The sequence below is a fragment of the Pseudomonas sp. RA_5y_Pfl1_P24 genome (assembly GCF_963970945.1).
GTDB classification, from domain to species: domain Bacteria; phylum Pseudomonadota; class Gammaproteobacteria; order Pseudomonadales; family Pseudomonadaceae; genus Aquipseudomonas; species Aquipseudomonas tritici.
On sequence record NZ_CAXAOJ010000021.1, the window covers coordinates 1 to 55,957 of the forward strand.

Consider the following 55,957-nt stretch of genomic DNA (forward strand, 5'->3'; position numbering starts at 1 on the left):
GCCACGCATTAGAACGGCTACCGCTGGCGACCTCGGTTGGAGATTACGAAGCGCTGTTGCCGTGGAACTGCTCGCCGGTATCGCCCAGCTAAGCGCTCTACCCATCTTGTAGTCGGTGGGGTTTATGAAGCGCTTACGTTGATCTTACCAAGGGGTGATACTGGCTGGAGCATTGTCGGCCGATAGCCAGAAACAAGAAAGCCCGCACGGGGCGGGCTTCTTGGGGTGTTTCGTAGGCTGTCTGAGACAGCCCGAGACTGCTATATGGTGCACCCGGCGGGATTCGAACCCACGACCCCTGCCTTCGGAGTCCTAAAAGTCGACGTTTAGAATCAATACGTTAGCGCGGATAAGCTGGAAAATCAAAGGGTTGCCATAGCTGGGATTAGCGGATTTTCGCCCTGATAAGCGGGGCGAGTGTGGCAAATTTGCGCAACACTCGTTGCAAGCTCTACTGCGAAATAGCATTTTTTTTGATCACCGCTTCCAAATGGATTGCCAATACACATCGAAGAGGTGGCTGGCAGAGAACGGCTGGAGCCAGCCGATCACTGCAAATAACATCCGCCCAGAATAGCAGCTCAGTCCTTCAATAAGATGAACCTCTTTTCCCATCCAATTCGACGTCTCAGTGCAGGTTGTCGCGAGAGTGGAGCTAGTACCTCAAGCTGCTCGATTACGCGAATTTTCACTAAATCGGTGACAGTCCCAATTCCTTTAGAAAGCCATTGTGATTGTCAGCTGCTTTTGCGGCACGCTTTTCGATTTCCTTCAATTCAGCATGTACAACCTGTAAATCGATTCCTTCCTCTAGAGCGCCAATGCTGACGTAGCGGGAAACGTTCAGGTTGAAATCATTTTTCTCGATCTCGTCCATTGAAACTCGCCGAGAGTAGCGCCCTTCTTCAGTGCGATATTGGTAGGTACTAACGATATTGTCGATGTGTTTTGGTAACAGGTGATTTTGCCGCTTACCCTTCTCGAAACTGCCTTCAGAGCTGGCGTTAATAAACAGCACGTCATCCGTTTTTTTGCATCGTTTCAAAACAAGAATGCAGACAGGGATTCCAGTGGAGAAAAATAGGTTGGCTGGCAAGCCGATCACGGTGTCGACATGACCGTCTTTGAGTAGCTTGGTGCGGATGCGTTCTTCCGCGCCGCCACGGAACAGCACGCCATGGGGGAGAATAATCGCCATCACGCCGCTATCACTCAGAAAGTGGAAACCGTGCAAAAGAAACGCGAAGTCGGCGGCGGATTTAGGTGCAAGGCCGTAGTTTTTGAAGCGGAAGTCTTCGCCCAATGCTTCGTTGGGATCCCAGCGGTAGCTGAATGGTGGATTAGCTACAATGGCGTCGAATTGCAGCTTTTTGGCAGGGTTCATCTCATTGAGAATATCCCAGTCGTTGAGAAGCGAATCGCCGTGATGAATTTCGAACTCGGTATCCTTCACCCCGTGCAGCAGCATGTTCATACGCGCAAGGTTGTAGGTAGTAATGTTCTTTTCCTGCCCGTAAATTTTGCCGATTGTGCCGCCTTCTTTGCGAAGCTGCTTGCGCACATTCAACAACAGCGAACCGGAGCCACAGGCGAAATCCAGCACCTTGTTCAGTTTTTTCTTTTTGCCATTGGCCGGTTCTTGACTGTCCAGCGTAACTATTTCGGAAAGAATGGTGGATATCTGCTGTGGAGTATAAAACTCGCCCGCTTTCTTTCCGGAACCGGCTGCGAATTCGCCGATTAGGTATTCATAGGCGTCGCCCAGGATATCGGTGTCGGTGCTGAATTTCGAAATGCCTTCGGCGATCTTCTGAATGATGGTGCAGAGCTTGGCATTGCGATCTGCCGGTTTCTTGCCAAGCTTCTCAGAGTGCAAGTTGATTTCGGAAAACAGTCCCTGAAATGCGCTCTCGAATGATTTCTCTTCGATGTACTTGAAGCCGCTCCATAGGATACCCAGCAGATCGTGATCGTGTGTGCGCGCCATTTCGGCAACGCTGCTCCAAAGGTATTGAGGCTCGATCACATAATGCACCTTGAGGCGCATCTGTTTTTCAAAATCTTCGGTATCTTCGGCGTTCTCTTCGTACCATATTGCCAGTGGCGCGCGCCGGTCTCCTTCTTCGGGTATGGGATAGTCTTTGCCCAATTCCTTCTTCGCCGCCATCTCGTAGTTGTCCGAGAGGTAGCGCAAAAATAAGAACGACAACATATAGTCGCGGAAGTCGTCGGCATTCATAGCGCCGCGTAACTGGTCGGCGATATTCCAGAGAGTTTTACCTAGCTGGTTAAGTTCTTCTTTAGTCATGTTTGAATCAGCTGCTCAAAATTTAATGATGGATCTCTGGCAAGTCGAACGCGTAGCGGCTCAGAAATCCTTGTAAAATCTTTTTAAATAGTTGCTTGTTATCTTCAGTTAGCTCTTTTGGGTCAAAGAGCGAATAATCACCATGGCTTAAGAGGTTTAAAGCGCGAGAAAATAAAACTTCATCCTCTATACCATGAATGCAGCTGGAAAAATTTTCAAACCCAAAAAAGGAAGACGTTTTTTCTAGGACTCCACGCAATACGTTAAAATGATTCGCATAGAGTCGGCCATTATCTGAAGCGCTCTTCAATTCACTCAGCATTGCCACATGGTGAAAAAAAGGCGTGTCAGAAGTTGCCTGTAAATTGTACCCGTCATTATTTTTGCCGTAAATAAAATATGACTTGTGAGTCGTTTTCTTTAATTCATTGCACATTACATTAAAAAACAAGCTATGGTGCGAGGATATAACTGTCTTAACCTTGCCAACACATCGCCTAAGCAATTTTGCCAAATCCGAGCCAACAGCTATAGCATTGTTGTCGTCGAGTGAGGAGATTGGGTCATCGATATAAATAAACTTCACCCAGTTATAGGCTTCAGAGCCATCCAATACCAATTCACAGATTGCTAGATAAATACACCATATGAATATATTTTCTTCACCGCGAGAAATTTTGATGTTGTCTTGAATAATTGTTTCCGGTTCAGTCGAGCCAGGCTTAAATCTTGGGTTAATAACTTCTTTGCTGAAGGCAATATTCCATTTGTCGTAATCAATCTTGAAGTTAAATTTGACGTACCTTTCCAGGTATGAGAATATTTTTTCTTCTAGAGCAAGTTCTCTAAATCCAGCAAAAAATCTAGAGGCCGAGTTGATTTTTAAAGTCCGCTCGGTGTCATTTTCAAGATCATTATCCCAATTAAAAAGGTCTTCGGTGTACGCATTAAAATAAAGCGTATCTCGGTTGACACCCCGTTTGCGCTTACCTGCTTCCTTAAATTCCATTGATAAGCGTGTTTTACCAGTGCCGTTGTAAGCATATAGCAGTACAAAATCTGCACCGCCATTCGCGCCATCTCGCAGGTCATCCCTTAATCGGGTGACAACATTGCGAAGACCTTTGTACTTGTAAGTTTTTGTCCTATTACTCATGCATCCACCTCATCCATGGTCGGGAAAAGCTGTTGCATAAGACCTTTTTTATGCGCTTTTAGGGCGTTGATTTTTTGACTCTGCGCGGTGAGCAAGTCTTCAAGGGAAGATAGGCAATCGGCGATAAGTTGCTGCTCGGCTGGCTGAGGAAGCATCACGCTGAGCGCCTTTAACTTTTCTGTGTCGAGTCGCCCCGTTCCGTGGCCGGCGATGTCTACTAAGTTAAGTAGCCGTTGTTTACAACTCAGTAAAAGGTATGCCAGAAAACGTCCATTAAAATCTTTTTTCGGTTTGAGCGCCTTTACATCTTGGTTATAGCTCATCTCACGATTTAGAATGCAAATAGGGACATCTTTAAGTAAGGTCATTCCCCGAGTCAGTATCAGAATAGTACCCGCTGGTGCTGGCTTCGCACCTGCATCTACAGCGGTTCTAGTAATGTGGTCAATGGTGTCATCCAAAAACAACTGCTTCATATCCTTTGCAGACGCCCATGGGATCGAACCATTCCAAAATTCGGGATTCCCTTTTGATGGTGTGCCCCCGGATTTGAGGTCCGCAATTTTTCCAACCGTTGTTGGTTCCCATTCCTTTGTATCTCGAAATAGAGAAAAGCGGAGTTTGGGAACGGTTTCGCTTTCGGTGGGAAATAGTTTCTGCATCAGACTTTTTTTATGAGTCTTGAGAGCATCGAGTTTTTGGGTTTGGGTAGTAATCAACTCGTCAATTGAAGTGAGGCAGTCGGCGATTTTTCGTTGCTCGTCAAGTTTCGGCACCGCAACTTTTATTTTTTGAAGATTAGTTTTTGATAGACTTGGGACACCACCTGCTTCGTTATGATTTACCCAGTTGATCTGCTGGAAGATCGCGTAAATAAATTTTGGTAAGCAATCTTTAAATGAGTGAGTGTAGAAAAGAGTATCTACAGTCCAGAATTTTCCCGTAAGGAAGATAGGATTATCAATGGTGCCTTTTCTTCCTATGCAAACACTTTCACCGTCATATAAATAGTCATTGACTGAGCGCATATATCCGCCGGAACCGTAGACGGGAATGTCACCACTAGCGAGATGTTTATAATCTCTTCCGTTTCCAATAGTAAACAATTCTTTAAAGGTTTTAACTTGCCACTCGGCCTTGTACTGGAACTCAGGAAAACGGCGTGCAGGCAGTAATCCCTTTTTTTCTAGATTAGTCATATGCATTCAGTCCTGAAATTTCACGGCCACCCGCGAGCTTTTGCAGATAAGGCACCAGGTCTTCCATCAATGCTAGTTCGGCCTCACGACGTGCCTTCCAGCCCAGCCCTAAAGGCGATAGCAAATCGGTGAGCTGTTCACCGTCGAAGATCATGCGCCCCATAATGGCATCAACAAAAATTTGCAGGGCTTGGGCTTGCAGGCCATGTTTTTTTGCAAGGTTGGCGAGGTCGGCGGCGGCAGTTTGCGACTTGAAGGCCTGATAGCCTGAGCGAATCTCTTTTTCATTCAGCGCTTCGCCGGCTTTCAGGCTGTTGATGTAGGCAATGATTTCTTCGCGTTCTTCCATCAGGTTAGCATTGGCACTGATGAGCTCGATAAGCTGGACGCGAGTCATCTTCTGTTTACCAGTCTTCTGAGTAGACTTGGCAATAAGCCCCATGATGTAGTCGTAGTCGATGAGGCTGGAGGCGAACAGCACTAGGTCGAATTCCAGTTGCTCCACTTCTTCAGAAGCTCCATCGTCCTTGCCTTGCTTACGCTTGAGTTCTTGCGCGGTATCGAGATACATGGCCTTGAAGCTGCGCAAGGTATCGGTGGGCAGTCTTTTTTCGATAGCCTGTTTGCTCTGCTCGTCGAGGTCGGTGTATTGCTCCAGTTGGGTCTTGAGCTTTTGGACTTCTTTAAAATGGTTAATGAATTCGGCTTTAGCAGTGTCGCCCTTAAGGTTGACCACTTGCGAAGGCTCGCAGGCCAGCCCTTTGGCCTCCATAAATGTTTCCAGCTTGCCCACAGCTACTTGGTATTGTTCCACAACTTTCGGGGCGGGGTCGACCAACCAAATTTCCCGCGCTCGGTCTATGGCTGCACCGGAAAAGAGTTTTATGGCGTCGTCTACTTCGCTCTCCTGATAGCGGAAATCGAGAATATTACCCCAGGGCTTGCTGTCGTTGAGGATGCGATTGGTGCGCGACAAAGCCTGGATCAGACCGTGGTGTTTAAGGTATTTATCCACATAAAGGGTGTTGAGGTATTTGGAGTCGAAGCCAGTGAGCAGCATGTCTACCACGATTGTGATATCGATCTTGTTTTTGCGCGGGTAGTCGGCGTTGCTGTACTTATGGTCCTTGATCCGCTGCTGTATGTCCTGATAGTAAAGGTCGAATTCGTTGATAGTGTGGTTGCCATCGTACTGACGGTTGTAATCGTCAATGATGGTCTTGAGCGCGGCCTTCTTCTTCTCGGGCTCTTGCTTATTATCTTCCTTTTCCTGCGTAAGGTCTTCTTGTAGCTGCTGCACGTCCTTGTTGCCTTCTGCCGGTGGGGAGAAGACGCAGGCGATATGAAGAGGCTCGAAGGTTTCATCTTCGGCCAGTTTTTTTGCCTGCATGGTTTTGAATAGCTCGTAGTATTCAATGGCATTGCTGATTGAGGCGGTGGCCAGTATCGCATTGAAGCGGCGATGGTTGGTGGCACTGTCGTGTTTTTGCAGTATGGCGTTGACGACAGCTTCGGGCGGCGGTGTTTGCCCCTTTTTTGGCTTTTTATCCCCCTCCTTACCAAAGTAATCGATGTGGAAGCTCAGCACGTTTTTGTCATCAATGGCGTGGGTGATGGTGTAGGCGTGCAGCTCTTTTTCGAAGATATCTTTAGTTGTTTTGAAGGAGCCGACGTTGCCATCGAACTGCTGATAAGTGGCGTTTTCGTCAAAGATGGGCGTGCCGGTAAAGCCGAACAGTTGCGCCTTCGGAAAGAACTCTTTGATGGCCTTGTGGTTTTCGCCGAACTGGGAGCGGTGGCATTCGTCGAAGATAAAGACGACACGCTTGTCGCGAAGGGGTTGGAGGCGTTCCTTGTAGGTTTGTTTGCCCTCTTTTTGCTTTGCCTTGTTGCGTTTGCTGTTTTCGTCCAGTGCTAGGCCCAGCTTCTGAATTGTTGTGACGATAACCTTGTCGGCGTAGTCTTCCGAAAGCATGCGGCGCACCATGGCTTCGGTGTTTGTATTGTGCTCGACACAGCCCTCCTGGAATTTGTTGAATTCCTCGCGGGTCTGGCGGTCAAGATCTTTCCGGTCTACCACAAACATGCACTTTTCGATGTCAGGATTGTCTTTCAGTAGAGTGGATGCCTTAAATGAGGTGAGCGTCTTGCCGCTGCCGGTGGTGTGCCAGATATATCCATTGCCGCGATTCTGGTGAATACATTCAACAATAGCTTTAACCGCATATATTTGGTACGGGCGCATGACGAGGATTTTCTGTTCGCTTTGCACAAGAACCATATAGCGGCTAATCAGGCGGCCTAGACTGCACTTTTCCAGAAAGTCGTCGGCAAAGTCATATAGGTAGGCAATTTTTTTGTTTTTATCGTTAGCATGCTGATAAACAGGTAAAAAACGCTCTTCTGCGTTGAAGCTGAAGTGCTGGTTACGGTTGTTGGCAAAATAGCGAGTGTCACTTTCGTTGCTGACAATGAACAACTGAATAAAACAAAGAAGCGAGTTGGTGTAGCCGTTGCCGGGATCGTTTTTGTAGTCGACTATCTGCTCCATGGCGCGGCGCGGGCTGATTTGCAGCGTTTTCAGCTCGATTTGCACCATTGGCAGGCCGTTGATCAGAAGAATAACGTCGTAGCGGTGGTGGCTATTGTCTGTATTGATACGAAGCTGATTGATAAACTCGAACTCGTTTTTGCACCAGTCCCGGATATTGACCAGCATGTACTCCAGCGGGGTCCCGTCCTCTCGCGTGAATTTTCCTTTTTCGCGCACAGCCTGTGCGGCGGTGAAAACATCGGTGGTGATAATTTCTTCACGCAGACGGGCGAATTCGGCGTCTGTCAGATTAACGCGATTTAAGGCTTCAAACTTCTGACGGAAATTTTGATTAAGCGTGGCCTTGTCGCGGATGTCGGGCCGATGGGTGTACTTAAGATCGGTTAGCTTGGCGATCAATTTTTGTTCGATCTGGTTTTCTTTTTGCGTCATCTTGCCAACTCGATTCGCTCAGTGTTTGCTTATTTTGACCTGCCAGCCATCGCAACGGGAGTCATTTGGGCACATACAGTTACGGTGCGTTGAGGTGTTTGCAGCCTTTGGAGGTCTCAGATCTGCGCGGATTTATTGCGCAGAGTTGCTCGCCGCAGGGCCCGCCACATCAACGCTGAGCTTCGCGTTCGATGCGCGTCCTGGACTATAGGCGGTTGAGGTCCCCATCGAAGTAGATCTTCAGCGGTCGTCAGATTGGTACGCGCGGCCAACACTTTTCAGATGTTACGACTCCCTAGACAACCTACACGCGTAGACCAAGTATTTCGACGAAAACATTGCCTTCCGCCTTGGTTGGTGTGTGTCACACAATAGTCCAAGCTCTCGGATTCTGTACGCTTTGGCCTTGGTGAACGCCTCCTGGCTGATCTCAGCTGCTCTGAGTGACAGGTCAGGTGTGAGATTCAACTTCGTTGCTTCAGATCATCGTAACAGAGAGCTTGCTCGAAGGATTTGGTAAAGCTGATAAGGTCGCTACCCAAGACCTTACACAAATCGCGAAGCTGCACCATATCCAGCCGCCTCACCCCTCTCTCCACATCACTCATAAATGACTGCGGGCGCCCCAGCGCAGCGGAGCACTGCGCCTGTGTCATCCCTGACTCAACGCGTATGCGCTTCAGCACCTGCAAAAAAATCTCGTGCTCACGTCGATAAATTGCTTTGGTCATGGCCGTATCCGTGAAGGTGCGGCTTGCAAAGCTATATCTGCTTTTGGGATATCTGATTTTCAGTTATTTTGTTAGAGATAGATTATTCCGGGAGGCAGTAATGAGAGTGCTATGGGAGTTTTTTCGAGTGCTGTGGGCTGTTGGATGCCTACCTGTTGGCGCATTGCTTCTGATTGTGGTGGTTTTGTGCGGTTTCAGTTTGCCGTTCTTCTTGGGATTCTCCGGTGGCGCTGACCCAGCTGTTCGCTGGCTATTCTGGGTTCTAATCTTCTACATCGTTGGTGGGGCATGGTTGTTCTGTTGGGCAGATCAACGCTATGCAGAGAGGCTGAAGCGGCAGATCGCGGGGTTCCTGGTTGTAGGTTTTCATCCGCAGCTCGAAGTGTTTGCGAAGATGAGTGATGCCTACCTGGGTATTGATGCTTCCACGCGGAGGATGTTGGTCTATCCGGTTAACGGCGTTGAACATTTCTTTCGGTTCGATGAAGTGAATTCCTGGCGGATCGTACCGGCCGGCAAGCGCAATCATCGGTTGGAGGTTCTGACCAGCAATCTTGAAGTTCCGGTATTTAGCATTGTTCTCAGGTCAGCAGAGGTGCTCAGCACTGAGGCTCGGCTCAGTATTTTGCTTGGCAGCTAGATGCAGCATGGGGCTAGGATTACTGATCGTCGTCCATCATTCATTGGAAGGAATCGATGAGTAAACCAATCAGAAATAGTGCTGAGATGACAGATATCACTCGACTGGAGCAGGCCAATGCAATGATGCGCTTGGCTAATCGGGCGCTTGCCCGTAACGATATCGCTGCCCTTGCTGCGCTTGGATTCTGCCATCAGCACATTGGAGAGCTGAAGCAACAGGGCGGCTTCCGGTCTTCCTCCATTGCGCAAAATGCAAGAATGATCACACGCCTCCGTAAAATGGGAGATACACATGCTCAGTGACCGCGCGCCGCTATCAATTGCCGCCAACGTGTTGGCAAGCTCCTCCATTCAATCTGTTCTCCGCTCTCCGTCTTATCACGCCCGTGGCTGGCAAATACTTGATCGTTGGGCGTTTAGCTGTCCTGAGCAGCTTCGTAAGCTGGAGGCGGACGGTGAGATCATCTTGTTGGGGAGATTGTTGGAGCAACAGGAAATCGAGCATCAAGTGCTGAGCTCGACGGCAGGGTTGGAACAGTGCAGTCATGGTCTAGCAGAGCACGAAGTCCTGGCAATGCATGAGATACGTACAGGGCTGTGAGTCACCAAGGCGCCAACGGGTTTACCTCAACACCCGATACGCTTGATAGCCTCGGTTATCTCAACCAAGACATTCGCGTACTCCTTAGAAAGCGCGCCGTTGCCCTCTGTGAAAAGATGCTTCTGAAGGCCACCTAGGCGCCGCAGCTCGTTGATTACGTGGGAGTCAATTTTGCTTCTGGTCTGTCGCTTCAATGCGGCGGCCAGCACGAACTGACCAACACTCATTCCGCTGTCGTGGGCTTTCTCGCGTACCAGTGCTTCTTCTTCCTCAAAGCAACGAATTGCCGGCAGCCATCCTGTGCGTCGGCGTTGTTCGCTACGGCTCATGAGCTTTCCTTTTTCCAGGTGTTGGGGTCTCGGGGCTTGCCCTGAGTAGGGAAGGTAGGCAAGCAAAGGGAGTGTAACGACTGGTGCGCGCCGATTGTGAGTCGCCAGGAACTGGCGGTATCACAAACCCTACCTTGTCCTAGTATTTGCTTTCAGAATTTAGATGAGTTGTGCACTACCCGGTTACAGCCGGGATGCAAAAGTCGTAAGCATTGAGGGGACGCCTTGGGTACGAAAAAAAGGCGAATTTAAAACGATTACATAAGCAAAGAATGCATCATCCATCAGCGGCTGAGGATACGACGATTGGATGGCGAGAAAGACGCTAGAGCGACAGCTAGGATTTACCGAGTTGCGCCTGGCCTTGAGTGACTTTCTGATACAGAGGGAGAGTATAAACAGCATGCTTGCACGCGTGACGTTGATAAGCGTGAGACGATTTTGGGACGGTTGTGGTGATGCGGAGGCACAAAGGCTAAAGTGACGAATCTGAGGGAGCTATTTGACACTGGCGTGTAGATCTCAGGTAATTCTCTCAGGATACCTTGGAGATAGTTATGGAACAGTCCAGTGACTCCGAAAGTAGCTTCGCCGAGATTATGGATCTGAAGCGCTCCAATCGTGAGCGGTTGATTCGTGCTATCCAGAACGCCTCCTTCGACGAGCTCGAGATGTCTGCTCAGCGCATCAGGGAAGTTCTGCTTGACTCTGTCAATCCAAGTCAGCGCCGACAGCGCATTGCCCCGCCAGCGTTCGCTAAGAGCAAGTAGCTCCTCACATATCGAAAGATTTTTGCGAGAGTGGCGGCATGCGGGTCGTCGTTTTCATTGCGGAGTTCGCACGTTTCACAGAGAAGTGCGAGGTCATTATCAATTAGTGATCAGGCTGGCTGCTACTGCCCAGGCTCTGCATGGGCGGTCGTAGGCAGCACCTGTCTTTTGGATTCACTCCATGATTATCAGGCACAGACCTCAAATATAATTTTCCAAACTCCGGATAACATGCGGCTTACTACATTTGCCCACGCTGGCAACCTTGCGAAGGGAATCCTGATGTCCGTTCCTACATACGACAAATTCATTGAGCCGATCTTGCGCTACCTGGCGGCGAATCCGGAAGGCGCGACAGCACGCAACGCGCATGAAGCTGCGGCCCAGGCTTTGAATTTATCTGAACCACAGCTTCAAGAGCTGATTGCGAGTGGGCAAGCGACCTATAAGAACCGCGCTGGATGGGCTCACGACCGTCTCAAGCGCGCAGGGTTATCCTCCAGCGCCAAACGAGGCTATTGGAGGCTCACCGAAGCTGGCACTTCTTATTCCACACAGCACCCGTCACCGCTCACGGCGGATCAGGTTGAACAACTCGCCATCGGCTTCATGGACGTGAAGCTTAGGAGCCCCACAGATGCCGTCCCGCTAGATGGGCTAGAGCAGGGTGCACATACACCGATATCCGCAACTGTGAGCCCAGACGATCGGTTGGAACAGGCTCTGCGTGAGCTACGTGATGCAACAGCAGCAGATCTACTGGATAACCTGCTACAAGTCAGCCCCAACCGCTTCGAAGTTATTGTGCTCGACGTGTTGCATAGCCTTGGCTACGGGGCTAGCCGAAACGATTTGCAGCGTGTTGGTGGTAGCGGAGATGGCGGAATTGACGGCGTAATCTCGCTTGATAAGCTCGGGCTGGAAAAAGTGTATGTCCAAGCAAAACGCTGGCAAGGCACTGTAGGCCGTCCTGAGCTGCAAGCTTTCTATGGAGCACTTGCCGGGCAAAAGGCCAAGCGAGGGGTATTTATTACTACGTCAGGTTTCACTGCTCAAGGAATCGACTTTGCCCGTTCAGTGGAAGGCATGGTGCTGGTGGATGGCATCCGTCTGGTCAACCTGATGATGGACTACGAGGTTGGGGTAACGTCCCGGCTTCTCAAACTGCCGAAACTGGATAGCGATTACTTTGACGAGGAATGAGGATTTTGGACCTCGTCATACGTTTCTCGGTACCGGGGGCAGGGCTAGTAAACGAGCACTGGACACTAGCGCTCCGATGATCAAAAAACCATTACCAATCAGACTCCAGCTCGGTGCTTAGATGGATACCCATCACCTTTGCCTTGCGATATCTCAGCGGCTCCGCATTGATCTCCAGGGCAACAAGTCGACTTGCAGCGATGACTAAGCTGTTGAAGCGGTCATTGTGAACGGCGACATATACGATGAGTTTTTTGCCAGTCGCCTGCATGGAACCGATGCAGCGAGGAACCGACTTGTCGCTTAGGAGTAATGGGTCAACGTATAGGTAGCATTCTAGGGCAGGGTATTTGAATGCTTCAGGGTATCGGATGGAGCCGTAAAGCTTGATCGCAGTATGCTCTGAATAATGGTGACCGATTTGCCTGGAATCGGTCGGTGTGGCCATGCTGAACGACCAGGACATATCCCACCCCCATATCCGGGCTTGGAGAATTATTCGCTCAACGGTGGTACGACTCCGGTTAGCCATAGCATTCATCTTCCGCGTTTGAGCCGGCTGCGGACATTCCCTCGACTGCTCGTTAGGGGCTGAACTTCCGTCCGAGATCCGATTAGTACTGATTAGGTTCAGATTAGTTTTTAGAGGGGCACATGCTGAGGCCTTTGTGCAATCAGGCTGACAGGCACTATTGACTGTGGATAGCCTACCTTTTGGAACGGGCTACGCTACCCGCTGCAACGGCAAGCGTTACCTGCTAGAACGGTATTCTCTACCCGCTAGAACGGCACGCATCATTTTTGTTTTTTCCACCCTCAAGAGATGTCGGCACTGTGTCTGGCTTTCCTGTCTTTGGACGTGTACCAAATCGCCTCGAATGGCGTACTCGAATGATTTACCGTGTTTGTTGTAGGCAGCGCTCAAAGCGTCAAACGCGCGACATAACGTTTGGGTAAATTTCCAGATTTCGCGGGCTTCGCTTCCACAGAGCTGCTGCAGCGTGCTTACTTTGAGTCCGTAAGCTTTTGCATGGCTCGAATAAAATCCATGAAGCCATTGGGCAAGTGGCTGGCCATCCAATGCAGACCGAATACTCCAGTCGATGTAACTGAAGCCAGATTTGGAGAACAGTGCGTTTAGCCTGGCGTCAAGGATTACGACGTATTCCAAGCTATTCTCGTCCTTATAGAAATCTTTGATCAGACTACCCGTGTAGGAAGTATCACCCAGCACTACCTCAACGGTGCACGCTGCCAATCGCTGCAAGCGATCGTGCAGCAGCTTCCTATTCTTACCCGTGTCGGTCTTTTTCATGAGTTTAAGCACGCCGTAAGCCTTGTAGCGGAGCTCGTGGCCTAGCATTTGCCGTCGAGAGAGGTGCAACACGCTTAGCCATACGGAAAGGTCGATCTGGTCGAGACGCGTTCCTGTATAAGAAATTTGCACGCCCCCGATTGAGTTAATCGCCACCATTTTTTGATCAGTCCGACTGCCCTTCCTTACTGCTCCGAAAAGCGCCGACCGCAAGAACGCATTCGGTACGCCGCGAACCTCATCCGGCCATGTTTTCAGCGTTGGGGTTGTAATCGCAGGCTTTGGCTTGAGCTGCGCCTTGTTAGCCGCTCTTGCTCGAGCTTCAAGTTTGGCTAGCTGTGCAAGACGCCTGCCCCCTGAAGTCGTGATGTCATTCGTATGGAGCTCTGGCGGCATTAGCGGCTCGTTTATAAACGAAGTGACCACTGCTTAATTTTGAATGGAGGCAGGTGTGCGAGTGCTCATTTTCTAGCCTCTACTTGCTCTTTTTTTGTGGGGCGGCCAACTCGATTTTCTGGCGTGGTTTTTAACACTGGCTTGACTGGCGAAGCCGAAGTGCATTCGGGACCATGGCGCATCCACTGGCGAAGATCGCCGAGACGCCAGCGTAGCCGCGATAGTCCTGGAAGGGGATCAAGTCCCGGCAGTTTGCGCTGACGCACGGTTAACACGCTGAATCCTGTTAGCGCCGCGACCTCGGCTACGCCTATCAGCACGTCATCTGAAAGCTTCTGGATTTTTTGAATGGTTTCGTAATCGACGCTCATCGTTACAGTCGCTCGGTTGCTAGGGAGTACGTCTAGCTTTTGCTAAACGAAAGCTGATCAGCTAGGACACCTTTTTGACAGATGCGACTGTTAGCCAAAGAATGGGTGCATGCAGCCATCGTCCTTTGAGTTCAATATCAATCCCGAAGAAGTCTTTCAGCTCGTTTTCCGTGAGATAGAAAGTCATCAGGAAACGGGCCGGAAAAACTTTGTTGTCCGTGTTCCGGTGGATCTGGTGGAGTACCTGTTCTCCGGGATATTGCAGAAGTCTGGTATGTCGAAGGTCGCGCTTGAGCGATTGCTTACGGACCTCGGGATTTACGGTTTCAAGGACGCAGATGGGCGGATTCTGCGGCGGTATCTGAGTGGCCAAACGCGCATGGCTTGGGATACCTACCAGCGGCTGTTGTTTTGGGCTTTATCGAAGGCGTGGGTCAGCGATTGGGTTTTTCGTGACTTGCTGCTAAGGACGTATCTGCGGGAGGCGGCTCAGCTCAGTGCGCGCAATATTCTGAACACTCTAAAGCGCCGGGTATCGATCTCGGACTTAACCCGTGAGCAGGTTATCGAGTGTTTCAACGAGGTCTATCTGCTTAAGCAGAGGGAGCGCGAGGAGATCGCGCTAAACCGTGTTCGAACGGATTCAGAGCTCAGGGAGCTAGCGCGCTCCCTGAGGCTTGAGATTATCGACTGACTGTCAGGCTGGCTTCGCCGTGAGTTCTTCTGCGGTGATGTTGTAGTGCTGCTTCAGCATGGTTACTCCACTGTAGCCCGTCAGGAACTCAATTAGATTGGTCAATGGATAGGCTCCAGCAGCTCGGAAACATTTTTAAGCGCTCTAAGCCATTCACGATCAATGAGCGCCTTCAGTTCTTCCTGCAATTTTTGACGAGAATCATTATCGAACCATTCGCGGTTATGGGTGGCTACGCGAGATTTGTATCCTGGTCCCAATCCCCATTCGTGCATGCAAGCCTGCCAGAAAGCGGGGTCGTCTTTTAATGCGTCTTTGAATACTGTTTGACCCATCAGTTGGGTTTTGCGCAAGAGATCTTCATAGCTTGTGATCAGAACCCGTTCTGCTTGTGTAATAAGTTCTTTTGCCTCTGTGTAGCGGGGGGTTGCAGCCAGCAACCTGCAGTGCCCCGTGAATTGCTCTACGATCTTGCTAAGGGCGACAACGGCAATGCGGCGGGCGCCGTATCCGATGTGGTGAGAATAGCTAAGTTGAGCCCATTCCCCTTCTCGTCGAACAGCGGCTCTTACTGTGGCCGCATAAGCGATCTGTATCTGGGCCAGCAAGCTTTCTTCGACCTGGGCATTTACTGTGGGTACAGAATCATTGGCGTTTATCCAGGTATGTAACGTTTCGCTGGCATCTCGAAGTACTGCTCGAACTCGCTCTTCGCCATGATTTTTCAATACCTCGCGTGCGCCATTCGTGGCGGCCAAAGTCCGCGCTCTGAATGCTCTACGAGCTTCAGTTAACCTTGAAATTAAAAAATCTTGAGCTTGATTGGCCGTATCCTCATTCGCGTTATAGAAGCCAATGGCCAAGTCGTGCAAGCCGAGGGGTTCGAGAGCCAAAGAAGCCTGCTCCGCTTTCAAGTCATAGCCTTCATCGGCGGATTCCACCGGAGTTCCGGTCGCGTCATCTTTCATCGCCATTGCTTCGCTTGGGCGCGGAAGCACTAGCAGGGCAGCATTGATGTCTAAGTTCCTCACTCCAGCGTCTTTCGCACGTTCGAGCAAGAGCCTGGCCTCGGCAGACGGAGCGTTGTTGAATGGTGAGCAAAGCACGGCGAGAGTATGCGGGTCATCCAAATGAACCTCGATATCCTCTCGCGCAGCAGTCCGGTCAATACCCTTGGTATCGATGATGCGAACTGTCAAATCAGTAGTGTTGAGCAGGCGGTCAGGAACAACTACTTCAATGCGCTTTGGAAGGGTGACTTCTGGATGTCTTCCGTTGTTAATCGCAGAGAACGTGTCCCTTAGCCATACCTTGGGTGACTTTCCAGATGCGCTGTCATACCAAATGTCCCGTCGGTCTCGGCGATGGAGCTCCATGCGGCTCAGAACTTCGACGAGAAACTCGCGAGGTGTCTTGTATATCTCTGCTAGCTCCTTTGCCGGGTCTTTGAGGATGCGTTTTCCATCTGCACCTTTTAGGCGCTGCACGGCCAGGCCAGCCATGTTGCGCAAAGCTCGGGCAACTTCCTTTGAAATGCCTTGCGATTCAGCCGCACCGTCATCGTCCTGATGCGCATTACTTTTCAGAATGTGGTCTACAAGATCGCTTACGTCCTGCCGGATTTCATCATCGCTTCTGGGTTCAATTAGAAGACCATAGTCTGGACCTGTACGCAGATGGACTTCGCATACGGTGATCCCGCCACCGCCTACCTCAAGAATCGGAGTAGGTGATCCGTCTTCTTTTGGAAACACTAAGCCAGTCATTTGGCAGATTGCTGTGGATTTACCCACGCCGATACTGCCGATAAAGGCTATCTGGTGTTCACGCTTTAGGAGGAGGCCTGCGCAGCGATTTAATTCTTCAATGTATTCAGAAAGACGGCTTTCAAACGCATGAGGTGTGTCGGGACGATTGCGAAGCTCAACGAGCTCTGCAGCGACCAGTTCTGCTTCCCATAAAATCTCCTGCTCGGGATGATCAAGAGGAGGGCGTGGTAGCACAATCCAATTCCTTTGGAGTGCTTGTGCAAGGTCGGTAGCCTCAGGTGTGCCGATTTGCATCAGGATGTCCTGAGCTTCCGCGGCTGTAATAGAGCGCTCACCACTTTCTATACGTGATAAGACTGCGGGGCTCAAAGAGACGCGTTTTGCTAGCTCTCCTTGTTTGAGGCCGGCTCTGTCTCGAACCTGCATGAGATGTCGTCCGACTTCAGCAGATCCTGCGGAGGTTTCTTGCTCGTTCATGGGCACACCTATGAAATGTTGTTGGCTTATTGTGGCAATATTTCATTTTTTATCAATGTATTTGTGAAATATTTCCTAAGGCGTAGATTGCTCTCGGTTGGCTTCATAGGTGTATGGGGGTAGCTGGCTGTGCAAAATTCTGTCCGTCCTCAATTCGCGGAATCGCCCTTGGGATGCAGATCGTGAGTAGGTTATCGAATGTTTTAAAGTGGTCACGAGCGAGCTTCAACTGCTCGAACGATGAGCAAAGCAGCGAGCGGGCATGCTCCCAAGGCTTGAATGCTTTTCAAGCAAGTTTCGCCGCGAGTTCCTCTGCTGTGATGTTGTAGTAGCGCTTTAGCATGTTCACCTCGCGGTGTCCCGTCACGCTGGCAAGCTCGATCAAATTGGGAAGTTTGGTGGCCAGCCGGCAGGTGGCCTCATGGCGTAGGTCGTGGAAGCGCAGGTCGAGCAGAAAGTCTTCCTGGGGCGTTACCAGAGCGCGTTCGCAATCTCCTAAGTATTTCGTCCTTGCCCGCTCCAAACCGCGTGTGAAGGCCTTCTTGAGGGCGTCTGCGGTGGTGGGGAAGACTCTGCCGCAAAGTGAGCGTGGCAAATCCTTTAGCAGATGAATAGCTCGGGGGGAGAGTGGGACGGTTCTTGGTAGCCCGTTCTTGGTCGCTGGAAGATGAGCGGTTTTGCGATCCAGATTCACATGCTTCCAGCGCAACTCGAATAGCTCGCCACGGCGCATGGCGGTTTCAATTGCCAGTTGCACGATGGGCCGTATCCAAGGGTTGTGCGAGGCGTCCGCATAGGTTCCATCGGCACGGCGCTCCCGAAGTTCCAAGGCGCTGAGGATGTATTGTTCTTCAATTGGGTCAAGCCGCCGCGAGCGTTCGTCGTTGTAGCTGGGACGGCTGACCATCCTGACTGGGTTCTCGGCAAGATGAATACCCCACTCGCGGCGAGCAACCTCGATCACACACTGAAACAATGCCAGCTCACGCTTGACCGTATTGCCCTTGCGTATCTTCAGGCGCTCGTCACGGTAGCGGGCAAAGTCGGAGGAGGTGAGGGTGGCAACGATGCGCGTATTCAGCGGATGACGCTTGAGCGCTTCCAGGCGTTTGATTTCCGAATAGGCGCCTTTGTGCTTCGGAGCGATCTCGGAGATGTAGCGATCAATGAGTTGATGAAAGGCGGTGCGTTCAGCCTCGACGCGAGAGACAAAAATGCCTCGGTCGATTTCGCTTTCGAGCATACGCGCCCAGGCTTGGGCATCGGATTTGGTTTCGAAGGTTTTGCGCTGGGCTGGATAGCCCTTACGACGAATTTGCGCTTCCCACTGATACTCGCCGCGATTCCTGATTGTTGCCATTTCGACCATTCCCGCCACTTTTGAGTGTGGCAAATTTGTGGCAAAAACGACTTTCAGGACTAGGACAGGTTTCTGTCAGGAGCGCTATCCCCTTGTAATACAAGGGAAAGAAGATGGTGCACCCGGCGGGATTCGAACCCACGACCCCTGCCTTCGGAGGGCAGTACTCTATCCAGCTGAGCTACGGATGCTTGTGCGGGCGACATCATACCCATGTCGACCTTGGGCGTCCATGCTGGTCTTTGGGCGTTTGAGTGTAGGAATCTGCGGTATAGAGGCCCTGCGCTGGGCGCCACCGAACGATGCAATGAAATCTGACCCAGCTACGCTGATCAGAAAAAACCGGCAAATGCGCCGTTTTCGTTCTTTTTTTCGAACATCCTATTGCCCTGTACCCCCATTGATCCTAGGATTCGTTTGAGATTTCAAACGCTCTGTCTCCCGTGCGCTCTTTCACTTTTTCCGCGCGCTGGGGCTGATTTCCCTGACGGCAGCCCACAAGGCGCCTTTCAACAACTCTAATTCGCTCCGCGTGCGCGCGGTGCTGTTAAGGAAAGCCGACATGCAGCTCAAAGATACCCAGTTGTTCCGCCAACAAGCCTTTATCGATGGCGCTTGGGTCGATGCGGACAACGGCCAAACCATCAAGGTCAACAACCCTGCCACGGGCGAGATTCTCGGTACCGTGCCAAAGATGGGCGCCGCTGAAACCCGCCGCGCCATCGAAGCCGCCGACAAGGCGCTGCCGGCCTGGCGTGCACTGACCGCCAAGGACCGCGCGAACAAGCTGCGTCGCTGGTTCGAACTGATCATCGAGAACCAGGAAGACCTGGCCCGCCTGATGACCCTGGAGCAAGGCAAGCCATTGGCCGAAGCCAAGGGCGAAATCGTCTACGCCGCCTCGTTTATCGAGTGGTTCGCCGAAGAAGCCAAGCGCGTCTACGGTGACGTGATTCCTGGCCACCAGCCCGACAAGCGCCTGATCGTTATCAAGCAGCCGATTGGCGTGACCGCCGCCATCACGCCTTGGAACTTCCCGGCCGCGATGATCACCCGCAAAGCCGGCCCGGCGCTGGCCGCCGGTTGCACAATGGTCCTCAAGCCGGCGTCGCAAACTCCGTTTTCCGCATTCGCCCTGGCTGAGCTGGCGCAGCGTGCCGGTATCCCAAAGGGTGTTTTCAGCGTGGTGTCGGGCAGTGCGGGTGACATTGGCAGCGAGCTGACCAGCAACCCGATCGTGCGTAAATTGTCCTTCACCGGCTCGACCGAAATCGGTCGCCAGTTGATGGCCGAATGCGCCAAGGACATCAAGAAAGTCTCCCTGGAATTGGGTGGCAACGCGCCGTTCATCGTCTTCGACGATGCGGACCTGGATAAGGCCGTCGAAGGCGCGATCATCTCCAAGTACCGCAACAACGGCCAGACCTGCGTTTGTGCCAACCGCCTGTACATTCAGGATTCGGTGTACGACGCGTTCGCCGAAAAACTGAAAGCGGCCGTGGCCAAGTTGAAGATCGGCAACGGGCTGGAAGAAGGCACCACCACTGGCCCGTTGATCGACGAAAAGGCCGTGGCCAAGGTTCAGGAACACATTGCTGATGCCTTGAGCAAAGGCGCCACATTGCTGGCTGGCGGCAAGGTGATGGAAGGCAACTTCTTCGAGCCGACTATCCTTACCAATGTGCCGAAAAACGCTGCGGTCGCGAAGGAAGAAACCTTCGGCCCACTGGCGCCGCTGTTCCGTTTCAAAGACGAGGCCGAAGTGATCGCGATGTCCAACGACACCGAATTTGGCCTGGCTTCCTACTTCTATGCCCGTGACCTGGGCCGTGTTTTCCGTGTGGCTGAAGCTCTGGAATATGGCATGGTCGGCGTCAACACTGGGTTGATCTCCAATGAAGTGGCGCCGTTCGGCGGCATCAAGGCTTCGGGCCTGGGCCGTGAAGGTTCCAAGTACGGGATCGAGGATTACCTGGAAATCAAATACCTCTGCCTGGGCATCTAACGAGCCCGGCATGGCACTGCTGTAAACGCAGAGGGCACGAGAGCGCTGACCCTTTGCGTGTTTCACACCGTACTTCGTAGTGGCCGGGAAAGCTGTGGCAGTCGATCATCGCATGCTGCCGTAGTTGCCTCCCCGCCACGTATTCCTTGGACCACGCCACCCGATGAGTGGCGAATGAGGACTTTATGAGCAAGACCAACGCATCCCTGATGAAACGCCGCGAAGCCGCTGTACCCCGCGGTGTGGGCCAGATTCACCCGATCTTCGCTGAATCCGCGAAGAACGCCACCGTGACCGACGTTGAAGGTCGCGAGTTCATCGACTTCGCCGGCGGCATCGCCGTGCTGAACACCGGCCATGTGCACCCGAAAATCATCGCCGCTGTGACCGCGCAACTGAACAAGCTGACGCACACCTGTTTCCAGGTGCTGGCCTACGAGCCTTACGTGGAACTGTGCGAAAAAATCAACGCCAAGGTCCCAGGTGATTTCGCCAAGAAAACCCTGCTGGTCACCACCGGTTCCGAAGCCGTCGAAAACGCCGTGAAAATCGCCCGCGCCGCCACTGGCCGTGCTGGCGTGATTGCTTTTACTGGCGCTTACCACGGTCGCACCATGATGACCCTGGGCCTCACCGGTAAAGTCGTGCCTTATTCGGCCGGCATGGGCCTGATGCCAGGCGGTGTGTTCCGTGCGCTGTTCCCGAATGAACTGCACGGTGTGAGCGACGACGATTCGATCGCCAGCATCGAGCGCATTTTCAAGAACGATGCCGAGCCGCGTGATATCGCTGCAATCATCATCGAGCCGGTGCAGGGCGAAGGCGGTTTCTATGTGGCGCCAAAATCCTTCATGAAGCGCCTGCGCGAACTGTGCGACAAGCACGGCATCCTGCTGATCGCCGACGAAGTGCAGACCGGCGCCGGTCGTACCGGTACCTTCTTCGCCATGGAACAGATGGGCGTTGCTGCCGACCTGACCACCTTCGCCAAATCCATCGCCGGCGGCTTCCCGCTGGCGGGTGTGTGCGGCAAGGCCGAGTACATGGACGCCATCGCGCCAGGCGGCCTGGGCGGTACTTATGCCGGTAGCCCGATCGCGTGCGCTGCGGCGCTGGCGGTGATGGAAGTGTTTGAAGAAGAGCACCTGCTGGACCGCTGCAAAGCGGTTGGCGAGCGCTTGGTTACGGGCCTCAAGGCCATCCAGGCCAAGTACCCGGTGATCGGTGAAGTGCGGGCCTTGGGCGCGATGATCGCGGTCGAGCTGTTTGAAGGTGGCGATAGTCACAAACCAAACGCCGCTGCCGTTGCTTCCGTGGTAGCCAAGGCGCGTGACAAGGGCCTGATCCTGCTGTCTTGCGGCACCTATGGCAACGTGTTGCGCGTACTGGTCCCGCTGACCTCGCCGGACGAGCAGTTGGACAAAGGCCTGGCGATCATTGAAGAGTGCTTCTCCGAGCTGTAAGCGGACGCTGACCTGATCGACAGAAAAAACCCGCTTCGGCGGGTTTTTTTATGCCCACTCCAGCGCATTCAGGCCGTGTTCATTGTCAGTAGGCCGCGGCATTGTCTAAGGTCGCAGCATTACCGAGTGAGCGTGCTGGATGAATGTGGCCGCGCAGATGGCGCGATTGACCGAGCATGAAGGGTTGGAAGCGCTTGCCAAGGGCAAGACGGCGCGGCTGCTCAAAGTTGGCTTGTCTGAGCTGATGCGGGTGCGCAAGGCCTAGCGGGCGACACATATCAATGTGGCAGCTGGCTTGCCTGCGATGCAGGCGGCGTGGTGCTTCAGGCAGTTCGAAGTGATGCTATCGCAGGTAAGCCAGCTCCCACAGGGGGATGCGATTGCTTAACCCGCTATTACGCGGTTCTTGCCCAGGCGTTTTGCCTCGTACATGGCGGCGTCGGCGCGGGCGAACAGGTTGTCCAGGGTCGAGTCTGCCTCGGTGAGGCTGGCCAGGCCCTGGCTGATGGTCACCTTGAACGCCTGGCCTTCATAGCTGAAACTCAGCGCTTGAATCTCCTTGCCCAGGCGTTCGGCCACTTGCAGCGCCATCTCCGGCGCGCAGCCCGGCAGCACGGCGGCGAACTCTTCACCACCAATGCGTCCGAACAGATCGCCACGGCGCAATACCCCTCGACCGCTCTCGGCGATGCGCCGCAGCACCTGGTCGCCCTCCAGATGCCCGTAGGTGTCGTTAACGTCCTTGAAGTCATCGATGTCCAGCAGCAGGAACGCCAGCGGCGCGCCTTGCGCGCAGGCACTGTCGAAGGCTTGATTGGCGCATTCGAAGAAGTGCCGACGGTTGCTGCTTTGAGTCAGCACGTCGGTGGTGGCGAGACGGTGCAGCTCCAGCGCCATCTGTTTCTTTTCGGTGATGTCTTCGGCTATGCCTACCACGATCAAGGGTTCACCAGGTTCGATCTGCTGGTTGATGTAACACTTGTCGCTCAACCAGCGGATTTGCCCGTCGGCGGTGATGATGCGGTACTCGCGGTCTTCGACGGCGCCTTGTCCCAGCACGCGGGCCAGGCTGTGTTCGGCGTAGTCGAGGTCTTCGGGGTGAATGCTGTTGCGCCACTCCCGATGGTCTGCCAGCAGCAGGCCGGCGGAGCGCCCGAACACCCGCTCATAGGCCGGGCTCACATAAAGTACGCGGCGCGTTTCCCAGTCCATGGCCCACAGCACGGCGTTCACGCTCACCAGCATTGAGCTGAGCAACTGCTCGCGCTCACTCAGCCGTTCGACTTCACCCTGGGCGTGCACCAGCGCCAAGAGGGTCGCCGCCGCAGCCGGACGCGGATGTTCAGCGGTGGGCGGATCGGACAAGTAGGGTTTTTCGTGAACCATCGGCACAACTCTCTCTGGGCGCGCCGCACATTGAAACAGCGGTCACTACAAGGGCCACCATGATGGCGAAGTGTTCATTGAGAGAGGCGAATTGCAGTGAAGTTCCGTCAACAGGATCGATTGCCGGTGTCCGAGAAATGACGCCAAAAAGCCGTAAGGTGGGAGGGGAAGCCCTCCCACCTTACGGTCAGACCGCCGCAGGACGCAGCGAATAGGTCTTCAATTGGTGGGCGAAATCCCGCAGGGACTGGATGCCGCTGGCCTCAGCTTCATGCACCCATTCCTTTATGGCTGCCAGCATATCGTGGCCATTTGAACTGGTCTTCAGCCAGATCTGCTGCAGTGCCAGGCGCTTTTCGTAGATCACTTTAAGTGCCTGGCTGTGTTCCAGCATGCTCTGGATACGCAGGTGGTGGCGGTCATCCAACAAGCTGGTTTCTCGCGACAGCAGGCGCTTGGCGCGGTGGAATTGGTGGCGAACCGAGTGATCGACTTTTTCCAGCTCCTGCTTGACGAGCGGGGCGATCACCAACTTGCGGTACTGGGCCATGATCTGGAAACGGTTGTTGAGGATCGCCATGGCGGTGTCCATGTCCAGGTGGCCCTTGCCTTCGACGCGGTGGGCGATGGGCGCAACGCGTTGCACCTTCGCCAGGCGCAGGAAACTGAACACTTTGATCCAGGCCCAGCCCATGTCGAATTCCCACTTCTTCACCGACAACTTGGCGGAGTTGGGGTACGTGTGGTGGTTGTTATGCAGCTCTTCACCACCGACGATGATGCCCCACGGCACCAGGTTGGTCGCCGCGTCACGGCATTCGAAATTGCGATAGCCCACGGCATGGCCCAGGCCGTTGATCACGCCGGCGGCCCAGAACGGAATCCACATCATCTGGATCGCCCAGATGGTGATACCGATCGTGCCAAACAACAGCAGGTCGATCACGCCCATGATAGCCACGCCCAACAATGGGTAAGGGGTGTAGACCTTGCGTTCGATCCAGTCGTCCGGGCAGTTCTTGCCGTAGATGCGCAGGGTCTCAGGGTTTTCGGCCTCGGCGCGGTACAGTTCGGCACCTTTGCGCATAACGGTGGACAAACCCTTGATGACCGGGCTGTGCGGGTCATCGACGGTTTCGCACTTGGCGTGGTGTTTGCGGTGGATGGCAGTCCACTCGCGGGTGTTCTGCGCCGTGGTGAGCCACAGCCAGAAGCGGAAGAAGTGTTTCAGGCCGGCATTGAGCTCCAGGGAGCGATGGGCTGAATAGCGGTGCAGATAGACCGTGACCCCAACGATGGTCACGTGGGTCATCAACAGGGTGACTGCAACCAGTTGCCAGGCTGACAAGTCAAGAAAACCGTTGTACCACATAGGCTGTATGGCCCTCAGATAAAGAAAAGAACAGCTTACGCATTATCACTAAGCCTACACAGAAAACCAGCCGCTCTTTCAGATAGGAGTGACTGGATGTTTCTTATTCTATAATCCCCAGCCTTTGTAGGACGATTCTGTTTTTTGGGTAAGGATTGATCAACGTATGCTGTTTTCATGCCGAGGTGCCCTGCGTGCGGGGCTGTTTTACCTGCTGGTTTCCACTCTGTGGATAGGCCTCACTCGGCAGGTATTGATCGAGTTTCTCGATGACCCCAGCGAGCTGAACCACTGGTTGCAAGTAAGTGGCTATGTGTGGGTGGCCTTCAGCGCCTTGGCGATTTACCTGATCTACGCCCGGTTTGCCCGTGCCCACGAATTGCAACAACCCCTGAAGGAAAACCGCGAGCGCCTGCGCCAAGCCGCCGCCGTGTTCGATTGTACCCGTGAGGGCGTGCTGGTCACCGACGCCCAGGGGCTGATCGTCCACGTCAATCGCGCCTTTATGGCGATCACTGGTTATCAAGGCGAAGACGTCATGGGCCAGCGTCCCAGCCTGTTCAAGTCCGGTCGCCATTCGTCGAATTTCTACCAGCAGATGTTCCAGAGCCTGGAGAGCACCTGCGAATGGAGCGGAGAAATCTGGAACCGGCGCAAGAGCGGTGAAATTTATCCACAGTGGCAAACCATTCGTGTGATTCACGATGACCAAGGCCACGTCAGTCATTACGTCGCAGTGTTCTCCGATATCAGCGCCATCAAGGATTCCGAGCACGAACTGGCCCACCTCGCGCACCACGACCCCCTGACTGATCTGCCCAACCGCCTGCTGTTCACCGACCGCGCCGAGCAGGCACTGGCCTCGGCGCAAGTCCACAAGCGCGGTTGCGGCCTGCTGTTGCTGGACCTGGATCACTTCAAAATCATCAACGACAGCCTGGGCCACAATGTTGGAGACCAGTTGCTCAAGCAGGTGGGCGAACGGCTGCAGGGGTTGTTCGGACCCGGCGTGACCCTGGCGCGCCTGGGTGGAGATGAGTTCGCGGTGCTCGCGGAAAGTTGTCCACAGGTGGTTCAGGCTGCCGCCTTGGCGCAACGCATCCTCGATGCGATGAAGCAGCCGTTCATCTTCGACGGCCATCAGCTGTTTATCAGCGCCAGCGTTGGCATCAGCCTCTTTCCCAGCGATGCCCTGAGCGCCGAACAGCTGTTGCGCAACGCCGACTCTGCGCTGTTCAAGGCCAAGAGCGCCGGCCGCGAAGGCTACGCGTTGTACACCGAAGAACTCACCGCCCTTGCGCAGAACCGCGTGGAAATTGCCAACGAGCTGCGTCGTGCCCTCGAGCAGCAAGAGTTGCGCGTTTATTACCAGCCGGTGCATGAGCTGCACGGCAGTCGCCTGATAGGCGTCGAGGCACTGGTGCGCTGGCAGCACCCGGAGCGTGGCCTGGTGCCGCCGGGGGAATTTATCCCGATTGCCGAGCGCACCGGGTTGATTGCCGATATCGACGCTTGGGTCATGGACCAGGCTTGCCGGCAGATGTGCCAATGGCTGGCCGATGGGGTGCCGTTGAGCTTTATCGCCGTCAACGTTTCCAGCCGGTTGTTTGCGCGGCGCGAACTGTACGAGCAGGTCGCCCAAGTGCTGCACGATACGGGCCTCGACCCCGGTTTCCTTGAACTTGAAGTGACCGAAAGCGCAGTGATGGACGACCCCGAAGTCGCCCTGGAACAACTACACCGCCTGCGCGAACTGGGCTTGCGCCTGGCCATTGATGATTTTGGTACCGGTTACTCGTCGCTTCTGCGGCTCAAGCGCCTGCCTGTGCAGAAGCTCAAGATCGACCAAGGGTTTGTCGCTGGGTTGCCGTGGGATGAGGACGATGCAGCGATTGTGCGGGTGGTGATTGCGCTGGCGAAAAGCATGGGCATGCAGGTGCAGGCCGAAGGGATCGAGCAGGTGGAGCAGGCGCGGTTTTTGTTGGAGCAGGAATGCGATCTGGGGCAGGGGTATTGGTTTGGCAGGCCGATGCCGGCGCAGGAAATTGATTGGTCGAAAGCACCCACCATCCGTGCTTGAAATACGGTCAAAATGTGGGAGCGGCGGTGCGACGATTCGACTTGCTCGCTCCCATATTTGGATCTGCTTGCGACTTGATTTCGGCGTTGATCAATGAAATCAGCGCGCAACCCCACGCCTCACCAGAAAATTCTTTCTGGTTATATAAACATGCTCAAATAGTATTTTTAAGAATATCCGCGCTTATCTACTATCGCCCTCATGCCGCAAGCAGTGCCGCCACTGCGAGGCACTATTCATTTCAGGAGCGAGACCATGAGCGCATCTCTACGTAGCGTCGACGGCCAGGACGAAGCAGCCATTTTGCGTGAGATCCAGAGCGCCCTGCGCGATCTGCGGTTTGGCGCGGTGGAAATCACTGTGCACAACGCGCAAGTGGTACAGATCGAACGCAAAGAAAAATTCCGTCTGCAGAATCCGGGTAACAAACCGAGCTAAGCAAGAACGGCGATAGACCCGCAATTATAAGAAAAAGCCAACACCCCAGAATTTCAGGAGCTTCTATGTCGTCGATTCGCCGTTATGTCCTGGCCGCCCTGGCCAGTGCCGTGTTTGCAGGTTCCGCGGTTGCCAAGGACTACGAGTTGCTCAACGTCTCGTACGACCCTACCCGTGAGCTGTACCAGGACTACAACGCTGAGTTCACCCGTTTCTGGAAACAGTCCCACCCCGGCGACAACGTCAAGATCCAGCAATCCCACGGTGGTTCGGGCAAACAAGGGCGTGCCGTGATCGACGGCCTGCGCGCCGACGTAGTGACCCTGGCCCTGGCCGGTGACATCGACGAAATCGCAAAACTGGGCAAGAGCCTCCCGGAAAGCTGGCAGACCCGCCTGCCGGACGCCAGCACCCCGTACACCTCGACCATCGTGTTCCTGGTGCGCAAGGGCAACCCTAAAGGCATCAAGGATTGGGGCGACCTGATCAAGAAAGAGGTGTCCGTGATCACCCCAAACCCGAAAACCTCCGGCGGCGCACGCTGGAACTTCCTCGCCGCCTGGGCCTACGGTCTGAAAACCGGCGGCAGCGAAGCCAAGGCCCAGGAGTACGTGAAAGAGCTGTTCAAACACGTGCCTGTGCTGGACACCGGCGCGCGTGGTTCGACCATCACCTTCGTCAACAACGGTCAGGGTGACGTGTTGCTGGCCTGGGAAAACGAGGCGTTCCTGGCCCTTAAAGAAGACGGCGGCGCTGACACGTTCGATATCGTCGTGCCTTCGCTGTCGATTCTCGCGGAGCCGCCAGTGGCCGTGGTTGACAAGAACACCGAGAAAAAGGGCAACACCGAAATCGCCACTGAATACCTCAAACACCTGTACAGCCCGGCTGGCCAGGAGATTGCGGCCAAGAACTTCTACCGCCCACGCGATGCAAAAGTGGCCGCCAAATACGCCCAGCAGTTCCCGAAACTGGACCTGGTGACTATCGACAAAGACTTCGGTGGCTGGAAAACTGCCCAACCGAAATTCTTTAACGACGGTGGCGTGTTCGACCAGATCTACACGGCGCAGTAAACAAATCATGTAGAAGCGATCTTGTGTGGGCGCTGGCTTGTAGGACCGCTGCGATAGCGTCACTGCGGCGTCACTGACACACCGAGGTGCCTGCATCGCGGGCAAGCCCGGCTTCCACATAAGCTCGCGTTCTGCTCGATACTACTCGTTAACCAAGGACTCTTATGTCGCGTCGTATCTCCCCCGTCATACCCGGCTTCGGGCTGACGCTGGGCTACACCGTGGTGTACCTCAGCCTGATCGTACTCATTCCCCTCGCGGCGATGTTTGTACACGCTGCACAACTCACCTGGGATCAGTTCTGGGCCATCATCTCCGCACCGCGCGTGCTGGCGGCGTTGCAGCTGAGCTTCAGCACCGCGCTCTACGCCGCGCTGATCAATGGCGTGATCGGCACGCTGCTGGCCTGGGTGCTGGTGCGCTACACCTTCCCGGGCCGCAAGATCATCGATGCGATGATCGACCTGCCGTTCGCCTTGCCCACCGCTGTAGCCGGTATCGCGCTGACCGCGTTGTACACGCCGAACGGCTTCGTCGGCCAGTTCGCCGCCGACCTGGGATTCAAGATCGCCTATACCCCGTTGGGCATCACCCTGGCGCTGACCTTTGTCACCTTGCCGTTCGTAGTACGCACGGTGCAGCCGGTGCTCGCCGATATCCCTCGGGAAATCGAAGAGGCCGCCGCCTGCCTGGGCGCCAAGCCGTTGCAGGTGTTCCGCTACATCCTCGTGCCGGCATTGCTGCCGGCCTGGCTGACCGGTTTTGCCCTGGCGTTCGCGCGTGGCGTGGGTGAGTACGGTTCGGTGATTTTCATCGCTGGCAACATGCCGATGAAAACCGAGATCCTGCCGCTGCTGATCATGGTCAAGCTCGACCAATATGACTACCGCGGCGCCACGTCCATCGGCGTGCTGATGCTGGTGGTTTCCTTTGTATTGCTGCTGCTGATCAACTTGTTGCAGCGGCGCATCGAACGTCCATAAGGAGGCGCGGAACATGTCCCAATCGTCTATTTCCGCGGCGTCCTCGGCCAATGCAGCCCGCCGTGGCAGCGCAACGTCGCGACGTATCTTGATCGGCCTTGGCTGGCTGGTGTTCGTGTTGTTCCTGTTGTTGCCGCTGTTGATCGTGGTGACCCAGGGCTTGAAGAACGGCCTCGGTGCGTTTTTCACCGCGATCCTTGAGCCAGACGCGCTGTCGGCACTGAAGCTCACGGTGATCGCCGTGGCGATCTCGGTGCCGCTCAACCTGGTGTTCGGCGTCAGCGCCGCGTGGTGCGTGAGCAAATACTCGTTCCGTGGCAAGAGCATCCTGGTCACGCTGATCGACTTGCCGTTCTCGGTGTCTCCGGTGATCGCGGGTCTGGTCTACGTGCTGATGTTCGGCGCGCAGGGTTTCTTTGGCCCTTGGCTGCAAGAGCATGACATCCAGATCGTGTTCGCCTTGCCCGGCATCGTGCTGGCAACCATCTTTGTCACCGTACCCTTCGTGGCCCGTGAACTGATCCCGCTGATGCAGGAGCAGGGCACCCAGGAAGAAGAGGCCGCGCGCCTGCTGGGCGCCAATGGCTGGCAGATGTTCTGGCATGTGACCGTGCCGAACATCAAATGGGGCCTGATCTACGGCGTGGTGCTGTGTACTGCGCGGGCCATGGGTGAGTTCGGCGCGGTGTCGGTGGTGTCCGGCCACATTCGCGGCGTTACCAACACCCTGCCGTTGCATGTCGAGATCCTCTACAACGAATACAACCATGTCGCCGCGTTTGCCGTCGCGAGCCTGTTGCTGATCCTGGCGCTCTTCATCCTGCTGCTCAAGCAGTGGAGCGAGAACCGTATCAACCGCCTGCGCAACAGCGCCGGTGAGGAATAAGTCATGTCGATCGAAGTCCGTAATGTCAGCAAGAACTTCAACGCCTTCAAGGCCCTGAGCAGCATCAATCTGGACATCCAGAGTGGCGAGTTGGTGGCGTTGCTCGGCCCGTCCGGCTGCGGCAAGACCACCTTGCTGCGCATCATCGCAGGGCTCGAAACACCGGATGACGGCAGCATCGTGTTCCACGGTGAAGACGTGTCCGGCCACGACGTACGCGATCGCAACGTCGGCTTTGTGTTCCAGCACTACGCGCTGTTCCGCCACATGACCGTGTTCGACAACGTGGCTTTCGGCCTGCGCATGAAGCCAAAGAACCAGCGCCCGAATGAAAGCCAGATCGCGGTCAAGGTGCATGAACTGCTGAACATGGTGCAGCTGGACTGGTTATCGGATCGCTACCCGGAACAGCTCTCCGGCGGCCAACGCCAGCGTATCGCCCTGGCCCGCGCCCTGGCCGTAGAACCCAAAGTGCTGTTGCTCGACGAACCCTTCGGCGCCCTCGACGCCAAAGTGCGTAAAGAGCTGCGCCGCTGGCTGGCGCGCCTGCACGAAGACATCAACTTGACGTCCGTGTTTGTGACCCACGACCAGGAGGAGGCCATGGAAGTCGCCGACCGCATCGTAGTGATGAACAAGGGTGTGATCGAGCAGATCGGTTCACCGGGCGAAGTCTACGAAAACCCGGCCAGCGATTTCGTCTATCACTTCCTAGGGGATTCCAACCGTCTGCACCTGGGTGAAGACAAGCACGTGCTGTTCCGCCCTCACGAAGTGTCGCTGTCGCGGCATGAGCTGGAAGATCACCATGCGGCTCAAGTGCGCGACATTCGCCCATTGGGCGCCACCACGCGGGTAACCCTGAAGGTCGAAGGCCAGAGCGAACTGATCGAGGCAGAAGTGGTGAAAGACCACGACAGCCTGACCGGGCTGGCGAGGGGTGAGACGCTTTTCTTCAAGCCCAAGGTCTGGCAAAAAGCCTAAGTACCCATGGAGATCAATGTGGGAGCTGGCTTGCCTGCGATAGCAACACCTCGGTATGACTGTTAGACCGAGGTGTTGCTATCGCGGGCAAGCCCGGCTCCCACATTGGATCTCTATTAACTTTCAGACCGTAGCGCGTTTTTCTCTGACGGCCACCGGCCCCGACCGCTCTTCAATCTGCTGCTTGAGCCCCTGCCGCAACCCCAGCAAAAACGCCAACTCCGCCACCACAAACAACGGCCCCACGATCAGCCCCGACACATCATCCACAAACGCCGGCTTCTTGCCTTCGTAGTAATGCCCGACGAACTGAATCACCCAGCCCACCACAAACATCCCGATGCCGCCGCTGAGCCACACCATCGTGCTCTGTGCCGCCAGCACATGCCCGGCCCACACCGACAGGCCCATCAGCAGCGTCATCAACACACCCAGCGCCAGTTCCAGGCGCAGGTAAAACCACGCTGACAGCAGTGCGACGATCACTGCCGGCGAAATCCACACCCCACCGATCGCCCATTCCGGGCGTGACAGCAGCACGGCCACCGCGACGACAATCAGTGGAATGCCGATAAAGTGGCTGGCGATATTGCGCGGGTCGCGGTGGTAGGCAGCGTATTGACTGAGGTGGTCGACGAGGCTTTTCATTGTTATTCCTCCTGTAGGATGTTTGATCATCTCCCGTCAGCCGGCGACTGACTGTCAACTGGGCGACAATCTCTGGAGTTCTCATGATTGCGGCAACCTGGCATGCCCGATTGGCCACCGGTCAGTGGTTCAGCCACCTGCCTGTGCAGCTACAGGATAGTGTGCTGGCGGCGGCTCGGCTGCGTCAGCTGACGGCGGGGCAATACCTGTTCAGGCGCGGTGATCCGCCCTGTGGGGTGTATGCGGTATTGGAGGGGGCCGTGCGTGTCAGTGCGGTCAATGCGCAGGGCAAGGAAGCGGTGTTGAGCCTGATTGAAACACCTTTCTGGTTTGGCGAGATCTGCCTGTTCGACGGTTTGCCGCGCACCCACGACGCCTTGTCGGTTGGGCCGTGCACGCTGTTGCAGGTGCCGCAATCGGCGATGCTCGAGATGCTTGACCAAAACCCGACGTACTGGCGCGACATGGCGTTGTTGATGAGCCAGAAGTTGCGCCTGTCGCTGATCAATATCGAACAGATGAGCCTGATGCCGGCGTCGACGCGTATCGCTCACCGGCTGCTGATGATTGCCGGCGGGTACGGCGAGATAGAGCACTCCCGTCGCGTCTTGCAGCTGCCTCAGGAAGATTTGGCCGCGATGTTGAGCCTGTCGCGCCAGACCACCAACAGTTTGCTCAAGGCCTTAGAGCAGCAAGGGATCATCAAGCTGAGTTACGGCGCGATTGAAGTCCTCGACCTGCCGCGCTTGCGGCAGGCCGCTGGGGCGGACTAGGAACCGCGATATGTCGAAAAGCCGTAAGGGCTCAGCAGCAGCGGGATGTGGTAGTGCTGGTCGGCCTGCTTGACCTCGAATATCACCGGGACTTGCGGGAAAAACGTCTCGCGATTGGCTTTCTTGTAGTAGTCGCCGGTCTTGAATACCACGCGATACTCGCCCGGTTTCATGGCTTGGTTGGCCGGGAACAGTTCGGCGATGCGCCCCTGCTGGTTGGTGACACCTTCGGACAGCGATTGCCAGTGATCGCCTACGTGCTGCTCCAGGGTGACGCTGACACCGGCAGACGGCAGGCCGTTTTCCAGGTTCAGGACATGCACGCTCAGGGGGTTGCCGGCCGCCAGGGCCAGGCTGCTCAGGCCGCTCAGGCTGAGGGCGGCGAGGGTCTTAGTCAGGGTTTTCATTGAGGTTTCCTCAAGGGGTGATTGTCAGGCCAAGTTGAGTGGCTGCCTTTACCGCGCACGCTTCGTCCTGCTCGGCACCGCCGGCACCGGCAACGCCCAACGCGCCCACCAGTTCAGCGTCGGCAAACAGCGGGATGCCGCCCCCGAGCAACAGCAATTCGGGCAAGCTGTTAAGGTTGGCGGCCTCGGGGTTGTTGCGCGCACGCTCGGCAAACAGGCGGGTGGGGGTTTTCGTCGACAACGCCGTGTACGCTTTGCGTTGGCTGGCGATGCTGTTGTGCGGACCTACGCCGTCGGCCCGCAGGCTGAGCAATGGATTGCCGCCCCGATCAAGTACGGTAAGTGCCGCCGTGCACTGCGCCAGGCTGGCGTCTGCCAGTTGGCGTGCGGTGTGCAAATCCAGGTCGGCGTGGCGCGGCAGCGGTGGTGCTGCCAGGGCGGTGGCGCTGATGGCGAAGCTCAAGAACAAGGCATTGCGATACATGGGAACGGCTCCAGAAAGCAGGCCGCTACCTTAGCCAGTGATCTCGGTCAAAAGCCGAACAATTCGATTACAGGTTTGTAATGAACCAAGAGGTAGGCATGCAGGTATTGTTAGTGGAAGACCAGCCGAAATTAGCGCAACTCATGGCCCAGGGCTTGAGTGAGGCCGGCTTCGCAGTGGAAGTCGCCGCCAATGGCATGGCGGCTCAGCGGTTTGTGGAAAGCGCTGAATACGACTTGGTGATCCTGGATGTGATGTTGCCGGGTTTGAATGCCTGGAAGTTGCAGCAGGCGATTCGCAAGAAGGGCGAGACGCCGGTGTTGTTCTTGACGACCCCGGAAGGGATTGAGGACCGCCTGCGCGGGTTGGAACTGCATGAGGATGATTACTTGCTCAAGCCGTTTGAGGCCAAGGCTTTGGTGGCGCGGGTGAAGAAGCTGTTGCGGCGTGATCGCGGGCGTTGATTGATCCGGCATGTCTAGCGCCTTCGCTATCGCGAAGAGGCCCTCAAAAACACAACACACTCACCTACCGCAAGCCATCCCTGAACTGCCCCGGCGTCATACCCGTCCAGCGCTTGAACGCCCGGTTGAAGCTGCTGGTATCGGCAAACCCCAGCAAATGGCTGATCTCTGCCAATGAGCATTGCGGATCCCGTAGATGCAGCAACGCCAAATTCTCCCGGCATTCATTGAGCAACGCATCAAACCGACACCCTTCATCCGCCAGGTGCCGCTGCAAACTGCGCAAGCTCAGGTGCAGGGCCTGGGCAATGCGCTCAGCACTTGGCTCGCCGTCCGGCAATTGCGCTTCAATAGCCGCACGCACCTTACGTTCCCAGGTCAGCGGCTGCAGCTGGGCGAGAGTGCGCTTGAGCACGGTTTCGTTGTGCTCGGCCAGTTCAGGGTTGGCGTCGTCCAAGTGGCTGTCGAAGTCGTGGGCGGCAAACTCCAGGCAGTCTTCTTCGGCGCCGAAGAACACGGGCGCCCGAAACACGGTGTGCCACGGATTGGGATCGGCAGGCTCTGGCCGTCGCAGGTGCACCGCCAGCGGTGCGTACTCACGGCCCAGGCGATTGCGGCAGGTGCGCACATAAATCGCCGCAAACGCATCAATGGCCTCGAATGCCGGCGCCGGGCTGCCCGGGGGTTGCAGCAGGCGAAAGCGGTAGCGCTCGCCGTCTCTGCTAAGCGCCAGCGTCAGCGCATCACTGACCACCTGGTGATAACGCACGATGCGCTCGAACACCTCCCGCAGGCTGCCGCTGGCTACCAGCGCATACCCCAGCGCATGGAAGGTGGTGGGGCTGACAAACCGCGACACCCGCAAGCCAATCGCCGGGTCACCGCTGGCTTGCACCGCCAATTCCCATAACCGCGTCGTGGCTGACAGCGGATAACGCGCATTGGGATCGTCCATCTGCTGCGGGTCGAGCCCGGCTTTCAGGCAAAGCGCGGCGCTGTCCAGGCCCAAGGCATCGAGCTGCTTGCGCAGGGCGCGGGTCCAGCTGGCGAGGGAGGTGGGCTCGGTCATGACGATTGGCGCTTGCGGTCAACAGGTTGGCGTCCAGGGCTAGCGTCCTGCCAGATCGCGTGGGGCAGGATGAACGCATCGATAACCAGAGGATGTGATCATGGACGGTACTTCTGCAAGCCCCCAGCAGATGAATGCACAACAGCGCGCGGCGCATATCCGTGATGTGGTGCTGGCCGAAGGCGTGCGCTTGCGCCGGCAGCACCCCTGGTTGCTGCATCAAGACGCATTGGGCGCGGGCATTCTGGCGTTTGCGCTGGTCGGCATGCTTGGCTCCGCAGCGCTCTACGTCACCGGGTATATAGCCTGGTGGGTGTGCCTGCTGCTCAACGCCTTCCTCGCTTCATTGACCCATGAACTGGAACACGACCTGATCCACAGCATGTATTTTCGCAAGCAGCGCCTGCCCCACAACCTGATGATGGGCCTGGTGTGGCTGGCGCGTCCGAGCACGATCAACCCGTGGATACGCCGCCACTTGCACCTCAACCATCACAAGGTCTCCGGTACTGAGACCGATATGGAAGAGCGCGCCATCACCAACGGCGAGCCTTGGGGTTTTGCGCGGTTGCTGATGGTCGGTGATAACGTCATGTCGGCGTTTATCCGCATGCTGCGGGCCAAGACCTGGAAGCACAAACTGTCGATCCTCAAGCGCTCGCTGCTGGTGTACGCACCGCTGGCGCTGCTGCATTGGGGCGCGTGGTACGTGTTCCTGGGTTTCCATGCCGCCAACGGCCTCGCCAGCCTGGTGGGCGCACCCATCGAATGGTCTGCCGGCACCTTGCAGGTGATGCAGGTGATCGACATCGCCGCCGTGGTGATCATTGGCCCCAATGTACTGCGTACCTTTTGCCTGCACTTCGTCAGCTCCAACATGCACTACTACGGTGATGTGGAACTGGGCAATGTGATCCAGCAAACCCAGGTGTTGAACCCTTGGTGGATGTGGCCGTTGCAGGCGTTCTGCTTCAACTTCGGCAGCACCCACGGCATCCACCATTTTGTGGTGAAAGAGCCGTTTTACATCCGCCAGATGACCGCGAAGGTGGCGCACGAGGTCATGGCGCAAATGGGTGTGCGCTTCAATGATTTCGGGACGTTTGCGCGGGCCAATCGGCTTGGTTTTCCACCGCCTGCAGGGTTTCGATCAGCACCTTCGCCACAGGCGACAAGCGAACCCCAGCGCGGCTGATCACCCCGCTACGGTTGTTCAGGCTGTCCAGCGCATGGGGCAGGTTGCGCCAGTGCAACACCTGCAATTGGTCACTGGCGAAAGCGTCGACGAACGTTTGTTCGGCGCCCAGGCCAATAGCGGGTGTCCGGCGCGGCAGAAAAATAGGAGAGCCGGAATTTTAAGGGGGCTGATTATTCCGTCAATGAAGCATGTTTTTTTATATTGACCTTAAAGGCATAGCTATAGAGCGGGTGCCGTTCGGTAGGTGGCGGGGCTGAACACGCGGGTCACCACCAGCATTGCCACGGCCGTTACGGTCAGCACCGCCCAGGCGCTGACAAAGCTGCCGGTGAGTTCGCGCAGCCAGCCGGTCAGCCATGGCGAAATCGCATTGATCAAAAAGCCCACGCCCTGCACGAAGGCAGCCAGTTGACCGGCCTGTCGCGGGTCGCGGTGGTGGTCGAGGGTCAGCAACAGGCTCAGGGCAAAACACGCGCCCAGGCCGAAACCGCACAAGGCAACCCACAGGTGGGGACATTGCAGCGGCGCGAGCAACAGGCCGAGGTAGCCGATGGTCTGGGCCAGCAGGCTGACCCACAGCAGTGGCCGACGGTCTATCCCGCGTTGCGCCAGCACCGGCATCAACAGCGCGGCGATCACCTGGAAGATGGTCATGAATGCCAGCAGCGAACCACTGGGCAACACGCCCCAGCCCAGTTGCTGATAATAGGCGGGCAGCCAAGCAACCATGCTCATGTAACCGCAGTTCACCAAGCCGAAATACAGCGCCAGCAGCCACGCGCGACGGTTGCGCAGGCCCTGGAATGCAGGTGTTGCCTGTGGGTTTTTGGCTGTGCCGAGCGGCAACCAGGCCCACAGCAGCAGCGCCGCCAATGCGGGCAACAGCCACACGCCAAGCCCGGCCTGCCAGTGCTGGAAGTAGCTGGCCACCACCGGGCTAAGCAGCGCTGCCAGGCCGCCACCGGCCATCAGCGACGCCGAATACACGCCCATCGCCACCGGCACACGGTGACGAAACTCACGCTTGATCATCGCCGGCACCAACGCCTGGATCAGCGCCACACCGGCACCGCCGAGCAAGGCCGTGACCAGCAGCGCCGAACCCTGGCCCATCAGCCAACGGGCCAGGCACGCCAGCAGGATCATCATCAGGCCCAGGGCAATGCCGCGCCGCTCACCCAACTGCGCTTCAACGCGCACGCCCACCAGCGCCACCAGGCCCATGCACACCACCGGTAGGCTGGTGAGCAAGGCGCTGCTCTGGAAACTCAAGCCGGTGGCCAGGCGTATTTCGCCGAGCAAAGGGCTGATGGAACTGAGGATGGGTCGCAGATTGAGACCCAGGACTACCAACAGTCCCCAGCCGGCGAATTTGCCGGCAGATGAAGGGTTGAGCGTCATGCAGCAGGCGTCCGAAGGGTCAAAAATGAAGCGTGAGTATGGGCAGCACCACGGGTATTCTGAAATTAAATATAACCATGCCAACCAGTGGCAAATGGAATGGTGAGAGCCATGTTTGATCCCGTGTTATTGCGCAGCTTTGTCGCCGTGGTGGATTGCGGCAATTTCACCCGCGCCGCCGAGCGCCTGCACCTGACCCAATCCACCGTGAGCCAGCAGATCCGCCGCCTGGAACAGGGGGTGGCGTGCCAGTTGCTGGATCGTGACCAACGCCGTGTGGTGGCGACGGCGGAGGGGGAACGCCTGCTCGTTTATGCGCGGCGCATCCTCGCGCTGAATGAGGAAGCCGCTGACGTATTGATCAGCCAGCAAAGCGACGGCGTGCTACGCCTCGGTGTACCTGAAGACTTTGCCGCCGAACGCCTTATGCCTCTGCTCTCGGCCTTTGTGCAAGCCTATCCTCGAGTGCGTCTGGAGGTCACCAGTGGCCTCGGCCCCGAATTGCAGCGTCAGTACCGCGGCGGTGAGTTCGATGTGTTGTTGGTCAAGCAGATGGGCGACAGCGACGACTGCCTGGCCTCATGGCCAGAGCCTTTGTGCTGGGTGGACAGTCGTCACACACCGTCACTGGGTCGCGATCCCCTGCCGTTGGTGGCATTCCCGGTGGGCGGCCTGTACCGCAATGAAATGCTGCAACACCTGGAAGTGGGCGGCTGGCGCTGGCGTATTGGCTATTCCAGCGCGAGCCTGGCCAGCGTGTGTTCTGCGGTCGTGGCGGGGTTGGGGATCAGTTTGTTGCCCCGTCGAGTGGTGGAGGCCGGGCATGTCGTACTGGGCGCAGACAGCGGTTTGCCCAAGGTGCAGGGCGTTCGGCTTGCGCTGTATGGGCGCGCTGGCCTGGGTGCGGCAGGGCAGAGCTTGCAGCGCCAATTGCTTGATTTGTGCACGAACAACCCTGCCTGACCGATGCCTTTGCTGAATATTTTTATGCCTCAAATGCATTGAAAAGCAGCGACTCGACGCCAGCCCGCGCAGGACGTGGATATCCAGTTTCTGGGTGCTTCGCTTATTCATTTTTTGATCTATTTATAACTTTAAGAGATAAGCGTCTGGCCCCGATGATTCAGCCATCGACGGCCTTCCATGCAGGCCCGTCGGTTTTTGTTCAAGACCGTAGGGAGTGAATCAATGGGCAATGTCCAGACCGCCGCCAGTGCACACGAGGCGCAAGGGCGCCAGGCACCGGCTGGCGATTTGGTCGCCCTTGGCCGGCCGCACCGCGCGCCGTTGGGCACCTGCGAACGCAGAAAACTCCAAAGCGTTTCTCCAGCCGTCACTTGAATCCATTGAAAGCGTGGTGATCTGGCTGCTGGTGGTCTTTTCGGTCGCCACCTGGGGCCGGCCACGACACTGACCCACCGCCTTCGCGAGCAAGCTCCCACATTTTGACTTGTGGGTTTGAGATTTTGGTTATTAATAAATAGCTTCTTATTCCTTAACGGATATAACCAACGTCCCTATACTGTTCAGCAACGTTAAACGCCGCAGGAGGGCACATCCATGCACAGCGAGTCGACTCGTTATCTGATCGTGCCGGGCTGGCAAGGATCGCCAGTAGACCATTGGCAAAGTCACTGGCAGACCAACCTGCCCAACAGTGCACGGGTGGAACAGGCCGATTGGCTCACCCCGCGTCGCGAAGACTGGGTAGCCGCGCTGGCCGAAGCCATCGCCGCCGACAGCACGCCGGTGATCCTGATCGCGCATAGCCTGGGCTGCATCACCGTAGCGCATTGGGCGGCCACGGCCCCCGTGCAGTTTCTACGGCACGTGCGCGGCGCCTTGCTGGTGGCCCCGGCCGATGTCGAACGTCCTGCCTGCTCGCCTGCCTTGCGCAACTTTGCGCCGATCCCCACCAACCTGCTGCCGTTTCCCAGCCAGGTGGTCAGTTCCGATAACGACAGTGCCGTCAGTGCTCCACGAGCCTTGGAGCTAGCGCGTAACTGGGGGGCCGAAGCCGGGATCTTGTCCGGTGCCGGGCATATCAATGTGAAATCCGGCCACCAACGCTGGGAGCAGGGTTTCGCTTACCTCTATCGCCTGCAGAGCCGCCTAGAGCAACACGCCCGGCGTACCGCCTGAACATTTTTCAACGTCCCGTCCCTGAGTGGATTGGTGGCGGGAGCCTGCCATGAGTCTGCATGAAACCTACGGCCAGCCTTTGCTGACCTTTCCCGATGCCGAGAAAAGCCCGCTGAGTATCCGCGCCAAGGCGTTGGTGTTTGTTGATCCCCGTTCGCGGCAACTGCGCGAAGAGCTGGAAAGCCTCGCACCGCGCGCCTTGCCCGTGTTGATCCGCGGCGAGACCGGTAGCGGTAAAGAGCTGCTGGCGCGGCATATCCACCGTGGCAGCGACCGCACCGGCTTGTTTGTCTGCGTCAACTGCGGCGCCATCAGCCCGACTTACGCCGATGCCGAATTGTTCGGCTATGCCGCTGGAGCCCACAGTGGCGCGGCCAGCAGCCGGGCCGGTTGGTTTGGATCGGCGAATGGCGGCACGTTGTATTTGGATGAGATCGGCGACTTGCCGCTGCCGATCCAGGTGAAACTGCTGGCCGCCCTGGAAAACCACGAAGTCACCCGCGTCGGTGCCCATCAGCCTAGCCCGGTGGATGTGCGCCTGGTCGCCGCCACCAGCATCGACCTGTCCCAGGCCGTGGCTGCCGGCAAGTTCCATGAGCGCTTGTTCCATTACTTGAGCGAAGGCCGGTTGGACTTGCCGGCGCTGCGCGAGCGCGTCGGCGATATCCTGTCCCTGGCCGAGTACTTCCTCGGGATCTACAGTCAGCGCTTGGACCTGCCGGCGCCGCTGATCAGTGATGCCGCCCAGCGTGTGTTGGAACACCACAGCTGGCCGGGAAACACCCGTGAGCTGGAAAACGTTATTCACTTTGCGTTGCTGGTCAGCAGCGGCGACGAGATTTTGCCCGAGCATTTGAACCTGCCAGTGGCGGGCTCGCCGCTGGAGCAAGTACAGCGAATTTTCAACAGTGCCAGCCTTGCCGAGCAGGAAACGCTGCGCAAATTCCTGTATGAACAAAATGGAATATCAACGTGAATAAAAGATATTGTTCGGGAATAAAAAATCTAGGTATTGTCCATCCCATGCCTCGATAGCACTTCGCTGGCACACCATATAAGAACGGTCGTCAGAGACGCCCCGGAATTTCGATAAGGACACTGCATGAAAAAGGTTCTGTTGTTTACCGCACTGGCGGCTGCCCTGACTGCAAGCTTGGCCCAGGCCAACGAGAAACTGGTGGTTGCTGCCACTCCGATCCCGCACGCTGAGATCCTCGAGCTGATCAAGCCGACCCTGGCCAAAGAAGGTGTGGACCTGGAAATCAAAGTCTTCACCGACTACGTGCAACCCAACACGCAGGTTGCCGAGAAACGCTTGGATGCCAACTACTTCCAGACCCTGCCGTACCTGGAAAACTTCAACAAGGGCAAGGGCACCAACCTCGTCACCGTCGTCGGTGTACACGTTGAACCGATCGGCGGTTACTCGAAAAAGATCAAGAACATTTCTGAACTCAAAGATGGCGCGACCGTTGCCATCCCGAACGAAGGCTCCAACAGCGGCCGTGCCCTGTTGCTGCTGCAAAAGAACGGTCTGATCACGCTGAAAGACCCGACCAATGCCCTGTCCACGCCGAAAGACATCAAGGACAACCCCAAGCACCTGAAATTCAAGGAGCTGGAATCGGCCCTGCTGCCACGCGTGCTGGATCAGGTTGACCTCGACGTCATCAACACCAACTACGCCCTGGAAGCTGGCCTCAACCCAGCGAAAGACGCGCTGATCATCGAAGACGCCAAGTCGCCCTACGTGAACTTCCTGGTGGCGCGCCCGGACAACAAGGACAGCGATGCTATCCAGAAACTGTCCAAGGCCCTGACCAGCCCGGAAGTCAAAGCCTTCATTGAGAAGAAGTACAACGGCGCGGTCGTGCCGGCGTTCTGATGTAAGCCAAAACCCCCTTCAAGGTTTCAACGCCGACGGCTTGTACTGCGTCGGCGTTTTTTATGCCCGGTCTTTTTGAGAAAACAGGGTTAGAAAATATAGGCGTATCAACTACTTTATTGGCCTAAGCGAATTGTTTGGTTCATTTATCAATTTGAATAATTAATTCTGGGTGTGTTTATAAATTATCTTACAGTTTTAGTTTTGCTCGATTGAATGTGTGAGAGCAACCTTGCACAGGTTGTAGGAGTCATCGCATGGAGGCACCAGTGAGTTATATAATTTTTTGGAGCCGTTATTATTATGTTGAAAGCCATTTCCCCCAATCATGTGCCGACCTTTACGGCCGCTCCTGTCATTGGGGTTCACCCGCCAGAAAGTGCTGCAAGCTTCGACACCCAATACCCCAAAGACCAGTGCAAGCCGGTACCCAATAATATCCACATGGTCTGGGTCGGCTCCAAGCCCGGCTCAAACCAGGACGCCTACTTACGCCAGTGGGCCAAGATGAACCCCAACCATAAAATTATGTTGTGGGTGGACGCTACTCAATTCGATGCTTATACAACCAATAAAACAGCACAGGCTAACGCTGAAAGTATCTATCCAAACTATCAGTCGGAAAGGCCTGTTCGTGGCGTGTTCAGTCAACTTAAAACGGTGATGAGCAGCCCAGGGAACGAGCAGCGTAATAAGGTTGAGCAAAAACAGGTGATCTCAGAACTTAATAAAGAACTGTCGTCCTCAGGTAACAAAGCATTGAGGGCTTCTCTGCTGCCTGAGGGTGGGAAAGTGACGCCGGAGAATGCTTCGCAAGTGCTAAGTGCATTTGCGCGTCATGCTTCACGTACCGATGATAAGTTTAATCAAGCAGAAGCCACCATTCTCGACCAGACCACCAAGTCGTGGGACCGCTATGTCAGCAACCCGCCCCGTGATACGACTGCGCTAGCTGCTTTGCAAGAGCGATTCGCAGACCTGAAAAACGTACAGATACGTGATTTGAGCAATCCGGCCGATATACGGTTGAAAAACCAGGACGTTTATCAACATGAAATCATCGGGCGCAATGGCGGTTATGCCGCAGCCTCTGACGTCGCCCGTTATGAAATCGTCAATCGACATGGCGGCACCTACACAGACATCGATCTGGAAAGCGTACGCCCGCTTGATGGCGCATTGAATGCCCATCCGGACCTGATGCTGGTCGGCATGGCGGCAGGCAAGAGTGAAGCGAGTGGCAACGCCACACCTTATTTTGCCAACGCGTTGTTCGCCAGCCATCCCCAGAGCGCGATGCTGACGACCATGATTGATGACATCGGGGATAAATACCGCTCGATGAAAGGTAATGAGTACGCCGGCGACCGTTATTTCAGCCGCCCGAACAAAAGCACGATCGAAACCACCGGGCCCAACGCATTACGCGGGCATGTCGACAGGGTGATACAAGAAGCCAAAGGGCAACCAGACCAAATACGTAACGACGCCGCATCCTCCGCCGAACGTATATGGGACATGGCGAAGCCAGAGAACAAAGAGTACTGGAAACTGGTGGATTCGCACTTCAAGTTCCCGGACAACTACGTCAATTTTGAAACGGAAGAGCAGCAAAAAAGTGCCACCAAAGCCATGGCAGGGGGGGCTGATCGGCGGCCGTCGACGCAAGGTTAAAAGTCTGAAAAACAGCCTCACCATGGTGAGGCTGTTTTTTGTCACAGTGCCTGGCTATTGATCGCCCTGCGCAACGCCATCAACCATTTCACCAACTCCTGCGGATCAATCGGTTTCCCTTCGTTCATTGTTCAGTCCCTCGAGTCTCAGACCCCCCAACCATAGCCGTCATCCGGCAAACCCGCGAATCCGTCAGTTATCTTCTTGATCGATATCAATGTGCCGTCTGGGTATTTAAATTTTTGCTTTTATACCTTTAAAGTTCGCGCTACTCGGCGTTACCCACGAAGGATCGTATCGCGCTCGCTGCAGTCATGGACTGAAAATGACCTTCGGTTCCGCTTTTATCCTCAGCACCCTGCCGGCGCTGTTCGCCAATTTCATCTTCCTGCTCAAGGAAACCCCGGTGGTCTCCGCCGTGGCGGTGCCGGAGATTCTCTACACCCCCAAGAGCTACATCGTCCTGTACTACAAGACTTACGAGATGCTCGCCGTACTGACGCTGATTTGCGTGCTGCGGGTTTACCTGGGGCTGTTCCGTGCGATCCCGGCGCTGGTGTGGTTGTACCTGCTGTTTTTCGGCCTGCCGATTTTCTTTGGCCTGAGCGTGCAAAGCGACAAGGTCGATCTGATCCTTGCCAACATGACGGTGACCCCGGAGCGCAAGGAGGCGGTGGACTTCACCAACCCCAACCCGAAAGTCGCGGTACAGGCCCTGGTGCCGAACAACAGCGCCGTGAAAAGCCTGGATGACCTGGCCACCCGCACCACCATCGTGACCACCGACAGCCAGCTCCCACATTTGAAGGTATTCACAAATCAAAATGTGTGAGCGGGCTTGCCCGCGATGAGGCCAGTACAGACACCCCCTATTCCGGCCAATGCCAAGCCGGCGCATCCAGAATCCCCTGCCCAACTATCCGCGTCTCCCCCAACACCTTCTCCAGCACAATCGAATTACACCCCTCATCCTGCTGCAACGCCGCAATCAAGCGGCTGGCATGGGACACCACCCACACCTGGCAATGCTGCGAAGCCTGGATAATCAAGCGCGCCAACGCCGGTAACAAATCCGGGTGCAGGCTGGTCTCCGGCTCGTTCAGCACCATCATGGTCGGTGGCCTAGGTGTCAGCAGCGCCGCGATCAGCAGCAAGTATCGCAAGGTGCCGTCGGATAACTCTGCCGCCGACAGTGGCCGCAGCAAACCTTCCTGATAAAACTCAATCGCAAAACGCCCGCCCTGCAGCGGCTCGATATTCAAGCGCGCACCGGGGAACGCATCGCTTACCGCCCGCTGCAAAGCCTCGGGGTCACCGATCTCGCGAATCGTCTGCAACGCCGCCGCCAGATCGCGCCCATCGTGGTGCAAAACCGGTGTGCGCGTCCCCAGTTGCGGTTGGCGTACCGGTGCATCCACATCGCTGCGAAAGTGGTCATAAAAGCGCCAGCCACGGATGTTTTCCCTTAGCAACAACACCTCCGGCGAGCCGCGCAGGCTGCCGACTTGGTCAAACAGGCTGTGGTAGTTGGGTGTGTGCTGGGCGAGGACATCCCAGTTTCGACCGTCGCGTGCGCGCACCATGGGCCCGGACCGTTGCACCAGCAGGCTGGCCGGGCGGTAGAGGTGGCCGGCCCAGATGCATTCCTTCTTTACTTCCGGGTCCAGGGAGAAGTACGACAGAGTCTTTTCCGGCAGCCCCAGGGAAATCGCGTAGCTGAAGTCGTCCCCGGCAAAGCCCAGGCGCAAGCGTTTGACGCCCTGGCGCACGGTGGACTCAATCGGCACCTCACCGTTGCGCATGCGCCGGCTGATGGTTTCCGGCCCGGCCCAGAATGTGGAGTCCAACCCGCCTTCACGGGCCAGCGCATTGATCACCCCGCCTTGGGCGGTTTCCGCCAGCAGGCGCAGGGCGCGGTACAAGTTGGACTTGCCGCTGCCATTGGGCCCGGTGACCAGGTTCAGGCGGTCCAGGGGCACCACCAATGTGTTGATCGAGCGGTAATTGGCCACCGCGAGGGTCTTGAGCATGGGCATTCAGTCGGCTTGGGAACCATCGGAGTATGAGAGCCTCCATGCAGATAAGGAACCCTGATCTAAGCTCACAGTCGCATACACACTGGCAAGTCGGCATCACGCAAAAGGAGCCTGCATGGGCGCTCGCGTTTCCACCTGTATTTTTGGTCTCTGCCTACTGACGCTGTTGAGCGGCTGTGGCGAGGATAAGGCTGAACCCAAGCCGCATTCACGGGTGTTTGTGCAGACCGTACAGTCGGCGGGCTTCGCCGCGGCTGTCACGCTGACCGGCGACATTCAGGCCCGTGTGCAAACCGACCTGTCGTTCCGCGTCGGCGGCAAGATCATCCAGCGCATGGTGGATGTGGGTGACCGCGTAACCGCCAAGCAAGTGCTGGCCAAGCTCGACCCGAAGGATTTGCAGACCAACGTCGATTCCGCCCAGGCCCAGGTCGTGGCCGAGCAGGCACGGGTCAAGCAAACCGCCGCCGCCTTTGTCCGCCAGGAAAAACTCTTGCCCAAGGGTTACACCAGCCGCAGCGAATACGATTCCGCCCAGGCCGCGCTGCGCAGCAGCCAAAGCGCACTGGCGGCCGCCCAAGCCCAGTTGGCCAATGCCCGCGAACAACTCCGTTATACCGCGCTGATCGCCGAAGCGCCGGGTGTGATTACGGCGCGTCAGGCCGAGGTCGGCCAGGTGGTACAGGCCACTGTGCCGATTTTCAGCCTGGCCCGCGATGGCGAGCGTGATGCCGTATTCAATGTGTACGAGTCGCTGCTGGTAGAGCCGCCGCCAGATGCGCCGATCACCGTCAGCCTGTTGGATAACCCGAGCATCAAGGCCGTGGGCAAGGTCCGTGAAGTCACACCCGCCGTGGCGGCCAATACCGGCACCGTACAGGTGAAAATCGCCTTGCAAGCCCTGCCCAAAGGCATGCAACTGGGCTCGGTGGTGAGCGCTACCACCAATGGCCCGGCCAAGGCCAGTATCGAACTACCCTGGTCCGCGCTGACCAAAGATCTCAGCGAACCCGCCGTTTGGTTGATCGACGGCGACGGCAAGGCGCAATTGCATAAAGTCACCGTGGCGCGTTACCTCACTGGCAAAGTCATCATTGGCGACGGCCTCAAAGGCGGCGAAAAAGTGGTGGTGGCCGGTGGGCAATTGCTGCACCCCGGCATGCTGGTCGAGATCGCCCAGCAAGGAGCGCAGCCATGAAGCGCCTGACGGGGATACTCGCCGCCAGCCTGTTGCTGGTTGCCTGTTCGAAAGAAGAGCCGCCGCCGGAGCCCGTGCGGCCGGTGCTGTCCATGGAAGTAAAATCGGAAGATCAGGAAAACCTCGGTCGTTTCGCCGGCACCATCCAGGCCCGCTATGAAACTAACCTGGGCTTCCGCGTGCCTGGCCGTATTGCCCGGCGCGCCGTGGATGTGGGTGCCGAAGTGGAGAAGGGCGCCTTGCTCGCCGTACTCGACCCCACTGACCAACAGAACCAATTGCGTTCTGCCCAGGGCGATCTGGCGCGCGTACAGGCGCAATTCATCAACGCCCAGGCCAACGCCCGCCGTCAGCAGGCGTTATTCAACCGTGGCGTCGGTGCGCAGGCGCAACTGGATATCGCCCAGACCGACCTGAAAACCACCCAGGCTTCCCTCGACCAAGCGCAGGCCTCAGTCAATCAAGCCAAAGACCAACTTAACTACGCCGAACTGCGCACTGACCACGCCGGCATCGTCACCGCCTGGAATGCCGAGGCCGGCCAGGTGGTCAGCGCTGGACAGCAAGTGGTGACCCTGGCCCGTCCGGATATCAAGGAAGCAGTGATCGACCTGCCCGCCGGCCTGGCCGAGCGCCTGCCGCAGGACGTGGTGTTCCTGGTCGCCGGGCAACTCGACCCGAGCGTCAACACCACGGCCATCGTGCGCCAGGTTGAGCCCCAGGCGCAAAGCGCCACACGCACCCGTCGCGCGCGGCTGACGCTGGCCGAAACACCACCGGCATTCCGCCTCGGCACGGCGATCAGCGTGACGCTGAGCACCGCCATCGAGCCGCGCATCGAAGTGCCCCTGAGCGCCCTGCAGGATGTCGACGGCAAGACCCGCATCTGGCTGCTCGACACCCAAAGCCAGACCGTGCAACCGCGCGACATCAACGTGATCAGCCGTGATGCCAACAGCGCCTTGCTCAATGGCGGCATCAAACCCGGCGAGCGCATTGTCACCGCTGGCGTGAACAGCCTGAAGCCTGGGCAGAAGGTCAAAATCGACGAGGACAGCCCGCGATGAAAGGGAGTTTCAACTTATCCGACTGGGCCCTTAAGCATCAGTCTTTCGTCTGGTACTTGATGTTCGTCGCGCTGCTGATGGGTGTGTTCTCCTACATGAACCTGGGCCGCGAGGAAGACCCCTCGTTCACCATCAAGACCATGGTGATCCAGACCCGCTGGCCGGGCGCGACCCAGGAAGAAACCCTTAAGCAGGTCACTGACCGCATCGAGAAAAAACTCGAAGAACTGGACTCCCTCGACTACGTAAAAAGCTACACGCGGCCGGGCGAGTCCACGGTGTTCGTGTTCCTCAAGGACACCACCAGCGCCAAGGACATCCCGGGCATCTGGTACCAGGTCCGCAAGAAGATCGACGATATTCGCGGCAACTTCCCTCAAGGTTTGCAGGGGCCGTCATTCAACGATGAGTTCGGTGATGTGTTCGGCTCGGTGTACGCCTTTACCGGCGATGGCCTTTCGATGCGCCAGTTGCGCGACTACGTGGAACAGGTGCGCGCTGAGATTCGTTCGGTGCCGGGGTTGGGCAAGGTCGAGATGATCGGCCAGCAGGACGAAGTGATTTACCTGAATTTTTCCACGCGCAAGCTGGCGGCCCTGGGGATTGATCAGCGCCAGGTCGTGCAGAGCCTGCAATCGCAAAATGCGGTGACGCCGGCTGGGGTGATCGAGGCCGGGCCAGAGCGGATTTCCGTGCGCACGTCGGGGCAATTTTCCTCGGAGAAAGACCTGGCTAACGTCAACCTGCGGCTCAATGACCGCTTCTATCGCCTGGCAGATATCGCAGAGATCGCGCGTGGCTACGTCGACCCGGCGCGGCCGATGTTCCGTTTCAACGGTAAGGCGGCGATTGGCTTGGCCATCGCCATGCAGAAGGGCGGCAATATCCAGTCGTTCGGCAAGGCCTTGCATGAACGCATGGACGAACTGACCGCCGACCTGCCGGTGGGCGTCGGCGTGCACAAGGTCTCCGACCAGGCGGAAGTGGTGGAGGAAGCCGTCGGCGGCTTTACCAGTGCCCTGTTTGAAGCGGTGATCATCGTGCTGGTGGTGAGTTTTATCAGCCTGGGCATGCGCGCCGGGCTGGTGGTGGCGTGCTCGATTCCGTTAGTGCTGGCGCTGGTGTTCGTGTTCATGGAGTACAGCGGCATCACCATGCAGCGGGTATCGCTGGGCGCGTTGATTATCGCCTTAGGCCTGTTGGTGGATGACGCGATGATCACCGTCGAGATGATGATCACGCGCCTGGAAAAAGGCGAAACCAAGGAGCAGGCGGCGACCTACGCGTACACCTCGACGGCGTTTCCGATGCTCACCGGTACTTTGGTGACGGTCGCCGGCTTCGTGCCAATTGGCCTTAACGCCAGCTCGGCGGGCGAGTACACCTTCACCCTGTTCGCGGTCATTGCCGTAGCGATGCTGGTGTCGTGGGTGGTGGCGGTGCTGTTTGCGCCGGTGATCGGCGTGCATATCCTCAGCGCCAACGTGAAGCCGCACGATGGCGAGCCGGGGCGGATTGGCCGCGCTTTCAATGGCGGCATGCTGTGGGCCATGCGTAACCGCTGGTGGGCGATCGGCATCACCGTGGCGCTGTTTGTAGCGTCGGTGTTCTCCATGCAGTTTGTGCAGAACCAGTTCTTCCCCTCGTCGGACCGCCCGGAAATCCTCGTCGACCTCAACCTGCCGCAGAACGCCTCGATCAACGAGACGCGTAAAACCGTCGACCGTCTGGAAGCGATCATCAAGGACGATCCGGACATTTCGCGCTGGAGCACCTATATCGGCCAGGGCGCGATCCGGTTCTACCTGCCGCTCGACCAGCAGTTGGAGAACCCCTACTACGCGCAATTGGTCATCGTGAGTAAGGGCCTGGAGGAGCGCGGCGAGTTGATCCAGCGTCTGCAAAAGCGCCTGCGCGATGACTTTGTCGGCATAGGCAGCTATGTGCAGCCGCTGGAAATGGGCCCGCCGGTGGGGCGCCCGATTCAGTATCGTGTGTCGGGCAAAGACACCGACCAAGTGCGCAAACACGCCATCGAACTGGCGACGTTGTTGGATAAGAACACCCACCTGGGCGAGATCATCTACGACTGGAACGAGCCGGGCAAAGTGCTGCGCATCGACATTGCCCAGGACAAGGCGCGGCAACTGGGGCTGTCGTCGGAAGACGTGGCGCAATTGATGCACAGCGTGGTCAGCGGCGCCTCGGTGACCCAGGTGCACGATGATATCTACCTGATCAACGTGGTTGGCCGCGCCGAAGACGCCGAGCGCGGCACGCCGGAAACCTTGCAGAACCTGCAGATCGTCACGCCCAACGGCACCTCGATTCCGCTGCTCGCCTTTGCCACCGTACGCTATGAGTTGGAGCAGCCGCTGGTGTGGCGTCGCGACCGTAAGCCGACCATCACCATCAAGGCCTCGGTGCGCGATGAGATGCAGCCGACGGACCTGGTGAAGCAGCTCAAGCCGGAAATCGACACGTTCAGCGCCGGTTTGCCGGCGGGTTACAAGGTCGCCACCGGCGGCACCGTGGAGGAAAGCGGCAAGGCCCAGGGCCCGATTGCCAGCGTGGTGCCGCTGATGTTGTTCCTCATGGCGACCTTCCTGATGATCCAGCTGCACAGTGTGCAGAAGATGTTTCTGGTGGCGAGTGTTGCGCCGCTGGGGCTGATCGGCGTGGTGCTGGCGCTGATTCCCACAGGCACGCCCATGGGCTTTGTGGCAATCCTGGGTATTTTGGCGTTGATCGGCATCATCATCCGCAACTCGGTGATCCTGGTGACGCAAATCCATGAATACGAGGTGGCCGGCTATACGCCGTGGGATGCGGTAGTGGAAGCCACCGAGCACCGGCGTCGGCCGATCCTGCTCACGGCGGCGGCGGCGAGCCTGGGCATGATCCCGATTGCGCGGGAAGTGTTCTGGGGGCCGATGGCGTACGCGATGATTGGTGGGATTATCATCGCCACGTTGCTGACGCTGTTGTTCCTGCCGGCGCTGTATGTGGCCTGGTACAAGATTCGCGAGCCGAAACAGGAGAACGCCTGACTGTCGTTGCCTTCCTGCATAGGTGTGGGAAGGTTCCTGGAAACACTTTCGAGACATTTGCCTGGCGGTAATTGCATTACTCTCCGGGCCTGGTTTCGATTGGACGGTCTGTGTCATGCGCTGTTTTCTGCTGGTTTGTACCCTCCTGCTTTCGCCCCTGACGCTTGCGGGCACCGTACTGGAAAATAGCCTGTGGCGGGTCGAAATCGACCCCGCCACGCTGGCGTTGCGCGTCACCCCGGTGGGTGAAACCTCGGTGCAGGCCTCCAGCGGCATTCCCGCGCACACCGTCAGCGATGTGCAGGGCAGTGCTGAGCAAGCCAGCTGGCAATGGGACGGTGGTGCGTATCGCCTGGTTGCGCGCCTTGAACAGCGTGACCTGACCCTGACCGTCACCGCTCGCGAACCAGGTGAGCTGGCGCTGCTGAACCAACCCGCCGAAGCGATTGGCCAAGGCCTGATCTGGCCCTTGGCCGAAGGGCATTACGTGCCTGCCGGCAACGCCGTTTGGAAGGCCTTTCTACTCGAGCAGGGCGTCATCAACACCACCCAGGATCTGAGCCTGCCGTTGTGGGGTGTCGATCACGGCACGTTTACCCTCAACTGGTTGCTGACCAACCCCTATAACAACCGCCTGCGCTGGCAGGAAGGCATGGCCCTCTCATTGGCCCATGAATTCACTTCGCTCGAGCCGTCTAAGCCGATGACCCTGCTGTTGCACCTAGGCGCTGCCGACCCATTGGCCGGGGCCAAGCGTTATCGCCAATGGCTGGTAGAGCAGGGCCGGTATGAGCCGTTGGCGGACAAACTGCGGCAGACGCCTGAGGCCGACAAGTTGCTGGGCGCCAGCCACGTCTACCTGTGGGGCAACGATCTGCTGGCCCCGGAGGATGTACGCCACTGGCCTTTGTTGCTCAAGCGCTTGCGCGGTCATGAACTCAAGGGCTTGTTGGACAAGGAAGCCACGAAGGTCCTGGCCCAGGGCACGGCGTTGAATCGTTACGAGCAGACAGTGCTGCTCCGGGGGCTGAACGCGGCGACCAACAAAAAGGCCCGACAGAGTTGGCAGATTGCAGAGCCCGATATGACACGGCTCGCGGCGCGCTACGGCGAGCTGCGCAGCGAGTTGGCGGTGGACTTTGCCGGGGCCTTGAGTGATACCCCTGCAACCTGGGGCAGCACAGCGATCCAGTCGCTGCGCGACTCAGGGCTCCCACGCTTGCTGCTCACCCTTGGCGAAGGCTGGGAAGGCGGCCTGTGGCACCCTGAGTCGATCCGCGCCGGTGTCGACGCCGGCTACCTGATGGCGCCCTATGACTCCTATGAAACGGCCCTGGCCGCCACGGAAAACCCCGATTGGACCACCGCCCACCTGGGCAGCAAGGCCTATCGCGACTGCGCAATTGTGTTGAAGGGCGGCAAGCTCAAGACCGGCTTCCAGCAATCCGGTCACTACACCGACCCGCGCTGCGTGCGGTCCTTATTGGAAGCACGAGTAAAGGCCGTTCAAACCAAGGCGGGCTTCAACGCGTGGTTCCTCGATGCCTACGCTACCAGCATGGTCTTCGACAGCTACCGCGACGGCGCTCCAATGACCCAGGCGCAAAACGCGCAAGGCAACATCGACGCCTCTCGTTGGCTGAATACCGCACTCAAGTTGCCCGCCGGTTCCGAAGACGGCAATGCCATCACCGCCCAGGGCATCCTGTTCGCCCATGGCATGCAGACGCCCGTGATCGGTTGGGGCGACCAAGCCATGACCAAAGACAAGCAATCGCCCTACTACGTGGGCAACTGGTACCCGCCGGAACAACCGACAGTGTTTTTCAAATCGGTGCCGTTGAAAGAACCCTTTCGCACGGTGTATTTCGAGACGGACATGCGCCTGCCGCTGTACCAGGCGGTGTTCCACGGCTCGGTGATCACCACCCATCATTGGCTGTTTGACAGCCTGAAGCTGAGCAATGTGCGGGCCGAGAATGAGTTGACCCAACTGCTCTACAACGTGCCGCCGCTGTATCACTTGAGCGCTTCGACGGTCAGCCAGCGATTGCCGTTGATCCAGCGCCAGGATCGTTTTTTCCGGCCGCTGCATCAGCGCCTGGCGACCCAGGCAATGACCGGGTTTCGGTGGCTGACAGCGGATCGTTTGGTGCAGGAGACCACGTTTGCCGATGGGACGCGGTTGGTGGCGAATTTTGCTGCTGAACCGAGAGAGGGATATCCGGGGCGTAGTGTGACTGCGCTGGTTGTGGGTGAGAAGTCGGTGGTGTATCAGGTCGATTAGCTCACCCTGCCAAACCGCTATCGCGGGCAAGCCCGGCTCCCACAGGGAAATGCATTCCAACTGTGTGGCTTGCCTGCGATGAGGCCAGCGCAGGCAACACAGACCTAGTTCTTTCTCCACACACTCGCCAACCAAGGCTGCTGCTCCCTCGGTAAACCAGCAGGCCGGTAGTAATGCTCCAGCTCCACAAACCCCGCCCCCGCCAACAGCGCCTGCCACGCCGCCAGGTCGTGATAAGACCCATACCGCGGCCCATTCCAGCCTTCCAGGTTCTCACCGCGTGGATTGGAGCTGAACAAGACGCCACCTGGTTTCAACGTCCCATGCAGCTGCTCCAGCACACGCGGCAATTCCTGCTTGGGAATATGAAACAGCACGGCATTGGCAAAAATCCCGTCAAAGCGCTCGGCAGGTAGGTCCAGTTTCAGGAAGTCCTGCTGCAACACTTCACAACCACTGTCTTCGCGCGCCATCTGCGCAAACCGCTCCGAACCATCGAGCCCCACGGCGATATGCCCCATGCGCGTAAACGTCTGCAAATCGCGCCCCGGCCCACAGCCGAAATCCAGCACGGTAAACGGCGCGCAGCCCTGGATATGCCGCAACAGCGCGTCGATGTTCTGGCTCACATCGTGATCGCGGGTGCCTTCGCGGAAGTCCTCGGCCACTGTGTTGTAGTGGCCGAGGGTGGCGGCGGTGATCTGGTCGAGGTCGTCGGGCTTGAGGGTCATGACGGGGAATACCGGGTACTGAGAGGGCCCGACTATACCTCACCGCTTGTTCAACACCCGCGCCAACCGATCCCCACCCAACTGGATCACTGCCACCAGAATCACCAGCAGCACGATCACCGTCAGCATGATCTGCGTATCAAAGCGCTGATAACCGTAGCGGTAGGCGATGTCACCCAAACCGCCGGCGCCAATCGCCCCGGCCATGGCGGACGAGTTGATCATGGTCACCAAGGTGATGGTGAACCCGCCGACAATCCCCGGCAACGCTTCCGGCAACAGCACGTGCCAGATGATGTGCCAGCGTCGGCAGCCCATGGCTTGCGCGGCTTCGACCAAGCCGTGGTCGACTTCGCGCAAGCTCACCTCGGCAATCCGTGCAAAAAACGGCGTGGCGGCGATGGTCAATGGCACGACCGCCGCCCAGACGCCATAGGTGGTGCCGACGATCAGCCGGGTGAATGGGATCAGCGCCACCATCAGGATTAGAAAGGGTATGGAGCGGAACAGATTGACGAACGCCCCCAGCATGCGGTTGAGCGCAGGTGCCTGGTAAATGCCGCCTTTGTCGCTGGTGACCAGGAACACCGCCAGTGGAATTCCCACCAGCAACGCGATCAGCGACGACACGCCGACCATCAACAAGGTGTCGATGGCACCCTGTACTAAACGATCAAACCACATAGCCCAGCACCTCCACCTGTTGTGCCCAATTCCCGGCGCGTTTACGCAGCTCTTCGGCACTGTGGGCCGAGCCACTCACCGCCAGCAGCAGTTGCCCCAGGGCGTGGCCCTGGATACGTTCCACGCCGCCTTGCAGCAGGCGTACACGCGCGCCAAGCGCGCTGAACAACGCGGCCAGGTCCGGCGCGTCGGTATCGCTGCCGGTAAACTGCAAACGCAGCACCACAGCGGCATCGGTGGATTGCGGTGTGGCCTGCAAACGGCTTTGCAACTCGTCCGGCAGCCCATGTTGCAGCGGTGCCAGCAGGGTTGTGCTGACGTCATGTTGCGGGTTGCCAAACACTTGCCACACCGGGCCTTGTTCGACGATGCGCCCGTGTTCCACCACCACCACGCGGTCGCAGATTTCGCGGATCACTGCCATCTCGTGGGTAATCAACACAATGGTCAGGCCCAGGCGCCGATTGATCTCGCGCAGCAGGCCGAGGATCGACTGGGTGGTCTCCGGGTCGAGGGCCGAGGTGGCTTCGTCGCAGAGCAAAATCTCTGGGTCGTGTACCAGCGAACGAGCGATGCCCACGCGCTGTTTTTGCCCGCCGGAAAGCTGCGCCGGGTAGGCTTTGTGCTTGTCCTGCAAACCGACCAATTCCAACAGCTCGCGCACCTTCTGCTCACGCTGGGGCTTGGGCACTCCGGCGACTTTCAGTGGCAATTCGACGTTTTGCCACACGGTCTTGGCCGACATCAAATTGAAGTGCTGGAAGATCATGCCAATACGCCGACGCAGCGCCACCAGGCGGTCTTCGTCAAATTCGCCAATGTCCACCTGATCGATCAGCACCCGTCCGCTGCTCGGTTGCTCCAGGCGGTTGATAGTGCGGATCAGCGACGACTTGCCGGCGCCGCTGCGGCCGATAATGCCGAACACTTCACCACGCTGTATCGCCAGGTCGATGCCTTGCAAGGCGTGCACAGTGCCGTCATAGGTCTTGCCCAGGTTGATAAAACGCACATGGGCGCGGTTCAGGTCCGCATGCAGTTCTGTCTGTTCGGCGTCCCTGGGCGCTGAGCTGAGGTCGCGCAGTTGCGCATCGGCGGCGGTCATTTTTTATCTTCCCAGCCGACTTGGTAGAGCTTGCCGAGGGATTTATCCAACGCAGCGCGCACCACGGGCGAGTGCTGGTAGATATCGACGAACTTGATCACCCGTGGGTCGGCTTTGCTTTTCGGCTGGATCACGAACTGGATCACGTATTCCGGGTGGTCGAGGCCGTCGAACAGCAGCGCCGACTCAGCATCGAAGGTTTTGGACAGGCGGATATAGGCCGGGTAGCCCTGCACCAAGTCTGCGTCGTCATAAGCGCGCACCAGTTGTACGGCCTCGACTTGCAGGATCTTGATCTTTTTTGGGTTGGTCACAATGTCTTCTTCGGTGGCCTTATAGCCCACGCCCGGCTTGAGGGTGATCAGGCCAGCCTTGGCCAGCAATTGCAGGCCGCGACCGCTGTTGATCGGGTCGTTGGCAATCGCCACGCTGGCGCCCTGGGGCAAGTCGTTGATGCTTTTGTATTTTTTCGAATACAGCCCGACGTTGTTGATGATGCCCGGCGCGTACGGCACGAGGTCAAAGCCGGCGGCGGCCTTGGCGTTTTCCAGGAACGGGATGTGCTGGAAGTAGTTCACGTCGATATCACCGGCGGCCAGGCTGACGTTGGGCGCGATCCAGTCGGTGAACTCCACCAGCTTGACCTTCAGGCCTTGTTTGTCGGCTTCGGCGAC

At 56.9% G+C, this 55,957-nt stretch carries 49 protein-coding genes, 1 tRNA gene and 4 pseudogenes (1 of these 54 cut by a window edge); 30 read left to right on the plus strand and 24 right to left on the minus strand.

Features of this window, described 5'->3' with window-relative positions:
* Nucleotides 1–691 precede the first annotated feature (691 nt).
* The 5 genes from AACY30_RS25620 to AACY30_RS25640 form a co-directional block, all read right to left on the minus strand.
* A complete protein-coding gene (locus AACY30_RS25620) occupies nt 692–2,308 on the minus strand; it encodes a type I restriction-modification system subunit M (RefSeq protein WP_339541315.1) in 1,617 nt (538 codons plus the stop codon).
* A gap of 22 nt (nt 2,309–2,330) precedes the next feature.
* Nucleotides 2,331–3,464: an AAA family ATPase gene (locus tag AACY30_RS25625; RefSeq protein ID WP_339541316.1), complete on the minus strand. Its 1,134-nt coding sequence runs from the start codon at nt 3,462–3,464 to the stop codon at nt 2,331–2,333.
* Nucleotides 3,461–4,663, minus strand: coding sequence for a restriction endonuclease subunit S (locus AACY30_RS25630; protein ID WP_339541317.1), 1,203 nt, complete (start codon nt 4,661–4,663; stop codon nt 3,461–3,463). The genes AACY30_RS25625 and AACY30_RS25630 overlap by 4 nt, the downstream gene beginning before the upstream one ends.
* Nucleotides 4,656–7,649 (minus strand): type I restriction endonuclease subunit R, encoded by a 2,994-nt coding sequence (locus AACY30_RS25635; RefSeq protein WP_339541318.1) that lies wholly within the window; start codon nt 7,647–7,649, stop codon nt 4,656–4,658. The genes AACY30_RS25630 and AACY30_RS25635 overlap by 8 nt, the downstream gene beginning before the upstream one ends.
* Nucleotides 7,650–8,113: 464 nt before the next feature.
* Nucleotides 8,114–8,380 carry a helix-turn-helix domain-containing protein gene (locus tag AACY30_RS25640; RefSeq protein WP_339541319.1) on the minus strand — a complete coding sequence of 89 codons (267 nt, stop codon included), beginning with the start codon at nt 8,378–8,380 and terminating at the stop codon, nt 8,114–8,116.
* A 100-nt stretch (nt 8,381–8,480) separates the two neighbouring features.
* Between AACY30_RS25640 and AACY30_RS25645 the strand changes: the two genes are divergently transcribed.
* The 3 genes from AACY30_RS25645 to AACY30_RS25655 are packed head-to-tail and all read left to right on the plus strand — an operon-like array spanning nt 8,481 to nt 9,623.
* Nucleotides 8,481–9,020 (plus strand): hypothetical protein, encoded by a 540-nt coding sequence (locus tag AACY30_RS25645; RefSeq protein ID WP_339541320.1) that lies wholly within the window; start codon nt 8,481–8,483, stop codon nt 9,018–9,020.
* Between the two features lie 56 nt (nt 9,021–9,076).
* Nucleotides 9,077–9,325, plus strand: a complete 249-nt coding sequence (locus tag AACY30_RS25650) for a hypothetical protein (protein WP_339541321.1) — start codon at nt 9,077–9,079, stop codon at nt 9,323–9,325.
* Nucleotides 9,315–9,623, plus strand: coding sequence for a hypothetical protein (locus AACY30_RS25655; protein WP_339541322.1), 309 nt, complete (start codon nt 9,315–9,317; stop codon nt 9,621–9,623). Before AACY30_RS25650 ends, AACY30_RS25655 begins: the two co-directional genes overlap by 11 nt.
* A gap of 26 nt (nt 9,624–9,649) precedes the next feature.
* Here AACY30_RS25655 and mobA read toward each other — a convergent pair whose 3' ends face one another.
* Nucleotides 9,650–9,952: a plasmid mobilization protein MobA gene (gene mobA, locus AACY30_RS25660; protein ID WP_339541323.1), complete on the minus strand. Its 303-nt coding sequence runs from the start codon at nt 9,950–9,952 to the stop codon at nt 9,650–9,652.
* A gap of 557 nt (nt 9,953–10,509) precedes the next feature.
* Between mobA and AACY30_RS25665 the strand changes: the two genes are divergently transcribed.
* Nucleotides 10,510–10,722, plus strand: a complete 213-nt coding sequence (locus AACY30_RS25665; RefSeq protein WP_339541324.1) for a hypothetical protein — start codon at nt 10,510–10,512, stop codon at nt 10,720–10,722.
* Between the two features lie 282 nt (nt 10,723–11,004).
* Nucleotides 11,005–11,925, plus strand: a complete 921-nt coding sequence (locus AACY30_RS25670; RefSeq protein WP_339541325.1) for a restriction endonuclease — start codon at nt 11,005–11,007, stop codon at nt 11,923–11,925.
* A gap of 91 nt (nt 11,926–12,016) precedes the next feature.
* On the opposite strand, the gene AACY30_RS25675 is transcribed toward AACY30_RS25670, so the two are convergent.
* From AACY30_RS25675 to AACY30_RS25685, 3 genes are all read right to left on the minus strand, one after another.
* Nucleotides 12,017–12,391 carry a hypothetical protein gene (locus tag AACY30_RS25675; RefSeq protein ID WP_339541326.1) on the minus strand — a complete coding sequence of 125 codons (375 nt, stop codon included), beginning with the start codon at nt 12,389–12,391 and terminating at the stop codon, nt 12,017–12,019.
* A gap of 285 nt (nt 12,392–12,676) precedes the next feature.
* Nucleotides 12,677–13,636 (minus strand): plasmid replication initiator TrfA, encoded by a 960-nt coding sequence (trfA, locus tag AACY30_RS25680; RefSeq protein WP_339541327.1) that lies wholly within the window; start codon nt 13,634–13,636, stop codon nt 12,677–12,679.
* Between the two features lie 65 nt (nt 13,637–13,701).
* Nucleotides 13,702–14,007, minus strand: coding sequence for a helix-turn-helix transcriptional regulator (locus AACY30_RS25685; RefSeq protein ID WP_123419731.1), 306 nt, complete (start codon nt 14,005–14,007; stop codon nt 13,702–13,704).
* Nucleotides 14,008–14,116: 109 nt separating this feature from the next.
* On the opposite strand from AACY30_RS25685, the gene AACY30_RS25690 reads away from it, so the two are divergent.
* Nucleotides 14,117–14,701 (plus strand): hypothetical protein, encoded by a 585-nt coding sequence (locus AACY30_RS25690; protein ID WP_086794824.1) that lies wholly within the window; start codon nt 14,117–14,119, stop codon nt 14,699–14,701.
* Between the two features lie 101 nt (nt 14,702–14,802).
* Here the strand turns inward: AACY30_RS25690 and AACY30_RS25695 are convergent, their stop codons facing one another.
* The 3 genes from AACY30_RS25695 to AACY30_RS25705 form a co-directional block, all read right to left on the minus strand.
* Nucleotides 14,803–16,947, minus strand: coding sequence for a helix-turn-helix domain-containing protein (locus AACY30_RS25695; protein ID WP_339541328.1), 2,145 nt, complete (start codon nt 16,945–16,947; stop codon nt 14,803–14,805).
* A 286-nt stretch (nt 16,948–17,233) separates the two neighbouring features.
* Nucleotides 17,234–18,316, minus strand: coding sequence for a site-specific integrase (locus tag AACY30_RS25700; RefSeq protein ID WP_339541329.1), 1,083 nt, complete (start codon nt 18,314–18,316; stop codon nt 17,234–17,236).
* A 105-nt stretch (nt 18,317–18,421) separates the two neighbouring features.
* Nucleotides 18,422–18,498 (minus strand) — tRNA-Arg (locus tag AACY30_RS25705).
* A 371-nt stretch (nt 18,499–18,869) separates the two neighbouring features.
* Between AACY30_RS25705 and gabD the strand changes: the two genes are divergently transcribed.
* The 3 genes and pseudogenes from gabD to AACY30_RS25720 all read left to right on the plus strand — a co-directional run.
* The gene (gene gabD, locus AACY30_RS25710; protein ID WP_339419866.1) at nt 18,870–20,312 is read left to right on the plus strand and encodes an NADP-dependent succinate-semialdehyde dehydrogenase; all 1,443 of its coding nucleotides are present in this window, start codon (nt 18,870–18,872) and stop codon (nt 20,310–20,312) included.
* A gap of 185 nt (nt 20,313–20,497) precedes the next feature.
* Complete coding sequence (gene gabT, locus AACY30_RS25715; RefSeq protein WP_049710644.1) at nt 20,498–21,775, plus strand: 4-aminobutyrate--2-oxoglutarate transaminase; 1,278 nt, start codon at nt 20,498–20,500, stop codon at nt 21,773–21,775.
* 139 nt (nt 21,776–21,914) lie between these two features.
* Nucleotides 21,915–22,040 (plus strand): annotated as a pseudogene (locus AACY30_RS25720) (histidine kinase); the annotation flags it as partial.
* A gap of 119 nt (nt 22,041–22,159) precedes the next feature.
* Here the strand turns inward: AACY30_RS25720 and AACY30_RS25725 are convergent.
* A complete protein-coding gene (locus AACY30_RS25725; RefSeq protein ID WP_339469080.1) occupies nt 22,160–23,161 on the minus strand; it encodes a GGDEF domain-containing protein in 1,002 nt (333 codons plus the stop codon).
* Nucleotides 23,162–23,348: 187 nt separating this feature from the next.
* The gene (desA, locus tag AACY30_RS25730; protein ID WP_065872791.1) at nt 23,349–24,533 is read right to left on the minus strand and encodes a delta-9 fatty acid desaturase DesA; all 1,185 of its coding nucleotides are present in this window, start codon (nt 24,531–24,533) and stop codon (nt 23,349–23,351) included.
* A gap of 166 nt (nt 24,534–24,699) precedes the next feature.
* On the opposite strand from desA, the gene dibA reads away from it, so the two are divergent.
* The 6 genes from dibA (at nt 24,700) to AACY30_RS25760 (ending at nt 30,980) form a co-directional block, all read left to right on the plus strand.
* A complete protein-coding gene (dibA, locus tag AACY30_RS25735; protein WP_339469082.1) occupies nt 24,700–26,613 on the plus strand; it encodes a phosphodiesterase DibA in 1,914 nt (637 codons plus the stop codon).
* 255 nt (nt 26,614–26,868) lie between these two features.
* Nucleotides 26,869–27,051 carry a sulfur starvation response protein OscA gene (gene oscA, locus AACY30_RS25740; protein WP_003170956.1) on the plus strand — a complete coding sequence of 61 codons (183 nt, stop codon included), beginning with the start codon at nt 26,869–26,871 and terminating at the stop codon, nt 27,049–27,051.
* A 65-nt stretch (nt 27,052–27,116) separates the two neighbouring features.
* Nucleotides 27,117–28,127 carry a sulfate ABC transporter substrate-binding protein gene (locus AACY30_RS25745; protein WP_339541330.1) on the plus strand — a complete coding sequence of 337 codons (1,011 nt, stop codon included), beginning with the start codon at nt 27,117–27,119 and terminating at the stop codon, nt 28,125–28,127.
* Nucleotides 28,128–28,291: 164 nt separating this feature from the next.
* The gene (gene cysT / locus AACY30_RS25750; RefSeq protein WP_339469084.1) at nt 28,292–29,110 is read left to right on the plus strand and encodes a sulfate ABC transporter permease subunit CysT; all 819 of its coding nucleotides are present in this window, start codon (nt 28,292–28,294) and stop codon (nt 29,108–29,110) included.
* Between the two features lie 13 nt (nt 29,111–29,123).
* Nucleotides 29,124–29,996: a sulfate ABC transporter permease subunit CysW gene (gene cysW / locus AACY30_RS25755; RefSeq protein ID WP_049710637.1), complete on the plus strand. Its 873-nt coding sequence runs from the start codon at nt 29,124–29,126 to the stop codon at nt 29,994–29,996.
* A gap of 3 nt (nt 29,997–29,999) precedes the next feature.
* Nucleotides 30,000–30,980 (plus strand): sulfate/molybdate ABC transporter ATP-binding protein, encoded by a 981-nt coding sequence (locus tag AACY30_RS25760; RefSeq protein ID WP_339438783.1) that lies wholly within the window; start codon nt 30,000–30,002, stop codon nt 30,978–30,980.
* A gap of 123 nt (nt 30,981–31,103) precedes the next feature.
* Here the strand turns inward: AACY30_RS25760 and AACY30_RS25765 are convergent, their stop codons facing one another.
* Complete coding sequence (locus tag AACY30_RS25765; protein WP_339469085.1) at nt 31,104–31,628, minus strand: Mpo1 family 2-hydroxy fatty acid dioxygenase; 525 nt, start codon at nt 31,626–31,628, stop codon at nt 31,104–31,106.
* An 83-nt stretch (nt 31,629–31,711) separates the two neighbouring features.
* Here AACY30_RS25765 and AACY30_RS25770 point away from each other — a divergent pair, with 83 nt between their 5' ends.
* Entirely contained in the window at nt 31,712–32,401 is a 690-nt protein-coding gene (locus tag AACY30_RS25770) for a Crp/Fnr family transcriptional regulator (RefSeq protein ID WP_339419879.1), read from the plus strand.
* Here AACY30_RS25770 and uraH read toward each other — a convergent pair.
* Nucleotides 32,398–32,808 carry a hydroxyisourate hydrolase gene (gene uraH / locus AACY30_RS25775; RefSeq protein WP_339419881.1) on the minus strand — a complete coding sequence of 137 codons (411 nt, stop codon included), beginning with the start codon at nt 32,806–32,808 and terminating at the stop codon, nt 32,398–32,400. The genes AACY30_RS25770 and uraH overlap by 4 nt on opposite strands.
* A gap of 10 nt (nt 32,809–32,818) precedes the next feature.
* Nucleotides 32,819–33,292 carry a GlcG/HbpS family heme-binding protein gene (locus AACY30_RS25780; RefSeq protein ID WP_339541331.1) on the minus strand — a complete coding sequence of 158 codons (474 nt, stop codon included), beginning with the start codon at nt 33,290–33,292 and terminating at the stop codon, nt 32,819–32,821.
* A gap of 98 nt (nt 33,293–33,390) precedes the next feature.
* Here AACY30_RS25780 and AACY30_RS25785 point away from each other — a divergent pair, with 98 nt between their 5' ends.
* Entirely contained in the window at nt 33,391–33,756 is a 366-nt protein-coding gene (locus AACY30_RS25785; RefSeq protein ID WP_339419883.1) for a response regulator, read from the plus strand.
* Between the two features lie 64 nt (nt 33,757–33,820).
* Here the strand turns inward: AACY30_RS25785 and AACY30_RS25790 are convergent, their stop codons facing one another.
* On the minus strand, nt 33,821–34,825 hold the full coding sequence (locus tag AACY30_RS25790) for an AraC family transcriptional regulator (protein ID WP_339469088.1): 1,005 nt from the start codon (nt 34,823–34,825) through the stop codon (nt 33,821–33,823).
* Between the two features lie 100 nt (nt 34,826–34,925).
* Here AACY30_RS25790 and AACY30_RS25795 point away from each other — a divergent pair, with 100 nt between their 5' ends.
* A complete protein-coding gene (locus AACY30_RS25795; RefSeq protein ID WP_339437373.1) occupies nt 34,926–36,020 on the plus strand; it encodes a fatty acid desaturase in 1,095 nt (364 codons plus the stop codon).
* Nucleotides 36,021–36,242: 222 nt separating this feature from the next.
* Here AACY30_RS25795 and AACY30_RS25800 read toward each other — a convergent pair whose 3' ends face one another.
* Nucleotides 36,243–37,424, minus strand: coding sequence for a CynX/NimT family MFS transporter (locus AACY30_RS25800; protein ID WP_339541332.1), 1,182 nt, complete (start codon nt 37,422–37,424; stop codon nt 36,243–36,245).
* A 111-nt stretch (nt 37,425–37,535) separates the two neighbouring features.
* On the opposite strand from AACY30_RS25800, the gene AACY30_RS25805 reads away from it, so the two are divergent.
* The 8 genes and pseudogenes from AACY30_RS25805 to AACY30_RS25840 form a co-directional block, all read left to right on the plus strand.
* A complete protein-coding gene (locus tag AACY30_RS25805) occupies nt 37,536–38,387 on the plus strand; it encodes a LysR family transcriptional regulator (protein WP_339541333.1) in 852 nt (283 codons plus the stop codon).
* A 225-nt stretch (nt 38,388–38,612) separates the two neighbouring features.
* A pseudogene (locus AACY30_RS25810) lies at nt 38,613–38,758 on the plus strand (energy transducer TonB); the annotation flags it as partial.
* A gap of 226 nt (nt 38,759–38,984) precedes the next feature.
* A complete protein-coding gene (locus AACY30_RS25815; RefSeq protein WP_339541334.1) occupies nt 38,985–39,566 on the plus strand; it encodes an alpha/beta hydrolase in 582 nt (193 codons plus the stop codon).
* A 49-nt stretch (nt 39,567–39,615) separates the two neighbouring features.
* A complete protein-coding gene (locus AACY30_RS25820) occupies nt 39,616–40,542 on the plus strand; it encodes a sigma 54-interacting transcriptional regulator (protein WP_339541335.1) in 927 nt (308 codons plus the stop codon).
* A gap of 126 nt (nt 40,543–40,668) precedes the next feature.
* Nucleotides 40,669–41,451, plus strand: coding sequence for a MetQ/NlpA family ABC transporter substrate-binding protein (locus tag AACY30_RS25825; RefSeq protein ID WP_339419893.1), 783 nt, complete (start codon nt 40,669–40,671; stop codon nt 41,449–41,451).
* A gap of 303 nt (nt 41,452–41,754) precedes the next feature.
* On the plus strand, nt 41,755–43,125 hold the full coding sequence (locus AACY30_RS25830) for a TcdA/TcdB catalytic glycosyltransferase domain-containing protein (RefSeq protein ID WP_339469094.1): 1,371 nt from the start codon (nt 41,755–41,757) through the stop codon (nt 43,123–43,125).
* 340 nt (nt 43,126–43,465) lie between these two features.
* Nucleotides 43,466–43,642: pseudogene (locus AACY30_RS25835) on the plus strand (amino acid ABC transporter permease); the annotation flags it as partial.
* Nucleotides 43,634–43,909, plus strand: a pseudogene (locus AACY30_RS25840) (transporter substrate-binding domain-containing protein); the annotation flags it as partial. The pseudogenes AACY30_RS25835 and AACY30_RS25840, both read left to right, overlap by 9 nt.
* 85 nt (nt 43,910–43,994) lie before the next feature.
* Here AACY30_RS25840 and AACY30_RS25845 read toward each other — a convergent pair.
* The gene (locus tag AACY30_RS25845; RefSeq protein ID WP_339419896.1) at nt 43,995–45,155 is read right to left on the minus strand and encodes an AAA family ATPase; all 1,161 of its coding nucleotides are present in this window, start codon (nt 45,153–45,155) and stop codon (nt 43,995–43,997) included.
* 121 nt (nt 45,156–45,276) lie between these two features.
* Between AACY30_RS25845 and AACY30_RS25850 the strand changes: the two genes are divergently transcribed.
* The 4 genes from AACY30_RS25850 to AACY30_RS25865 all read left to right on the plus strand — a co-directional run bounded on the left by AACY30_RS25850 (nt 45,277) and on the right by AACY30_RS25865 (nt 52,763).
* Nucleotides 45,277–46,359 (plus strand): efflux RND transporter periplasmic adaptor subunit, encoded by a 1,083-nt coding sequence (locus AACY30_RS25850; protein ID WP_339469095.1) that lies wholly within the window; start codon nt 45,277–45,279, stop codon nt 46,357–46,359.
* On the plus strand, nt 46,356–47,426 hold the full coding sequence (locus tag AACY30_RS25855; RefSeq protein ID WP_339469096.1) for an efflux RND transporter periplasmic adaptor subunit: 1,071 nt from the start codon (nt 46,356–46,358) through the stop codon (nt 47,424–47,426). Before AACY30_RS25850 ends, AACY30_RS25855 begins: the two co-directional genes overlap by 4 nt.
* The gene (locus AACY30_RS25860; protein ID WP_339469097.1) at nt 47,423–50,476 is read left to right on the plus strand and encodes an efflux RND transporter permease subunit; all 3,054 of its coding nucleotides are present in this window, start codon (nt 47,423–47,425) and stop codon (nt 50,474–50,476) included. Before AACY30_RS25855 ends, AACY30_RS25860 begins: the two co-directional genes overlap by 4 nt.
* A 115-nt stretch (nt 50,477–50,591) precedes the next feature.
* Nucleotides 50,592–52,763 carry a glycoside hydrolase gene (locus tag AACY30_RS25865; protein ID WP_339469098.1) on the plus strand — a complete coding sequence of 724 codons (2,172 nt, stop codon included), beginning with the start codon at nt 50,592–50,594 and terminating at the stop codon, nt 52,761–52,763.
* Between the two features lie 104 nt (nt 52,764–52,867).
* Here AACY30_RS25865 and AACY30_RS25870 read toward each other — a convergent pair whose 3' ends face one another.
* The 4 genes in view from AACY30_RS25870 to AACY30_RS25885 are tightly spaced (at most 39 nt apart) and all read right to left on the minus strand, a layout consistent with a single transcriptional unit that may run on beyond the window.
* A complete protein-coding gene (locus AACY30_RS25870; RefSeq protein WP_339438774.1) occupies nt 52,868–53,494 on the minus strand; it encodes a class I SAM-dependent methyltransferase in 627 nt (208 codons plus the stop codon).
* 39 nt (nt 53,495–53,533) lie between these two features.
* Nucleotides 53,534–54,178, minus strand: a complete 645-nt coding sequence (locus AACY30_RS25875; RefSeq protein ID WP_339469099.1) for a methionine ABC transporter permease — start codon at nt 54,176–54,178, stop codon at nt 53,534–53,536.
* On the minus strand, nt 54,168–55,283 hold the full coding sequence (locus AACY30_RS25880) for a methionine ABC transporter ATP-binding protein (RefSeq protein ID WP_339469100.1): 1,116 nt from the start codon (nt 55,281–55,283) through the stop codon (nt 54,168–54,170). Before AACY30_RS25880 ends, AACY30_RS25875 begins: the two co-directional genes overlap by 11 nt.
* On the minus strand, nt 55,280–55,957 hold the 3' portion of the coding sequence (locus tag AACY30_RS25885; protein ID WP_339419907.1) for a MetQ/NlpA family ABC transporter substrate-binding protein. 138 nt of this gene lie beyond the right edge of the window; only the last 678 of its 816 coding nucleotides appear in the window; the start codon falls outside the window, past its right edge; its stop codon occupies nt 55,280–55,282. Before AACY30_RS25885 ends, AACY30_RS25880 begins: the two co-directional genes overlap by 4 nt.

What these genes read in the sequence shown, in the direction of transcription:
- AACY30_RS25635 (WP_339541318.1), bottom strand. Translation starts at nt 7,649, where the DNA reads ATGACGCAAAAAGAAAACCAGATCGAACAAAAATTGATCGCCAAGCTA.
- cysW (WP_049710637.1), top strand. Translation starts at nt 29,124, where the DNA reads ATGTCCCAATCGTCTATTTCCGCGGCGTCCTCGGCCAATGCAGCCCGC.
- AACY30_RS25805 (WP_339541333.1), top strand. Translation starts at nt 37,536, where the DNA reads ATGTTTGATCCCGTGTTATTGCGCAGCTTTGTCGCCGTGGTGGATTGC.
- AACY30_RS25770 (WP_339419879.1), top strand. Translation starts at nt 31,712, where the DNA reads ATGATTGCGGCAACCTGGCATGCCCGATTGGCCACCGGTCAGTGGTTC.
- AACY30_RS25760 (WP_339438783.1), top strand. Translation starts at nt 30,000, where the DNA reads ATGTCGATCGAAGTCCGTAATGTCAGCAAGAACTTCAACGCCTTCAAG.
- AACY30_RS25860 (WP_339469097.1), top strand. Translation starts at nt 47,423, where the DNA reads ATGAAAGGGAGTTTCAACTTATCCGACTGGGCCCTTAAGCATCAGTCT.
- AACY30_RS25790 (WP_339469088.1), bottom strand. Translation starts at nt 34,825, where the DNA reads ATGACCGAGCCCACCTCCCTCGCCAGCTGGACCCGCGCCCTGCGCAAG.
- AACY30_RS25870 (WP_339438774.1), bottom strand. Translation starts at nt 53,494, where the DNA reads ATGACCCTCAAGCCCGACGACCTCGACCAGATCACCGCCGCCACCCTC.
- AACY30_RS25665 (WP_339541324.1), top strand. Translation starts at nt 10,510, where the DNA reads ATGGAACAGTCCAGTGACTCCGAAAGTAGCTTCGCCGAGATTATGGAT.
- AACY30_RS25620 (WP_339541315.1), bottom strand. Translation starts at nt 2,308, where the DNA reads ATGACTAAAGAAGAACTTAACCAGCTAGGTAAAACTCTCTGGAATATC.
- oscA (WP_003170956.1), top strand. Translation starts at nt 26,869, where the DNA reads ATGAGCGCATCTCTACGTAGCGTCGACGGCCAGGACGAAGCAGCCATT.
- AACY30_RS25825 (WP_339419893.1), top strand. Translation starts at nt 40,669, where the DNA reads ATGAAAAAGGTTCTGTTGTTTACCGCACTGGCGGCTGCCCTGACTGCA.
- AACY30_RS25630 (WP_339541317.1), bottom strand. Translation starts at nt 4,663, where the DNA reads ATGACTAATCTAGAAAAAAAGGGATTACTGCCTGCACGCCGTTTTCCT.
- AACY30_RS25820 (WP_339541335.1), top strand. Translation starts at nt 39,616, where the DNA reads ATGAGTCTGCATGAAACCTACGGCCAGCCTTTGCTGACCTTTCCCGAT.
- AACY30_RS25650 (WP_339541321.1), top strand. Translation starts at nt 9,077, where the DNA reads ATGAGTAAACCAATCAGAAATAGTGCTGAGATGACAGATATCACTCGA.
- AACY30_RS25785 (WP_339419883.1), top strand. Translation starts at nt 33,391, where the DNA reads ATGCAGGTATTGTTAGTGGAAGACCAGCCGAAATTAGCGCAACTCATG.
- AACY30_RS25695 (WP_339541328.1), bottom strand. Translation starts at nt 16,947, where the DNA reads ATGAACGAGCAAGAAACCTCCGCAGGATCTGCTGAAGTCGGACGACAT.
- uraH (WP_339419881.1), bottom strand. Translation starts at nt 32,808, where the DNA reads ATGAAAACCCTGACTAAGACCCTCGCCGCCCTCAGCCTGAGCGGCCTG.
- AACY30_RS25800 (WP_339541332.1), bottom strand. Translation starts at nt 37,424, where the DNA reads ATGACGCTCAACCCTTCATCTGCCGGCAAATTCGCCGGCTGGGGACTG.
- AACY30_RS25645 (WP_339541320.1), top strand. Translation starts at nt 8,481, where the DNA reads ATGAGAGTGCTATGGGAGTTTTTTCGAGTGCTGTGGGCTGTTGGATGC.
- AACY30_RS25725 (WP_339469080.1), bottom strand. Translation starts at nt 23,161, where the DNA reads ATGGTTCACGAAAAACCCTACTTGTCCGATCCGCCCACCGCTGAACAT.
- AACY30_RS25830 (WP_339469094.1), top strand. Translation starts at nt 41,755, where the DNA reads ATGTTGAAAGCCATTTCCCCCAATCATGTGCCGACCTTTACGGCCGCT.
- cysT (WP_339469084.1), top strand. Translation starts at nt 28,292, where the DNA reads ATGTCGCGTCGTATCTCCCCCGTCATACCCGGCTTCGGGCTGACGCTG.
- gabD (WP_339419866.1), top strand. Translation starts at nt 18,870, where the DNA reads ATGCAGCTCAAAGATACCCAGTTGTTCCGCCAACAAGCCTTTATCGAT.
- AACY30_RS25655 (WP_339541322.1), top strand. Translation starts at nt 9,315, where the DNA reads ATGCTCAGTGACCGCGCGCCGCTATCAATTGCCGCCAACGTGTTGGCA.
- trfA (WP_339541327.1), bottom strand. Translation starts at nt 13,636, where the DNA reads ATGCCGCCAGAGCTCCATACGAATGACATCACGACTTCAGGGGGCAGG.
- AACY30_RS25685 (WP_123419731.1), bottom strand. Translation starts at nt 14,007, where the DNA reads ATGAGCGTCGATTACGAAACCATTCAAAAAATCCAGAAGCTTTCAGAT.
- AACY30_RS25845 (WP_339419896.1), bottom strand. Translation starts at nt 45,155, where the DNA reads ATGCTCAAGACCCTCGCGGTGGCCAATTACCGCTCGATCAACACATTG.
- AACY30_RS25745 (WP_339541330.1), top strand. Translation starts at nt 27,117, where the DNA reads ATGTCGTCGATTCGCCGTTATGTCCTGGCCGCCCTGGCCAGTGCCGTG.
- AACY30_RS25795 (WP_339437373.1), top strand. Translation starts at nt 34,926, where the DNA reads ATGGACGGTACTTCTGCAAGCCCCCAGCAGATGAATGCACAACAGCGC.
- AACY30_RS25875 (WP_339469099.1), bottom strand. Translation starts at nt 54,178, where the DNA reads ATGTGGTTTGATCGTTTAGTACAGGGTGCCATCGACACCTTGTTGATG.
- AACY30_RS25700 (WP_339541329.1), bottom strand. Translation starts at nt 18,316, where the DNA reads ATGGTCGAAATGGCAACAATCAGGAATCGCGGCGAGTATCAGTGGGAA.
- AACY30_RS25880 (WP_339469100.1), bottom strand. Translation starts at nt 55,283, where the DNA reads ATGACCGCCGCCGATGCGCAACTGCGCGACCTCAGCTCAGCGCCCAGG.
- AACY30_RS25625 (WP_339541316.1), bottom strand. Translation starts at nt 3,464, where the DNA reads ATGAGTAATAGGACAAAAACTTACAAGTACAAAGGTCTTCGCAATGTT.
- AACY30_RS25765 (WP_339469085.1), bottom strand. Translation starts at nt 31,628, where the DNA reads ATGAAAAGCCTCGTCGACCACCTCAGTCAATACGCTGCCTACCACCGC.
- dibA (WP_339469082.1), top strand. Translation starts at nt 24,700, where the DNA reads ATGCTGTTTTCATGCCGAGGTGCCCTGCGTGCGGGGCTGTTTTACCTG.
- AACY30_RS25780 (WP_339541331.1), bottom strand. Translation starts at nt 33,292, where the DNA reads ATGTATCGCAATGCCTTGTTCTTGAGCTTCGCCATCAGCGCCACCGCC.
- desA (WP_065872791.1), bottom strand. Translation starts at nt 24,533, where the DNA reads ATGTGGTACAACGGTTTTCTTGACTTGTCAGCCTGGCAACTGGTTGCA.
- AACY30_RS25675 (WP_339541326.1), bottom strand. Translation starts at nt 12,391, where the DNA reads ATGTCCTGGTCGTTCAGCATGGCCACACCGACCGATTCCAGGCAAATC.
- AACY30_RS25855 (WP_339469096.1), top strand. Translation starts at nt 46,356, where the DNA reads ATGAAGCGCCTGACGGGGATACTCGCCGCCAGCCTGTTGCTGGTTGCC.
- AACY30_RS25850 (WP_339469095.1), top strand. Translation starts at nt 45,277, where the DNA reads ATGGGCGCTCGCGTTTCCACCTGTATTTTTGGTCTCTGCCTACTGACG.
- AACY30_RS25815 (WP_339541334.1), top strand. Translation starts at nt 38,985, where the DNA reads ATGCACAGCGAGTCGACTCGTTATCTGATCGTGCCGGGCTGGCAAGGA.
- AACY30_RS25865 (WP_339469098.1), top strand. Translation starts at nt 50,592, where the DNA reads ATGCGCTGTTTTCTGCTGGTTTGTACCCTCCTGCTTTCGCCCCTGACG.
- AACY30_RS25670 (WP_339541325.1), top strand. Translation starts at nt 11,005, where the DNA reads ATGTCCGTTCCTACATACGACAAATTCATTGAGCCGATCTTGCGCTAC.
- mobA (WP_339541323.1), bottom strand. Translation starts at nt 9,952, where the DNA reads ATGAGCCGTAGCGAACAACGCCGACGCACAGGATGGCTGCCGGCAATT.
- AACY30_RS25640 (WP_339541319.1), bottom strand. Translation starts at nt 8,380, where the DNA reads ATGACCAAAGCAATTTATCGACGTGAGCACGAGATTTTTTTGCAGGTG.
- AACY30_RS25690 (WP_086794824.1), top strand. Translation starts at nt 14,117, where the DNA reads ATGCAGCCATCGTCCTTTGAGTTCAATATCAATCCCGAAGAAGTCTTT.
- gabT (WP_049710644.1), top strand. Translation starts at nt 20,498, where the DNA reads ATGAGCAAGACCAACGCATCCCTGATGAAACGCCGCGAAGCCGCTGTA.